General features: G+C 67.7%; 54 protein-coding genes and 7 pseudogenes (2 of these 61 running past the window's edge). 33 read left to right on the forward strand and 28 right to left on the reverse strand.

Annotated features, from left to right (window positions below; all coding sequences use genetic code 11):
• Positions 1 to 650, forward strand: the 3' portion of a protein-coding gene (locus B073_RS0124990) for a DUF475 domain-containing protein (RefSeq protein WP_018540819.1). The gene continues 499 nt to the left of window position 1, outside the view; the window shows 650 of its 1,149 coding nt (coding positions 500-1,149); the start codon falls outside the window, past its left edge; it ends in the stop codon at positions 648 to 650.
• A gap of 110 nt (positions 651 to 760) precedes the next feature.
• On the opposite strand, the gene B073_RS0124995 is transcribed toward B073_RS0124990, so the two are convergent.
• A complete protein-coding gene (locus B073_RS0124995) occupies positions 761 to 1,003 on the reverse strand; it encodes a hypothetical protein (protein ID WP_018540820.1) in 243 nt (80 codons plus the stop codon).
• Between the two features lie 371 nt (positions 1,004 to 1,374).
• Here B073_RS0124995 and B073_RS0125000 point away from each other — a divergent pair, with 371 nt between their 5' ends.
• Together B073_RS0125000 and B073_RS41045 are read left to right on the forward strand one after the other, a co-directional pair.
• Positions 1,375 to 2,256 carry an LLM class F420-dependent oxidoreductase gene (locus B073_RS0125000; RefSeq protein ID WP_026247709.1) on the forward strand — a complete coding sequence of 294 codons (882 nt, stop codon included), beginning with the start codon at positions 1,375 to 1,377 and terminating at the stop codon, positions 2,254 to 2,256.
• Between the two features lie 153 nt (positions 2,257 to 2,409).
• A pseudogene (locus tag B073_RS41045) lies at positions 2,410 to 3,030 on the forward strand (histidine phosphatase family protein); the annotation flags it as partial.
• 43 nt (positions 3,031 to 3,073) lie between these two features.
• Here B073_RS41045 and B073_RS0125010 read toward each other — a convergent pair.
• From B073_RS0125010 to B073_RS48160, 5 genes and pseudogenes are all read right to left on the reverse strand, one after another.
• Positions 3,074 to 4,435 (reverse strand): aldehyde dehydrogenase family protein, encoded by a 1,362-nt coding sequence (locus B073_RS0125010; RefSeq protein WP_018540823.1) that lies wholly within the window; start codon positions 4,433 to 4,435, stop codon positions 3,074 to 3,076.
• Positions 4,435 to 5,493, reverse strand: a complete 1,059-nt coding sequence (locus B073_RS0125015; RefSeq protein WP_018540824.1) for an AMP-binding protein — start codon at positions 5,491 to 5,493, stop codon at positions 4,435 to 4,437. The genes B073_RS0125010 and B073_RS0125015 overlap by 1 nt, the downstream gene beginning before the upstream one ends.
• A gap of 210 nt (positions 5,494 to 5,703) precedes the next feature.
• Positions 5,704 to 6,816, reverse strand: a complete 1,113-nt coding sequence (locus B073_RS0125020; RefSeq protein ID WP_018540825.1) for an NAD(P)/FAD-dependent oxidoreductase — start codon at positions 6,814 to 6,816, stop codon at positions 5,704 to 5,706.
• Positions 6,813 to 7,781, reverse strand: a complete 969-nt coding sequence (locus B073_RS0125025; RefSeq protein WP_018540826.1) for a hypothetical protein — start codon at positions 7,779 to 7,781, stop codon at positions 6,813 to 6,815. Before B073_RS0125025 ends, B073_RS0125020 begins: the two co-directional genes overlap by 4 nt.
• A 1,600-nt stretch (positions 7,782 to 9,381) precedes the next feature.
• A pseudogene (locus tag B073_RS48160) lies at positions 9,382 to 9,769 on the reverse strand (ATP-binding protein); the annotation flags it as partial.
• A 297-nt stretch (positions 9,770 to 10,066) separates the two neighbouring features.
• On the opposite strand from B073_RS48160, the gene B073_RS0125035 reads away from it, so the two are divergent.
• The 3 genes and pseudogenes from B073_RS0125035 to B073_RS0125050 all read left to right on the forward strand — a co-directional run bounded on the left by B073_RS0125035 (position 10,067) and on the right by B073_RS0125050 (position 13,285).
• Positions 10,067 to 10,939, forward strand: coding sequence for an aldo/keto reductase (locus B073_RS0125035; RefSeq protein WP_018540828.1), 873 nt, complete (start codon positions 10,067 to 10,069; stop codon positions 10,937 to 10,939).
• A 106-nt stretch (positions 10,940 to 11,045) separates the two neighbouring features.
• Positions 11,046 to 11,697 (forward strand): annotated as a pseudogene (locus B073_RS44390) (transposase); the annotation flags it as partial.
• Positions 11,698 to 12,007: 310 nt separating this feature from the next.
• Positions 12,008 to 13,285, forward strand: a complete 1,278-nt coding sequence (locus tag B073_RS0125050) for an erythromycin esterase family protein (RefSeq protein WP_037812713.1) — start codon at positions 12,008 to 12,010, stop codon at positions 13,283 to 13,285.
• A gap of 990 nt (positions 13,286 to 14,275) precedes the next feature.
• On the opposite strand, the gene B073_RS41060 is transcribed toward B073_RS0125050, so the two are convergent.
• Positions 14,276 to 15,577 carry a hypothetical protein gene (locus tag B073_RS41060; protein ID WP_018540832.1) on the reverse strand — a complete coding sequence of 434 codons (1,302 nt, stop codon included), beginning with the start codon at positions 15,575 to 15,577 and terminating at the stop codon, positions 14,276 to 14,278.
• A gap of 94 nt (positions 15,578 to 15,671) precedes the next feature.
• Here B073_RS41060 and B073_RS49380 point away from each other — a divergent pair.
• A pseudogene (locus tag B073_RS49380) lies at positions 15,672 to 16,028 on the forward strand (Scr1 family TA system antitoxin-like transcriptional regulator); the annotation flags it as partial.
• Positions 16,029 to 16,080: 52 nt separating this feature from the next.
• Positions 16,081 to 16,227 (forward strand): hypothetical protein, encoded by a 147-nt coding sequence (locus B073_RS42965; RefSeq protein ID WP_158690211.1) that lies wholly within the window; start codon positions 16,081 to 16,083, stop codon positions 16,225 to 16,227.
• Between the two features lie 10 nt (positions 16,228 to 16,237).
• Here B073_RS42965 and B073_RS42970 read toward each other — a convergent pair whose 3' ends face one another.
• Positions 16,238 to 17,482, reverse strand: coding sequence for a hypothetical protein (locus B073_RS42970; RefSeq protein ID WP_158690212.1), 1,245 nt, complete (start codon positions 17,480 to 17,482; stop codon positions 16,238 to 16,240).
• Positions 17,483 to 18,476: 994 nt separating this feature from the next.
• Between B073_RS42970 and B073_RS0125070 the strand changes: the two genes are divergently transcribed.
• Positions 18,477 to 18,908, forward strand: a complete 432-nt coding sequence (locus B073_RS0125070; RefSeq protein WP_234025160.1) for a nuclear transport factor 2 family protein — start codon at positions 18,477 to 18,479, stop codon at positions 18,906 to 18,908.
• Positions 18,909 to 19,915: 1,007 nt separating this feature from the next.
• Here B073_RS0125070 and B073_RS0125075 read toward each other — a convergent pair.
• Positions 19,916 to 20,800, reverse strand: a complete 885-nt coding sequence (locus tag B073_RS0125075; RefSeq protein ID WP_026247711.1) for an NAD(P)-dependent oxidoreductase — start codon at positions 20,798 to 20,800, stop codon at positions 19,916 to 19,918.
• A gap of 49 nt (positions 20,801 to 20,849) precedes the next feature.
• Here B073_RS0125075 and B073_RS0125080 point away from each other — a divergent pair, with 49 nt between their 5' ends.
• On the forward strand, positions 20,850 to 21,257 hold the full coding sequence (locus B073_RS0125080; protein WP_018540837.1) for a MerR family transcriptional regulator: 408 nt from the start codon (positions 20,850 to 20,852) through the stop codon (positions 21,255 to 21,257).
• Positions 21,258 to 21,601: 344 nt separating this feature from the next.
• Here B073_RS0125080 and B073_RS0125085 read toward each other — a convergent pair whose 3' ends face one another.
• Positions 21,602 to 21,961, reverse strand: coding sequence for a MerR family transcriptional regulator (locus B073_RS0125085; protein ID WP_018540838.1), 360 nt, complete (start codon positions 21,959 to 21,961; stop codon positions 21,602 to 21,604).
• A gap of 167 nt (positions 21,962 to 22,128) precedes the next feature.
• On the opposite strand from B073_RS0125085, the gene B073_RS0125090 reads away from it, so the two are divergent.
• The 3 genes from B073_RS0125090 to B073_RS41075 all read left to right on the forward strand — a co-directional run bounded on the left by B073_RS0125090 (position 22,129) and on the right by B073_RS41075 (position 25,228).
• A complete protein-coding gene (locus B073_RS0125090) occupies positions 22,129 to 22,998 on the forward strand; it encodes a hypothetical protein (protein WP_018540839.1) in 870 nt (289 codons plus the stop codon).
• A 246-nt stretch (positions 22,999 to 23,244) separates the two neighbouring features.
• Positions 23,245 to 24,321: a polyprenyl synthetase family protein gene (locus B073_RS0125095; RefSeq protein WP_018540840.1), complete on the forward strand. Its 1,077-nt coding sequence runs from the start codon at positions 23,245 to 23,247 to the stop codon at positions 24,319 to 24,321.
• Positions 24,322 to 24,778: 457 nt separating this feature from the next.
• The gene (locus B073_RS41075) at positions 24,779 to 25,228 is read left to right on the forward strand and encodes a TetR/AcrR family transcriptional regulator (RefSeq protein ID WP_158690213.1); all 450 of its coding nucleotides are present in this window, start codon (positions 24,779 to 24,781) and stop codon (positions 25,226 to 25,228) included.
• A 218-nt stretch (positions 25,229 to 25,446) separates the two neighbouring features.
• Here B073_RS41075 and B073_RS41080 read toward each other — a convergent pair whose 3' ends face one another.
• From B073_RS41080 to B073_RS0125115, 4 genes and pseudogenes are all read right to left on the reverse strand, one after another.
• Complete coding sequence (locus B073_RS41080) at positions 25,447 to 27,753, reverse strand: NB-ARC domain-containing protein (RefSeq protein ID WP_106731948.1); 2,307 nt, start codon at positions 27,751 to 27,753, stop codon at positions 25,447 to 25,449.
• A 47-nt stretch (positions 27,754 to 27,800) separates the two neighbouring features.
• Positions 27,801 to 28,307, reverse strand: a complete 507-nt coding sequence (locus B073_RS0125110) for a hypothetical protein (RefSeq protein ID WP_202487903.1) — start codon at positions 28,305 to 28,307, stop codon at positions 27,801 to 27,803.
• Between the two features lie 272 nt (positions 28,308 to 28,579).
• Positions 28,580 to 28,822, reverse strand: a pseudogene (locus B073_RS44400) (IS5/IS1182 family transposase); the annotation flags it as partial.
• A gap of 112 nt (positions 28,823 to 28,934) precedes the next feature.
• Positions 28,935 to 29,393, reverse strand: a complete 459-nt coding sequence (locus B073_RS0125115) for a MarR family winged helix-turn-helix transcriptional regulator (protein ID WP_018540844.1) — start codon at positions 29,391 to 29,393, stop codon at positions 28,935 to 28,937.
• Positions 29,394 to 29,538: 145 nt separating this feature from the next.
• Here B073_RS0125115 and B073_RS48165 point away from each other — a divergent pair.
• From B073_RS48165 to B073_RS46650, 12 genes and pseudogenes are all read left to right on the forward strand, one after another.
• Positions 29,539 to 29,628: pseudogene (locus B073_RS48165) on the forward strand (IS5/IS1182 family transposase); the annotation flags it as partial.
• A gap of 60 nt (positions 29,629 to 29,688) precedes the next feature.
• The gene (locus B073_RS0125120) at positions 29,689 to 30,612 is read left to right on the forward strand and encodes an alpha/beta hydrolase (RefSeq protein WP_026247712.1); all 924 of its coding nucleotides are present in this window, start codon (positions 29,689 to 29,691) and stop codon (positions 30,610 to 30,612) included.
• 10 nt (positions 30,613 to 30,622) lie between these two features.
• Entirely contained in the window at positions 30,623 to 32,008 is a 1,386-nt protein-coding gene (locus B073_RS0125125; protein WP_018540846.1) for a caspase family protein, read from the forward strand.
• Entirely contained in the window at positions 32,002 to 32,946 is a 945-nt protein-coding gene (locus B073_RS45315; protein ID WP_158690214.1) for a hypothetical protein, read from the forward strand. Before B073_RS0125125 ends, B073_RS45315 begins: the two co-directional genes overlap by 7 nt.
• Entirely contained in the window at positions 32,943 to 33,326 is a 384-nt protein-coding gene (locus B073_RS0125135; protein ID WP_158690215.1) for a hypothetical protein, read from the forward strand. Before B073_RS45315 ends, B073_RS0125135 begins: the two co-directional genes overlap by 4 nt.
• A gap of 359 nt (positions 33,327 to 33,685) precedes the next feature.
• Positions 33,686 to 34,006 carry a hypothetical protein gene (locus B073_RS0125140; protein WP_018540849.1) on the forward strand — a complete coding sequence of 107 codons (321 nt, stop codon included), beginning with the start codon at positions 33,686 to 33,688 and terminating at the stop codon, positions 34,004 to 34,006.
• Positions 34,007 to 34,047: 41 nt separating this feature from the next.
• A complete protein-coding gene (locus B073_RS0125145) occupies positions 34,048 to 35,247 on the forward strand; it encodes a putative T7SS-secreted protein (RefSeq protein WP_158690216.1) in 1,200 nt (399 codons plus the stop codon).
• 26 nt (positions 35,248 to 35,273) lie between these two features.
• Entirely contained in the window at positions 35,274 to 35,885 is a 612-nt protein-coding gene (locus tag B073_RS0125150) for a hypothetical protein (RefSeq protein ID WP_158690217.1), read from the forward strand.
• A complete protein-coding gene (locus tag B073_RS0125155) occupies positions 35,882 to 36,580 on the forward strand; it encodes a hypothetical protein (RefSeq protein WP_018540852.1) in 699 nt (232 codons plus the stop codon). The genes B073_RS0125150 and B073_RS0125155 overlap by 4 nt, the downstream gene beginning before the upstream one ends.
• A gap of 141 nt (positions 36,581 to 36,721) precedes the next feature.
• Positions 36,722 to 37,055 (forward strand): annotated as a pseudogene (locus B073_RS48170) (transposase); the annotation flags it as partial.
• A 451-nt stretch (positions 37,056 to 37,506) separates the two neighbouring features.
• Positions 37,507 to 37,899, forward strand: a complete 393-nt coding sequence (locus B073_RS46645; protein WP_158690218.1) for a hypothetical protein — start codon at positions 37,507 to 37,509, stop codon at positions 37,897 to 37,899.
• 270 nt (positions 37,900 to 38,169) lie between these two features.
• Positions 38,170 to 38,442, forward strand: a complete 273-nt coding sequence (locus B073_RS46650; protein WP_018540856.1) for a hypothetical protein — start codon at positions 38,170 to 38,172, stop codon at positions 38,440 to 38,442.
• Positions 38,443 to 38,831: 389 nt separating this feature from the next.
• On the opposite strand, the gene B073_RS0125180 is transcribed toward B073_RS46650, so the two are convergent.
• Positions 38,832 to 39,398, reverse strand: a complete 567-nt coding sequence (locus tag B073_RS0125180; RefSeq protein ID WP_018540857.1) for a hypothetical protein — start codon at positions 39,396 to 39,398, stop codon at positions 38,832 to 38,834.
• Between the two features lie 380 nt (positions 39,399 to 39,778).
• Here B073_RS0125180 and B073_RS44415 point away from each other — a divergent pair, with 380 nt between their 5' ends.
• Both B073_RS44415 and B073_RS0125185 read left to right on the forward strand, forming a co-directional pair.
• Positions 39,779 to 40,603 (forward strand): TnsA-like heteromeric transposase endonuclease subunit, encoded by an 825-nt coding sequence (locus tag B073_RS44415; RefSeq protein WP_234025161.1) that lies wholly within the window; start codon positions 39,779 to 39,781, stop codon positions 40,601 to 40,603.
• On the forward strand, positions 40,561 to 41,808 hold the full coding sequence (locus tag B073_RS0125185) for a hypothetical protein (RefSeq protein WP_018540858.1): 1,248 nt from the start codon (positions 40,561 to 40,563) through the stop codon (positions 41,806 to 41,808). Before B073_RS44415 ends, B073_RS0125185 begins: the two co-directional genes overlap by 43 nt.
• Positions 41,809 to 42,202: 394 nt before the next feature.
• Here the strand turns inward: B073_RS0125185 and B073_RS0125190 are convergent, their stop codons facing one another.
• Positions 42,203 to 43,474 (reverse strand): alpha/beta hydrolase family protein, encoded by a 1,272-nt coding sequence (locus tag B073_RS0125190; protein WP_158690219.1) that lies wholly within the window; start codon positions 43,472 to 43,474, stop codon positions 42,203 to 42,205.
• A 381-nt stretch (positions 43,475 to 43,855) separates the two neighbouring features.
• Between B073_RS0125190 and B073_RS41105 the strand changes: the two genes are divergently transcribed.
• From B073_RS41105 to B073_RS0125210, 4 genes are all read left to right on the forward strand, one after another.
• Entirely contained in the window at positions 43,856 to 44,509 is a 654-nt protein-coding gene (locus B073_RS41105) for a TetR/AcrR family transcriptional regulator (RefSeq protein ID WP_106731950.1), read from the forward strand.
• Positions 44,506 to 45,174 carry a VC0807 family protein gene (locus B073_RS41110; RefSeq protein WP_018540861.1) on the forward strand — a complete coding sequence of 223 codons (669 nt, stop codon included), beginning with the start codon at positions 44,506 to 44,508 and terminating at the stop codon, positions 45,172 to 45,174. The genes B073_RS41105 and B073_RS41110 overlap by 4 nt, the downstream gene beginning before the upstream one ends.
• The gene (locus B073_RS0125205) at positions 45,171 to 46,028 is read left to right on the forward strand and encodes an alpha/beta fold hydrolase (protein ID WP_018540862.1); all 858 of its coding nucleotides are present in this window, start codon (positions 45,171 to 45,173) and stop codon (positions 46,026 to 46,028) included. Before B073_RS41110 ends, B073_RS0125205 begins: the two co-directional genes overlap by 4 nt.
• A gap of 380 nt (positions 46,029 to 46,408) precedes the next feature.
• Complete coding sequence (locus tag B073_RS0125210; protein ID WP_018540863.1) at positions 46,409 to 46,606, forward strand: hypothetical protein; 198 nt, start codon at positions 46,409 to 46,411, stop codon at positions 46,604 to 46,606.
• Positions 46,607 to 46,742: 136 nt separating this feature from the next.
• On the opposite strand, the gene B073_RS0125215 is transcribed toward B073_RS0125210, so the two are convergent.
• The 5 genes from B073_RS0125215 to B073_RS0125235 all read right to left on the reverse strand — a co-directional run bounded on the left by B073_RS0125215 (position 46,743) and on the right by B073_RS0125235 (position 50,685).
• Entirely contained in the window at positions 46,743 to 47,240 is a 498-nt protein-coding gene (locus B073_RS0125215) for a hypothetical protein (RefSeq protein WP_234025162.1), read from the reverse strand.
• A 481-nt stretch (positions 47,241 to 47,721) separates the two neighbouring features.
• Positions 47,722 to 48,885 (reverse strand): winged helix DNA-binding domain-containing protein, encoded by a 1,164-nt coding sequence (locus B073_RS0125220; protein ID WP_018540865.1) that lies wholly within the window; start codon positions 48,883 to 48,885, stop codon positions 47,722 to 47,724.
• A gap of 62 nt (positions 48,886 to 48,947) precedes the next feature.
• Positions 48,948 to 49,346 (reverse strand): VOC family protein, encoded by a 399-nt coding sequence (locus tag B073_RS0125225; protein WP_018540866.1) that lies wholly within the window; start codon positions 49,344 to 49,346, stop codon positions 48,948 to 48,950.
• A gap of 147 nt (positions 49,347 to 49,493) precedes the next feature.
• Entirely contained in the window at positions 49,494 to 50,207 is a 714-nt protein-coding gene (locus tag B073_RS0125230; protein WP_018540867.1) for an NADPH-dependent F420 reductase, read from the reverse strand.
• Positions 50,208 to 50,298: 91 nt separating this feature from the next.
• The gene (locus tag B073_RS0125235; RefSeq protein WP_018540868.1) at positions 50,299 to 50,685 is read right to left on the reverse strand and encodes a VOC family protein; all 387 of its coding nucleotides are present in this window, start codon (positions 50,683 to 50,685) and stop codon (positions 50,299 to 50,301) included.
• 373 nt (positions 50,686 to 51,058) lie between these two features.
• Between B073_RS0125235 and B073_RS0125240 the strand changes: the two genes are divergently transcribed.
• Positions 51,059 to 51,649: a TetR/AcrR family transcriptional regulator gene (locus B073_RS0125240; protein ID WP_018540869.1), complete on the forward strand. Its 591-nt coding sequence runs from the start codon at positions 51,059 to 51,061 to the stop codon at positions 51,647 to 51,649.
• Between the two features lie 244 nt (positions 51,650 to 51,893).
• Here B073_RS0125240 and B073_RS0125245 read toward each other — a convergent pair whose 3' ends face one another.
• Both B073_RS0125245 and B073_RS0125250 read right to left on the reverse strand, forming a co-directional pair.
• On the reverse strand, positions 51,894 to 52,286 hold the full coding sequence (locus B073_RS0125245; RefSeq protein WP_026247715.1) for a DUF3592 domain-containing protein: 393 nt from the start codon (positions 52,284 to 52,286) through the stop codon (positions 51,894 to 51,896).
• 381 nt (positions 52,287 to 52,667) lie between these two features.
• Positions 52,668 to 53,579, reverse strand: a complete 912-nt coding sequence (locus tag B073_RS0125250) for an alpha/beta hydrolase family protein (RefSeq protein ID WP_018540871.1) — start codon at positions 53,577 to 53,579, stop codon at positions 52,668 to 52,670.
• A gap of 134 nt (positions 53,580 to 53,713) precedes the next feature.
• Here B073_RS0125250 and B073_RS0125255 point away from each other — a divergent pair, with 134 nt between their 5' ends.
• Positions 53,714 to 54,250, forward strand: coding sequence for a TetR/AcrR family transcriptional regulator (locus B073_RS0125255; RefSeq protein ID WP_018540872.1), 537 nt, complete (start codon positions 53,714 to 53,716; stop codon positions 54,248 to 54,250).
• Positions 54,251 to 54,273: 23 nt separating this feature from the next.
• Here the strand turns inward: B073_RS0125255 and B073_RS41115 are convergent, their stop codons facing one another.
• The 5 genes from B073_RS41115 to B073_RS0125280 form a co-directional block, all read right to left on the reverse strand.
• Positions 54,274 to 54,669, reverse strand: coding sequence for a GlcG/HbpS family heme-binding protein (locus B073_RS41115; protein ID WP_018540873.1), 396 nt, complete (start codon positions 54,667 to 54,669; stop codon positions 54,274 to 54,276).
• Positions 54,670 to 54,734: 65 nt separating this feature from the next.
• A complete protein-coding gene (locus B073_RS0125265) occupies positions 54,735 to 55,055 on the reverse strand; it encodes an NIPSNAP family protein (protein ID WP_018540874.1) in 321 nt (106 codons plus the stop codon).
• Positions 55,056 to 55,085: 30 nt separating this feature from the next.
• Positions 55,086 to 55,283 (reverse strand): zinc-binding dehydrogenase, encoded by a 198-nt coding sequence (locus tag B073_RS0125270; RefSeq protein ID WP_018540875.1) that lies wholly within the window; start codon positions 55,281 to 55,283, stop codon positions 55,086 to 55,088.
• 63 nt (positions 55,284 to 55,346) lie between these two features.
• Entirely contained in the window at positions 55,347 to 55,712 is a 366-nt protein-coding gene (locus tag B073_RS0125275) for a head decoration protein (protein ID WP_158690220.1), read from the reverse strand.
• A gap of 108 nt (positions 55,713 to 55,820) precedes the next feature.
• A protein-coding gene (locus B073_RS0125280) for a hypothetical protein (RefSeq protein WP_018540877.1) crosses the window boundary here: on the reverse strand, positions 55,821 to 56,218 show its 3' portion. 271 nt of this gene lie beyond the right edge of the window; only the last 398 of its 669 coding nucleotides appear in the window; the start codon falls outside the window, past its right edge; its stop codon occupies positions 55,821 to 55,823.

Below are 56,218 nucleotides of genomic sequence, written 5' to 3' on the forward strand. Positions count from 1 at the left end.
TCGTCCTGCTGGTCACCTCGATGACCTTCGCCGTCAACGCCCACCAGCATGGCGGCGCACACGTCAACAAGGCCGAGATCGTACTGGTCTCCGGCGTGGCCGGTCTGGTCACCTATTTGATCGTCGGCGGCCTCTCCGGCTTCTTCGAGAAGAAGCTCGAGGCGGACGAGGAGCGCGAGCACGAGGCCGAGGAAGAGGCCAAGCGCACCGGCCAGAAGAACACCGGCATGGCGATGGCCGGCAAGGCCGCGTTTTTCGTGTTCCTCTACCTGGAGGTCCTGGACGCGTCGTTCTCCTTCGACGGTGTGATCGGCGCCTTCGCCGTCACCAACGACATCGTGCTGATGGCGCTCGGCCTTGGCATCGGTGCGATGTACGTGCGTTCGCTGACGGTCTACCTGGTCCGCCAGGGAACCCTGGACGACTACGTCTACCTGGAGCACGGCGCGCACTACGCGATCGGCGCCCTCGCCGTGCTCCTGCTTGTCACCATCCAGTACGAGATCCACGAGGTCATCACGGGTTTCGTTGGCGTCGGCCTGATCGCCTGGTCCTTCTTCTCTTCGGTCCTGCGCAACCGCAGGCTAGCGGCGGCCGAGGGAAAGGACACGGGGTCCAACGACAAGATTGAGGCTTCCTCCGGCGTCTGAGTCGGGCCGCCAGCGCGGGCCGTAGGGCCGCCACCAGGCAGACGGTGTCCTCCGCGAAACCCCACCGGCGGCCGACCACCGCCTGGGATGGTCGTCCAGGAGGCGAAGAGTTACGCTTTGCGGCCATCGATCCTCGGCCCGTGCAGAGCATCACCGACCAAGAGTTCGTTGGGGCGGTCGGCTTCGAACCGGCCGAACGTCTCCTTCTGCTGGGGTGCTTTGAGCGCGATCAGCCCGGTGCGATGGAACATCCACTGCAGCGTGCGCTTGTCCGGCGCCCAGCCCGGCTGGGCCCGCAGAATCCTTCTGACCTGCGCGGCCGCGCGCCCGATTTTCTCCTTCTTCAGCACCATCGCCTGTTAGCGCGGCACCGTCACAGCCTGCTTGAAGACGCCCAGGGCGTGGGGTCCTTGCGGGTGCCGAGCCGCCTGCGGCGGTCGTCCAGCAGCATCGCAAGATGTGCGGCGGCCCCCTGCGAACATCGAGGAGAGTGGTGTAGATGATGCTGAACGGGACATGGAGCCTCTCGGCTGGGACATGGCTCTTCGCAGTTCCATTCCTGTCAGGGCTTCACGCGTATTTGACGCCAGGTCACCACCTCGACCGTCCGCACGCGGTCATGCACCGCAACTGTGACCCTGCCGAGAAGACCTCAAGGGATTGAGGTGATGTCATCCCACCCAAGCGGGATGACGGGAGAAGCATCGTGTGGTAAACAGGCATAATGCATTTACAGCGCCCTTTCCGCTTCGGTGTCAACATGTTCGTTCCCGGTTCGCGACGCGAATGGACCGCGAAGTGCCGGAGAGCCGAGGAACTCGGGTTCGATGTAGTCGGAGTGGCCGATCATCTGGAATCCCCCGCGCCGTTTCCGGCGATAATTCTCGCAGCCGAAGCCACCGAACGGGTACGGCTGACCACGTTCGTGTTGAACACGCCGTTTTACAACCCCGCCCTTCTCGCACGTGACGTGGCGACCACCGACCAATTCGTCGACGGGCGTATGGAAGTCGGGCTCGGCGCAGGTTACGTGAAGGCCGAGTTCGACGCTGCGGAGATACCGTTCCCCAGCGGCGGAAGGCGGGTTGAACAGCTCGAACAGACTGTCACCACGTTGCGTGGTCTGTTTGCTGACACGGAATACCAGCCACGTCCAGCCCAACCGTCCGGGCCACCACTGCTGATTGCGGGGTGGGGCGACCGGCTACTACGGCTGGCCGCCGCGCACGCCGACATCATCGCCTTCCCTGGAGGCTGGGCCAACACCACCGGTGATGCACTCCATCTGGCCGGAGTCGCGCAAATGGAAGAACGTCTCGGCTACGTGCGCGGCCTGCTCGGTGAGCGCGCCGACGCCGTGGAGCTGAATATCCTGATTCAGCAGGTGATTCCGTCCGCCGAAAGCTCCGCAACACCTGACAGGTTCGCGCCGCTGCCGCCCGACGCCCCGCACAGCCCCGAGGAGCTACCCAGTGTATTGAGCGGAACCCCGGCGGAGATGGCCCAACAAATCAAGGAACGCAGCGCACGCTACGGCTTCTCCTACTTCACGGTCATGGAATACAACATGGAGATCTTCGCGCCGGTCATCGCCGCGCTTCGCTGAAGTGCACAATTCTCCGAACTACACACTTCGCCACAATGCCGCCGGCGACGGGGGCAAAGGATCGAAAGCGGTGCCCCGATGCGCAACGGTTCCAGAAATGGTCGTGGAGCGGCCGGCGTGAATCTCGCGTCCGCCGACCGGGGCGCCCTCACGACCCTCCTGCTGCTGCGTCACGGTGAGACGGCATTGACACCGGAGAAGCGGTTGTCCGGCAGCGGCGGCTCCGATCCGGCGTTGTCGGAGGCCGGGCGGCGGCAGGCCGAGGCCGCCGGGAGGACGCTCGCGGCGCGCGGCGCGGTGCAGGCGGTGGTGTCCTCTCCGATGCGCCGGGCCCAGCAGACGGCCGAGACAGCGGCACGACGGCTGGGCCTGGAAGTCCGGATCGATGAGGGGCTCCGTGAGGCGGATTTCGGTGCCTGGGAGGGACTTACGTTCGCCGAGGTGCGCGAGCGCTACCCGGACGAGATGGCAGCGTGGCTCGCCTCACCGGCGGCGGTGCCGGGCGGCACCGGAGAAACCTTCACCGCGGTTGCGCGCCGGGCCGCGCTCGCGCGGGACCGGCTCCTGGCGCGGTACGAGGGACAGACGGTGTTGGTCGTGTCGCATGTCGGGGTGTTGCGGACGCTGGTTCGGATGGCGCTGGGCGCACCGCCCGCGTCGCTGTTCCGGATGGAGTTGTCGGCGGCCTCGTTGTCGGCCGTGGCCTATGACGGGGACGGGAATGCGTCGGTGCGACTGCTGAACGACACCTCGCACCTGGCGGACCACCGCTGACCCGGCAGCCAATGGGGCGGTGCTCGGCACGGCCCCATGGCCGTCAGCATCGAATCGTCTTGGTGCGCATGAGGAATTCAGCAAGATAGCCGTCGTGCGGCAGTCCGTGCTCCATCCACGGGGTCGGATGGTCACCGACGTAGACATTGGCGATGGTCGGCTCGGCCACCAATGCGTCGATCAGGTCCGCGTCGGTGGTCACGGCAGTGAGGACGAGGGTGTCACGCAACGGCCGGACACCGGCGTCACGGTCCCAAGGTGCAACCCACGCACAGGGGAAGCCCAACTCCATCCCGAGCTGTTCGGCGAACGGGCTGTCGAGCTGGTGCACCGCCGGCCGGAGCACCGCGGAACCATCGCCGAGTTCGTCGGCGATGCCGTCACCGCCGAGCCACGCCTTGGTGCCCGCTGCCCGCTGCCGCAGATACGTGTCCCACCGACGGGCGGGACCGACGGGCATCACGGGCAGCACTGCGCGTTCGTCCGTCGCGGGCAGACTGGGCAGCGCGGCGAGGCGTTCGGCGATCGCCGCGGCCACGGGGGCGGGGTCGCCCTCGACCAGTACGCCGGTGGCGTTGACGCAACCGACGCCCCCACCACTGCTGATCGACTCCACGATGGTGTCGACGATCGGCTCCCACTCGGTTTCGGCGGTGATGAGTATCTTGGAGCGCCCGGGCCCCTGCGGAAGAATGCGTGGATCGCCCGCGTATTTGCCCACGACGTCCGCCCCGCCGTACACCATTCCGAAGTCGGCGTGTCGGAGGATGTCGTCGGCCACGTTGTGGTCGGTGGGCAGGAACACGATTCCCTCGTCGCCGAAACCGGCCTCGCGCAGGGCAGTGACCAGCCGGTGCGGGGTGAACGGCTCACGACGAGAGGGACGCACGGCAACGCGGTAGCCGAGCGCGAGGGCATCGAGCCAACCCTGGTGCACCGCAGGATGATTACCCGCCGCATGGACGGCGAACACCGCACCGCGACGGGTCCACACCGCCACACCGTCCCGGGCCCGCGGATCGCGCCACGAGCCGACCGCACCGGCCGGCTGCGCGTTCTCCACGCCCTGCTGGATCCGCTCGGCGGCCCGCGCGATGTCCTCGGTGGCATTGCGCACCACCGTGATCGGTATCCCCGTGGCCGCGCTAACCGTGAGCTGGTATTCCTGCGCCGTCAGTCCCGCGATCGTCTGCGTGGCGAAAGCCCGGCCCGCCTGTGCCAATGCCGCGATCCGTGCGTCGACGGGTAGCGTCGGCGCACGGCGCAGGGCCTTCATCGCGCGGGCGACGTAGAGCGAGGGTGCGAGACTCAGTGTCGCGACCGGGTTTCCGGCGAGATCTCCAATGGTCTCCTGGCGCCGGGACCGATAGGGGCCGCCGGGGCCGAGAACGTCCAGGGACAACATCAGTACACGCCCTCGACCACGGCTGTGTCGCCGAAGGACGCCACGGGTGCGACGTCTGCGACCGCATCTCCGAAGCCGCCGTCCACCGGTGCGATCCGCGTCGCGTAGTCCCGCTCGATGTTGTTGACCAGCAAGGCGCTTCGGCTCATGTGGTGCAGAACGATCTGACCGCGCTCGCCATACGGAACGACCCGGCCGGTGTCGGGGTCGATCACCCGGAACGTGGTGTATGGAGCGAAGGAGTCGAACACGCACGGCTCGTCGTCGCCGAGACCGGGCCGCTCCACCGAGGTCCCCAGCATCATCGTGCCGCCGTACCCGCCGACGAACGTGGCGCTTCCGAACACCTCGTCGCGCAGCAGATCTCGGGTGTCAGCGTCCAGATGCGTGCCGCCCCAGATGATCGCGCGGACCTTCCGGTTGACCAACTCGACCAGATCGTCGTGCTGCGCGAGGCGCTCCAGCATCGGCGGGGTGGCGAAGAGGACGCCCACATCCTGGCTGGCCAGAATGTGGCCGACCTGTTCGATGAGGTGGTCGGTGTAGGCGTCGGCCATGTCCGTACGGCCCTGCGCGATCAGCTTCTTCACCCACCGCGGGTCCAGATCGATGCTGAAGTTCAGCCCGCCCCGAGCCATCGCGGTGTCGACCGCCATCGCTCCGACATTGTGCGGTCCGGTGGGAACGGCACTGAGCCAGTCGACATTTCGGGGTACGCCGTGGGAATCCAGTCGCGCACTGAACCATTCGCAGCTGCGCCGATGCCACTCCGCGGCGTACGGCACTCGCTTGGGCTGCCCCGTGGTACCGCCGCTTTCGTAGACGGCTGCCCCGTGCTCGTCACCGTAGCCACGGGGAATCAGCTCACGGACGCCGACGTCGCGCAGCTCGTCCACCACATTGGGAAACAAGCCGAGATCATCGAAATCCCGGACATCGGTCAGCGGATCGAAGTCGAGGCTCTCGGCCCGTTTCAGCCAGAACGACGACCCGGTCTCCGGACTGAAGTGCCACCGCATCATCTCCCGAACGAACTCTCCGCCAGTGTGCTCGACCATGGATTTCCCTCTCGAAAGAATTGAACAAGTGCCTGGTGACTGCCACTTGACGGATCTCGCCAAGCGCCGTCTGCCGTAAGACGATCCCGCGCCTGGTCGCGAAGCAGGCCCGCGCGATCGGTCGGCTCAGAAGACCTGAGCGGTCACGCCTGATCGATGATGAAGATGAAACCGTTGCGCCTAAGGCGATCTTGATGATTCTTCTCCTGCCTAGTCGGCCTCGTCCGAACCACTGAGGCAGCGGGCGGTGGAGAGGCCGGCCGTGTCGATCCAGGACTTCTTGTCGAGCACGAGGTCTCGGATGATCTCTCCGGCGGCAGCTGCTTGGCACAGTCCCTGACCGGAGAATCCAGCCGCGTAGAGGAACGGGCGGGAGCCATCGCGGCCGATGAAAGCCATCCCGTCCGGACTGACATCGAGGTTTCCGCTCCACCCGCTCTCGAGGTCGTTGCCGGCGAGGGCTGGGAAGGCCGTGCCAAGGTGGCCGGACACCCGTTGGAGCCAGCCCTGCCGGGTTTCATCCGGAGCGGGGCGGCCCATCCCGACGAGGATGCGGTCCCCCCAGCTCCGAATCCGCAGGCTGGACGGGTGGATGGTCATCGGCAGAGCGTCACGCGGGGCACTACCGGGGGTGTCGGTCAGGAGCATTTCGACCGGGTACGTGGTCACAGGAATGTGCACGTCGGCCATGGCGGCGACCGTTCTGGCCCAGGGGCCTGCCGCGCAGACGACGGTGTCGGCGCGGATGCTCCCCGCAGGCGTGTGGACCCGCCCATCCGGGTCGATGCCGGTGACCGGTGTCTCCGTGCGCAGGATGGCTCCGGCTTGCCGGGCGGCTGTGGCGTAGCCGCGCACGATCGCGGCGGGATCGCAGGCATGGGCCTCGGGCGACCAGGCTGCCGCCAGGATGGCTCGCTCGTCGACCAGCGGGTTGAGCCGCGCTGCTTCAGCAGGCGTCACGAGTTCGACGTCCACTCCAGCTGCCTGCTGGGCCGCTTGGGTGCGTCGGAAGTCCTGCACCTGGTGTTCGTCGGTGAACAGCACGAGCAAGCCGATGCGCTGCAAGCCGAAGTCGGTTCCGGTCCGTTCGGTGAAGGCGTGGTAAGCCGCCAGGGTCCGGACGGCAAGGCTGCTGATGAGGGGGTTGCCGGGAAAATAGGTACGCACCACGCCCGCAGTCGTCCCGGACGATCCCGATCCGAGCGCGCCACGCTCCAGCAGGACGGTACCAACGCCTGCCTCGGCGAGTTGGCACGCTATGGAGTTGCCGATGACGCCCCCGCCGATGACGACGGCGTCCGTGCGTTCGGGGAGTTGGCTCACGACTGGCGGACCGCTTCGTGGGGGCGCAGTTGGCGCAGGTGATCTCCGGCGTCCCACGGGTACAGGTGCAGATTCCAACCGCCCAAGCAGTTGATGTAGAGGGCCAGTTGACTCACCACACTCAGGAAATCGTCGCGATCGAGCTGGTCGAGGCAGGTCAGGAAGCGCTGGGTGAAACTCCACAGCTGCTCCAGGCCGCAGTAGCCCAGAAACTCGGCCGGAATGCCGACCAGCAGGCGCGCCATGTGACGCAATGAATCCATCGGCATGCCCTGGACCGCGGCCCGGACCAGACCACCGTAGGTGGCGTAGCCCAGCGGGCGGGTCTCACCGTTGACGAACAACAGAGTGGGCAACACCGTGTCAAAGCTTCCTGCCCCGGAAGGGATCACCCCCTCGTGGAGGTCAGCGAGCTCCTGAGGTGCGGACAGCCAAGCCCGCTCGGTCGCGGTGTGCACGTCGTGTATGAGACGTTTTGCGTCGGGGTCTGCGGCGGTCAGATGCGGAATACGATGGCCGCCTTCGGTTCCCGCCTTGCGGACCTCCGCCAGGATCGGATTCTTCGTCGAATAGACCGAATCCCAGACCGCCTTGCCGGCCTCCTGTAGCGCAGGCATGTCCTCCTGCCGGATCCGGCCCACCGGGGATGCCGGCATCGGTTCGGTCAACGTGCCGTACTTGATGCCTAAATGTTGTAGCGCGGAGCAGAATACGGTCCCATCGGGCGCCTCGCGTCGATCTGCAATCCGAGTGGACGCGGACAGATGCAGCAGCGACGGGATCGGTGCCGCGTGATATAAGTGCTGTCCCGCCACCAGCGCGTGTCCCTGCAGACTCTGGTAGGGCAACGCCTCCCACAGCGCGTCGGCAAGTTCAGTGTTGCGGCCGTCGAGTTCCGCGGTCACGGTGATACCCAGGTCGGGCCAGGAAATCTCGAGATGCCTACCGGAAAACGTTTCAGACAAGTTTTTTTCCTTCGTTCGGTGTGATGTCGCCGCCGCTATTTCTCGGTGAAAGAGTCACGGGCGGAGTCGGTTTCTCGGGTGATCATGGCGATGGTGGTCTCGACGACCTGGGCATCGCGCCGCGGTATCCCTTACCACTTCTCTAGGCACGGCACGTGCATCCCATGACTGGCCATTTGGTCGGGTGTGTTCAATCCACTCAGCTCGGGTGACGGCAATGCGAGAGCCGCAATACCGGGTCGTCAGCGAAGACCAATAGGGCTCAGTGAGCAAATCTCATCTGCCGGGGTGTGGACGGTGTCGTCGGCGCCTCGGTAGCCGGAGTTGGCGGTGATCTCCACGTCTTGCTGGGCGGCGGACTCGAGCATGCCGCCGACGGGCGGCGGTAGGTCGTGCGTGGAGCCACCCCGGGCCTCGCCGAGGAGGACCAGCTCTCCTCGGTGGTGGTCAACGCCCGCATGTTCAAGCCGTGTTCGCGGTGTTCGGCCTGGTAGAGCGGATCCGGATTGGCCTCGGTGGCGAGGCTGGTGCAGCGCCGGGCGGACAGCGCAGTCCAGCAGCAGGCGTCGCCCTCTCCGGAGGCGGCGAGGGCGTCGGCCAGGTGAAGGCCAGCGCGGCGCCGGCATCAATGCCCTCGTTGACACAGTGGCAGGCGGTCTCGGTGCCGATCCCGAAGTGGCATCCGAGCTGTTCAAAGGTGTCGCCCTTGGCGAGGAAGGCCAGCGGCACGAGCGCCTGGCTCCACGGCGCCGGGGCATGCCAGATACCGCCCGCGATATCCCTTCGGGCGTCGGTCAGGTCCTCTCGTCTGGAATCCAGGCAGGAGGGGACATTGAGCGTGGTGCGCTAGGTGACCGGCGAAACTCCTCAAGAACTTTGCCGCGCATGCCGGCATTGCAACTCACTTCGAAATACCCGGACTTCAGATTGTCTGGGCAGGTCTTTACGTGATCACCCCTCCGACGCGTCGAGGGAGGAGTAGGTAATTTAACAGCTAAATGGGTCATGCGTGCTCCCCCTGATGAAATCGCTTACCCCGTGAAGGTGAGCCTGTTATAGATATGTCCACTGACAGTAACTAGATGGCTAACTTGCGGCTGTCAATCGAACCGGTCTACCAAGGATCCCTCCGAGGTCTACCGAGGTCTTCCTAAACGATCTCTCAATTAGAGAATACATGCCAGGGGCAACTGGTCAACCCTTCGCTTGGATTCGACCCAGGGTCCTCATGCGGCGCTGGTGGATGTGTGGAAGCCGTCCTGCAGGCCGATGCCGATGGCCGGGTCGGTGCGCCCTTCCCAAGTCGCGACCGAAGCGTCGTCGCATGGTTCAAGCCACTTTGCCGAATCCTATGAGGGCGGATTGCTGGGCCGGCTTCCCTGCCGCCTGGCTGGCGTGTGGCGAATCGGCAGGTGGGCGGCCTGAGCGCGACTCATAAAAATGCCCTCTGGCCTGTTCTTCGTGTGGTGCCTTACGAGTCAAAAGGGCGCGGCACGTTTATGTTCTCGGGGCCTCGTTTGTGTCCTGCTAGCGCGCGAATGTCTCTAATGTCGGCGGTGCGTCGGCTGAGGTGTATCGCATGTGTCTCGGCCGTTGTGATTGCCATCGGATGGCCGCTCGATGCAGGTGTGAGGTGCGTGGTGTCGACGCCCTCGGCCTCGTCGTGCAGCCACGTGCGGGCCGCCTCGGCGGAGGGCTCAAGATATGTGGGACGGAACGGGAAGGGGCCGAGAACTGTGTCCCCCTCGATGCGTCTGCGGAGGGTCTCTTGGTCAGCGGAAAGAACGAAGTAGCGCACCCGAGCGGCGTGTTGGGCGAGATCCGCGCTGATTTCGCTCCAGTACTCCTCGACCAGGACGGTCGTGGGCATCACCAGAGTGCCGCCCGGTGTACTCGAGTGCGCGGCGGGCGGTCTCGACGACGAGCAGCCGCTGCGGCGGCCACTGCTGGAAGTTGTCCGTCCCAGGTAGCCCCGGCGTGATGTCCATGAGCTCTGGCAGCCGCAGCCGGTCGCTGCCTTAGCCACGGCCACGGCATCCGAGGCCCCCAGGTCACGGCATCCGAGGCCCCGCACTACGAGTCACAACAGCATTCGCCTTACCGTAGCCGTACGTTCGCCCTCGGTCGCGCTGACACCTTCCGCACCCTTTCGACCGGCGACGCACAAGCCGGTAGAGAGTCGCGCGCCGGCTGGACTTCGGCCTCTCCAGTCCGATTATCCCGTAGGTTCGACGGGCAGTTCCTACACATTTCCCAAGTGGAAGAAGTTGGAAGAAGTGGGTTACATGAGCCATCAGAACAGCTCGCGTCCGGCAGATGCCTCCGGTACCTTCGCGCTTGGCGGAGACCTGACCGTCAACCGCCTCGGTTACGGTGCCATGCAACTCACCGGCCCCGGCATCTGGGGCGAGCCAAAGGACCGAGCCGAAGCGGTACGGGTGCTACGCCGCGCCGTCGAGCTGGGCATCAACTTCATCGATACAGCCGACTCCTACGGCCCCTTCGTCAGCGAGCAGCTCATCCGAGAGGCTCTGCACCCCTACGCCGACGACCTGCTCATCGCTACCAAGGGCGGGCTGACCCGCCCCGGCCCCAACGTCTGGCGGCCCATAGGCCGGCCTGAGTACCTGCGTCAGCAGGCCGAGTTGAGCCTGCGCCACCTCGGCGTCGAACGCATCGGCCTCTACCAGCTGCACCGCATCGATGAGGAGGTGCCGCTCGCCGACCAGTTGGGCGAGCTCGTCCTACTCCAGCAAGAAGGCAAGATCCACCACATCGGCGTCTCCGAAGTGACCGTCGGGCAGCTCAAGGAGGCCCGCACGATCACGGAGATCGCCTCCGTGCAGAACCTCTTCAACCTGGCCGACCGCAGCGCCGAAGACGTCCTTGAATACGCCGAGCGCGAGAACATCGCCTTCATCCCGTGGTTCCCCATGGCCACCGGTGAGCTCGCCCGCTCCGGCGGCCCGCTCGACGCCGCCGCCAAACGACACGGCTCCAGCCCCTCCCAACTCGCCCTCGCCTGGCTGCTGCACCGCTCCCCGGTCATGCTCCCCATCCCCGGCACCTCCCAGACCGCCCACTTGGAGGAAAACGCCGAAGCCGCCCGTATCACCCTCACCGACGACGAGTTCGACGCCCTGGCTGTCGCAGTCTGACCCACAGCGTCCGCCAGCAGGTCATGGACGCGACAGTGAGACGGTGCGACGGGCTCGAGCTGGGTGATCACGGATTTCTCTGCGCTCTGTGACATCGGGAGAGTTCGTGTCCGTCGTGCCTGCGTCCATCATCGCCCCGATCCGCGAGGAGTTCCTCGCCTCGCTGCCGGATCGTGAGGACACTCGCCCCTTGGGTTGCCACAACCCGCGTATCCCGGACGGGATCGTGTTCGACCGGGTCGTGCTCGCCTTGGTCTCCGGGATGGGAAGGACCCCGGTGGACCGGGGCGAGCAGGGGCTGAAGCGGTCCCAATTGACTGACGGCTACGGGGAATACCCGTGGTCACCGTCCGGCTGGCGTCCACGTGCGTGATCACACCCTGCTGTCCGAGACCCTCGACGAGTTCGCCGCCCTGGCCCACGAGCTGGAACACATCCCCGAGAATCCGAAGCTGGGCCTGGACGCCGGCTACGACTATCAGCCCGTCCACACCGATCTCGCCGAGGGCGGCATCACCGGCCGTATCACCCGACGCGGTGTGAAGACGCCGATCCAGAGTGACGGTCGCTGGGTGTGCGAGCGGACGGACTCCTGGATGAACGACTTCGGCAAGCTCCGCCGCAACAGCGAACACCACCGCATCTGCACCGAGTTCTACCTCGCCCTGGCCACCGCCATCATCACGGTGCGTAGCCTGAGCCGGCGGGCCTGGTACACCCACCGCTGGGACACCCGACCCCGCACACCCCGCATCCGATATCCCCGGCTCACCGCCTACGGCGACAAGCCCTCGGAGGGCGCCCTGCCTCGCGATGAAGCGCCGGAATATTCGTGTGCCCGTGGACGGCGCCCGGTGCTAGGTTTCGATCATGGCAGTCTTCAGCAATTTTCTCTGACCGAGGTTCGTCGGCAGACGCGGTGCGCCGTTGGCCCAGTGGCCCGGCGTCGGTTGCGCCTGCGCGTCGTCGCGTCGCTCGTCCGCCCGTGTGCGCATGAGCGGCTGTGTCCTGAACCTCCGAGCCGAGAAATGAGCTCTACTCATGCCAGTTCAGCCTTCTTCCCGCACCGTGCTTGCCGATTGGTTCCGCGAGCACTCCACCACTCTGACCACCCTTGATCCCCAGCAGCCCCTCGACGACCTCGAAGTCCTCCGGGAGATCGTCGGCGATGCCCGGGTCGTGGCAGTCGGTGAGGGCGCCCACTTCGTCGAAGAGTTCTCGCGCGCACGCCAGCGGGTACTGCGCTTTCTCGCCGAACGCTGTGGATTCACCGTCTTCGCCATGGAGTTCGGCTTCAGCGAAGCCTTCCCCCTCGACCGCTGGCTGCAGGGCGAGGGCGACGACGGGGACCTGGCCAAAGTAAGCCGGGTCGCCGCCGAGTGGGGCGCCGCAGATCTCATGCACTGGCTGCGCCACCACAACCGCACCAGCAAACACCCCTTGCGCCTCGCCGGCCTCGACATCCCCGAGGCCGGCGGGGCGCTACGACCTGCCCTGGAACCGGTGGCCGACTACCTGCGCGAGGTCGACCCCGACACCCTCCCCCTGGTCGATACGGTCCTGGAGATCAGCGACCGGTTCCTCAACGGCTGCGGTTCCGGCGCAACGGCCGCGCCCGCATGGGCCGGCCTGGAGACCGCCGAGCAGAACAAACTGACCGCCACACTGGCACGACTGTTGCTGCGACTGCGCGCCGTCGAACCGCTCTACGTCTCCCGCAGCAGCCAGAACCGCTTCGACATCGCCCGGCGCCGGGTGGAAGCGGCCTGCCACACCGACTATATGTTCCAGGCGGGCAGCGCCCTGATGTCCGGCCGGGCCCTGGCCGCGGACCTGTCGGTGCGAGAGATCTACCTGGCCGAGTCCCTGCGCTGGCACCTGGACCACGCCGAACCGGGGACCCGGATCGTCCTCGCGGCACACAACAACCACATCCACAAAACGGCGTTCTCCTTGGAATTCGGCGGCGGCCTGACCACACTGCCCATGGGCCAGCACCTGCAGCGGATACTCGGCCAGGACTACCGCACCGTGGCCCTCGTCCACACCGCCGACCATGTGCCGGAGATGCACCCCGACCCCAGCGCCACGGTCGGCTTCACCCTCGCCGAAGCCCCCCTTGAACCTGCCACGCCCGGCAGCGTCGAGGCCGCCCTCATCGATGCCGGACTCGCCGACCGGATCACCTTGACCGACCTGCGCCACGCACCGCGCGACGAACAGGGGGCACCACTGCTCAACGGGCTCCGTTTCCAGAGCTCGCATCTGAGCACCCCGGTCCCCGAAGCGTTCGATGCCGTGCTCGCCGTCCCGACAGTCACCCGGGACCGCACAGTGCGCTTCTGACCGACCTGATCCCGAGCAGGTGGGGCCTTCCGTCCGGAGACCCCACCTGCCTACGGCTCAAGGAGGCGGATTCGCTGCCGCCCGCACTGGACGATCCGGCAACAGCACATCCGGGCCGCCATGGACGCCTCCTACGCGGTGAGATCCCGTCCGGCGGCAAGTGCGACATCAAGACCCTCGCCCGCGAAGCGGGCATCGACCGCACCGCGTTCTACGGCACCCGCCCCTCTGCCCACCTCCGCGCCGAGTTCGAGCGACGCCTGCAGGCCCTTCAGCAGACCGGCGAGATTCCCGACCCTCGCGAGGCTCAGATCGTTCGCCTCAGGGCGGCCAACGCGAAGCTCAAGGAGCGGCTGGTCAGTTCAGAGCAGACGATCGACGAGCTCACGGACTTCCGCCCCCAGGCCCTCGCACGACTCGCCGCACAGCACGAGGAGATCTCCCGGCTCCGCGAGGCCGCCGCCGGGCCCACCCGGGTCAGCCGCCTTCCCGCGCCGCGAACGACCGTGATCGGGGCTGCAGTTGAGTCACCCACGAGAGTGTGATCCCCACCACGGACGATGCTCCGGAATACAACACAACCGACCGACAGCGTCACGAACGTACCTGCGGCGACCGCCGTGCTCAATCGCCACACGAGGTCATCCGCACACGGCTTCTGCGGACACAAGCCACACGACGGGCTGTTCGGAGGGGAGCGGGATGGGCACGCGCCAGTCGAAACTTCGAAACTCCCCAGATTCTCCCCAGGGCTGAGAACGGGCGGTCTGCTGATGTACACCACTTTGGGGTTGACCGTGAGAACTGAGGAAAAAGCTTCGTGGAGCCTGGGAAAATGCTGAGGGGGGTCGTCGCGACGCGCTATGTCACGCCCGTGCTGGTTTATGCAGCTGATTCTCTCCAAGTGCTCTCCAGCGGCCGTGATTCTCCCCAGATTCCCTCCAGGGAGAGGCGCAGACCGAACGGGAGGGATCTGGGCGACGCTCGCTTTCACGAGCCGTGGCTGGTGGATGTGGTTGGCCCTTCGCGGACTTTCCGCCGGCATGCCGGGCAGGCGTGGTGGCCGCGGTGTCCGTAGCGGTTGATGGGTGCGCCGCAGCCGGCGCACGGGTCGATGTGCCAGGGCGGGCAGTTGAGGAGTTGGGCGGCCTGTTGCCGTTCGCCGGGTGCGAGGACGAGGCGCTGTTCCTGGCGGGGGATGCGGTACAGGTGTGTGGGGACGTCTGTCCAGGTGTGGGGTGCGGCGGCTGTGGGGGTGGCGCGGTGTCTTCGAGTGTCGTCGAAGGTGTGGGTGCGCTCGCCGTATCGGCAGCGGGTGTCGAGCTCTTCGCCGGTGAAGGTGAGTTCTCCGTCGTAGGGTTGGTCCGTGCCGTCAGGGTCGGGTTCGGGCGGGCCGACGATCTCGCGCCAGCGGCGTCGGTCCTGTTCGGGGACCCACATCCGGGCGGTGAGCCGGGTGTCGCGCGGGTCGGGGATCCGCATCGGAACCCAGCTCCCTGTCACACTCGTGACGACGAGTTCGTCCAGCTGGGGTGTCGGTCTCGGTGGCAGACAAAGGGCGGGCAGGTCCCAGTGGGCGTGGAATCCTCCGCAGGTCCGCATCCCACCAGAGCCGGGGCAGGGGCGCTGGCTGTTCTCGTCGCAGCGCCACTCCTGCAGGGTCCGGGCGCCGGCCCGGACCAGCGTGGATTTCCGGCTGGCGATGACATGCCAGGGCTGGTCGTCGACCAGTAACCAGGGCGCTCGGTCGATGAGCGCTGACGTGCCGTCACTCGTGACCCACAACGGAGTGATGCCATGCTCGACGGCTCGTGTGGAGCGGCGCCGGACTGTGGCTGCGGTGATCGGGGAGTACTGCGCTTCCCATCCCACCTTCCCCGCCGGCCCGGCGATCAGGACGTCGGTGCGGATCCGGCCGTCATCCGATCTAGCCTCCATGTCGGCGGTCAGCCCGTGCTCCTGGGCGGTTCGGGCAATGCGTTCCTTCATCGCCTTGTGCTTGTCGGACTCCTCGGCCGTCGCTTTCGTTCGCAGGGGCAGGTGCGCCGCGACCAGAGTGGTGACTCCGTCGATGGTGCGCCGACGGATTGCCATCCACGGGGTGCGGCCCTCACCTTCGGCCTGGCATATCCCCTCTTCGTGGTGTTCCAAGCATTCGAGTAGTTTCCGGTCCCGGTCCCCAATGGGGTGGGTGATTTCCTCCAGCAGGCCGGGTCGTTTTGGGTGTCCGAGGTCTGCGTGGGTGAGGTGGACGACGATTTCGTAGCCGGTGTGCCAGACGCCGTTGGCCATGAGTTCGAGGTTACGAACGGCACGCACGTGCCGCTAGGGCGCATTTGTCCGCCGGAAGAAAGAGGTTGCAGTGCAGCACGCCCAGTTTGCGTGGGTGACGCTGCTCGCCTGCCGCGCGCCCGAGGCTGGTGCTGGGCTTTCCTTCTGTCAGGGTTACAGCCCGGACCTGGTCTCGGGCCTTTTGCAGACGTCGAAGTATGCCGCGGCCGTGCTGCGGCTCGTCGTGGACTTTTACGGGACTCCCGACGACATCGAGGCTGGGGTGGCCGCCCGTAGGGCTCGGGCGCAGTACGTTGGCCAGGAGGACAGGACCTTCCATATCCTGCTGGGCGAACAAGCGCTGAACACCCATCTCGGCGGGCCCGAGGTCATGCGAGGCCAGCTTGGCCGGCTGCTGGACGCGATGGATCTGCCGGGCCTGTCTCTGGGGATTATCCCGGCCCGTGCCCCACCTCGGAGTTTATTCTGGAGGCGGATTCTCGATCTTCGACGACCACAGGGTCGTGGTCGAGGGATACCGTGGGACCGAGACGATCACCGACCAGGACCGGGTCGATCTGTTCCGCAAGGCGTTCGGGCTCCTCCACCCCTCTGCCGTCTACGGTCAGGCTGCCCGGGACCTGATCACGGCCGTGTTGGCGACGAGCTGACAGCGCGAGGTCACGAATGGGTGAGGCTTTCGTGGTCCCACTGCTCCAGCAGCGTCCCCGCGGGCAGCGCGCTGCCGTCGGGGGCAAGGCGCTGGACCGGCATGTCGTGGGAGGCGCACACGAGCAGTTGCTCAGCGACGAGGTGAGGAACGAGCAAGGCTGTGGTGCCTGACTTCCGGTTGAAAGCTACCTGGTAGGTGGCGATGACTGATGCCTCCCAGAGGGTGAGAGGGTCGCGTTCCGGCTCGCTGTGGCGGGTGCGGGGGAGAGCGGGTGTCTTGACTGCCACCAGCTGCCACGGCGGCGTGGCGGGGCGGGCGGCTTCTTCGCGCGCCTGGCGGATCCAGCCGGCGGTGAGTCGACGGAAGGCGGTGTGAGCTTCGGGCTTCCCCTTGCGGCGGCGCCCGAAGGCGTCGCTGACGACGGTGTACACCGAGAAGTCGTGATCTTCCAGGCGCTGCCAGGACCAGGTGGCTCGGCGACTCCACTCGTACCACGCTCGCCGGAAGGTCTTCTCCGCTTCTGCTCCCAACCCGGCGAAGCCGGGATCGCCGGAGAACTGCGGCGTGGGCAGGACGCGTACGGCAGCCGCCTCCAGCAGACGGGCCGGCTGGACGAGGTCCGCGAAAGCCCGACGCTCGGCGTCGAGGACGGCGGTGAGCCGACTCTGCAGTCCCTCGGCCCACGGGGCGAGGAACGGGTAATCGGCTACTGCCTGGTTGCTCCGTATCAGGTAGGAGTGCAGCCGGCGCCAGTGTGAGTGGCGTCCATAGCGGAGATCGCGGGCGCGGTCATAGCGTTCCCACTCCTCGTCGTGCCCAGCCTCGCTGTCTTCCTCATCCGCGTCGCCGACGTCATTGGTGTGGGGCGGGTAGTCGCCGGTGGAGAGGGCGATGGCCGCGTCACGCTCGGCCTTGATGTCGTCCTCGTCCTCGGGGTCCCTGTCGAGCCAGATGGTGAGAGAGTCCACGTCGTTCACCGCCGCGCCGAGCGGCAGGATCGGGCTATCCGTGAACAGAGCCCACCGGCAGTTCGTACAAAGCCGCTCGACGGCTTCGCCGAACGGGATGTCGAACTGGTTCACAGAAGCGGCCGACCGCAGTGCGCGGCACTCGGGGCTTCCGTGGAGCTTGCCCTTGCCCGTTGCCGAGGCGTGGCAGGTGATGGGGGTGTCCCGGGCCGACCCCAGGGGAACCTCGGGCTTGAAGATCTGGCCGAGCATGACGTGGCGGAGCTCACCGGTATTCGAGGGCATGTCGGCAGGCTATGCGCAGGCACTGACAGTCCGCCGCGTAATCGGTCCCCACCACTCTGGGGTGAGTTGACACACCAGGCCAGGCACACGGCCGCCAGCACCATGGTCATGGGGACTATGTGATGAAAGCGGTCGGGCTCGAAGCGTGTTCCCATGCCCGCGGAGTGTGCTGCAGAGCCTGAGCGGTCCCGCTAGGTCGTGCCACCACACGTGTCAGAGGGTTGTCGCCTGCCTCACCCCGGGCGGGAGTCTGGTCCGTGACTGGTCCGGGGTCAGTCCTCGTGCAGGTCGACCATCGACCTGAGGCAGCCTGTTGCTTACCCAGAGTGACTCCGGTGTCGGACTGCCTGGAGCGTAACGGCGCCTCCAGGCAGCCGACTTGAGGCTCTAGAAGAACCCAAGTTTCTTCGGACTGTGGGAACAAAGAACGTTCTTCGTCTGCTGGTGGTACAGCGTCGGCGTCGTGCTGACCTGCTGAAACGATGCACAGGGCGCCGTAGGCGGCGCGTTGGTCCGTGCCTGGTCCGGATCTTGGTCTCTACCATCGGATGTCGGGAAGGCCCGCAGAGTGGTCCATCACGGGCAGCGCCGCCTGCGCACGACTCATACCCAACCGGCGCGTGAGCCGTAGGACGTGGGCAGGCAGACTGGCCAGCGGACGTTGCCTCCAGGCGTCTCTGCGCCACGTCGTTGTCGATGGTGGAACCACTTGGCACAGGTAGTCCATAGCGTCTTGTGCGGTCCAGGTCAGGTGCGTGCGCACAAGTCAGGGGCCTGTGGTCCAGGACTGCCAATGCTGTTAGTGATACGTGTGTGATAGGGGGAGACGAGAGGAACCCCGTGCGCTTACTCCGGCGGCCGATTGGGATCCTCCTGAGGCGCGTGACGATCGCCAATGCCGGCCGCGGTGACTGGAGGCCAGCCGATCCGGCGGAACGTGATCGTTCCTGGAAAGCGCCTTCCTGAGAGCGCGACTGTGATGATGTGGCCTTCTATGTCCGAGTCCAGGGAGGCCGCCATGTCCCGAACGCCGCAGGGGATCTTCGAGAGTTACGTCTACGCCGGTGCCCTGACCCGGAATGCTGATGCCCTTGCTGAGAACTTCACCGCGGACGGTGTCTTCGAGGCGCCGCTCGTGCCTGCTGGCGCAGCCTTCCCCAGGAGGCTGGTGGGTCGTGACGAGATCCGTAGCGCGATGGCGGCGTACTACGAGCGACAGGTGAGGGGGGACCGCTCGCCGAACCTTGAGAAGTCCGGGTACGTGCTGCACACCACCTCCGATCCCGACGTGTTCATCGCCGAGATCGACACGGTATTCGACGGGGACGGAGACGACGTTGTCGTCTCGCTGGTACAGATCTTTCGCATCCGCGACGGGAAGATCGCTCGATTGCGCGACTACTTCACGCCCGAGTTGATGAACTGAGGACATCCGAACAGTTCCCGCCACAGGCATGCACCGACTTTTCGGCCGTCTCCTTGGCCGGCGTCGACCCGTTCCGGACTACCGCCGTCAACGGGCTCCGGGTGGAGCAAGCTCCCCGGGAGACCAGGTGCGACCACAACGGAGCGGTCGGACTCGGCCGCAGGATGAGTCGTGCTGCGTTGACCCTCGCTCTCTTCCATGTCCCCAGGAGGGCAGTCGTTTCCGCTACCGCATCGGCATCTTCGGAACCGGTTCCAACAAGAGTGCTGATCACATACTCGATGGGCTCGACGCCGTCACCGCCGGCCTGGGGCATCCCGGAACGTTGATCAGAGCCGCACTGCATGACTGTTGACAACGGTGGGAAGCGCGGTCTGGGCATCGTGCGGAACCGTGCCTTGCGCCCCTGCGGCGACCACCCTGCCTTGATGTGTTCCCGGCTCACGGTGATGGCTGTGCCCGAACTCCCGGACCACGAGAGCCTGTCCATGCCATGCTTCGGGCTGTCGGCTCAGTTCCTCCACTATGGAGGTAGCCAGGTTGACCGAGGTGCTCACCGCAGCTGCGGCCGCCGGGGGCGGTGCGATCGTGCAGGCTGCGGGGACGGACGCCTGGCACGGGGGTCGGGGACGCTGCGGCCCGGTTGCTCAGCCGCAGCGAAGTCCCGTGCGAACAGGCGGAATCCGAGCGACTCGACCGAACCTGCGCTGTGCTGGAGGCCGCGGAGGAAGGTGAGGCGGAGCGGGTACAGGCAGCGCAGGTAGCAGTCTGGCAGACCCGCTTCGAGACCCTCCTGGAAGAACTGCCCGACGCGTGGCGGCAGCAGGTGGTGTCCAAACTGGAGTACCTGGCCGCCGGTCGGGCCTCGAAGCGCTTTGCGAACGCTGGAGACCCTTCCGACCCCCGGAACGGCCCTCATTCTCGCTGTTCAGAGGCGGTTTCCGCGTTCGTGATCGCGATCCGGACAGCCCCAAAAGCCCGAGGCCAGAGCCCGGCGTGGGGATCGGTCAGTCGTTATGGGGTTGGCTGAACTCTTCGATCAGCACGGCATACTGCTCCCCGCCGTGTCCGGCGGCGACCGCCCGGTCGGCCATCGCCTTGATCAACTTCGGCAGTTCGGCATTGACACCCACCGCCTCGCTCTCCTCGATCAGGTGAGCCATTGCCCGGACATGGGTCTCCAGGGACGCCACCTTGGCAGGGAAGGAGCCACGGTCGATCTGTTCGGCATGCCCCGGCAGCCATGCGGCCACCTCGGTGGCCATCTTCTGCGCGAATGGCGCATACGTCACGGCGTCCACACCGGCCGTCCTGAGCAGGGCCGCGCCCTGGAGCCAAGCGTTCAGGACGCTCCACATCATGGCCAGACCCGCCACGTCGTACAGGGACGCCAGCCCGTGATCCGCACCAAGGTAGGTGACAGTGCCGAGCGCGTCGAGTGTTGTCTTGTGCGCCTCGAAGTCCGCCTGCGGCCCGCTGTGCAGAATCGTCGCGTCAGCGGTTCCGATCGCCGGCGGGGGCGCCATGATGGCGCCGTCCAGGTAACGGGCGCCGCGCTGCTCGGCCCATTGGGCGGCCTCCCGGGCCTGGGCCGAGTCACCCGAGGTCAGGTTCACCAACGTCATGCCGTCCAGCTCGATGTCGTCCGCCCCGAGCAGACCGTGCATGGCCTGGTAGTCGGTGACGCAGACGATCGTCAGGGAACCCGCCTTGAGCGCGTCGCCCACCGTTGGCGCCAGCAGGGCACCCTCGGCCACCAACTGGTCGGCCTTGGAGGCCGTACGGTTCCACACGGTGGTGGGATGCCCGGCTTTGAGGAACGCGCTGGCGAGTGCCTGGCCCATCCGTCCCAGGCCGATGAGGGTCACAGGTGTTTCGGTTGTGTTGTTCATGGCAGCATCGTCAACGTTGATACCGGTGTGAAGGTCAAGCGAGGTTGCGATGCGGATCGGGGAGCTGGGGCGCCGGACGGGCGTCAACACCCATCAGTTGCGCTACTACGAGGCCCAGGGCCTGCTGGAGGCGGACCGCGGCACGAACGGCTACCGCGAATACGACGAGAACGCCGTGCTGCGGGTCAGGCAGATCCGGCATCTGCTTGGTGCCGGTTTGTCCTCCGAGGACATCGCGTACGTACTGCCCTGTGCGGTCGGCGAGGCCCCGCAGTTGCCCGGGTGTCCCGAGGTGGTCGCTGCGATGCGGTCACGGCTGCAGCGACTGGACGATCGGATGGACAGCCTCGCTCAATCCCGCGACGCTCTAGCCAACTACATCGATGCGGCAGAGCGGATGGGTGGCGAGAGCTATCCGCCCTTCGACCATGCGGACCAGGAGCCCGTCCCCTCCTGAACAGCCGGGTACCCCGTCTTGCGGACCGTCTCGACCAGCAACACTCCGCCTGCCTGCGAGGCCACCGCCGACGCCCCGGCTTGAACACGAACACGTGGAAACGGAGCAACACGCCTCATCCGGTAAGTGACTTCTTTCCCGCGGTGGACGGAGCCTTGAACAGGCCCCACCTTCCCAAGTCAGGAGCACTCTCTACTCGTTCGATCAGTATCCGGGACGCCTACATCGTGCAAGGCCGAACGCCGGCAGCCAGTGATGCGGTGGGCGGCGGGCAGCTTGTGTCCGCCGGATGGGCCGCTACTGCCGAGGTGAGGGGGTACCCGCGAGGCCGTCGGTCACCGATGTCATGGGCGTGAGGCGGCGTCGATGACCTCGTCGAGGGTGCCTTGCGAGCGGCGCAGGTCCGCGATGGTGCGATTGATGCGCTCGCGTTCAGCCCGCAGTTCCTGCACCAGCCACGGTGTGGCGGTGACCGCTGGGCCGCCGTCGTGGTCACGTATGCAGGGCAGCAGTTGGGCGATCTTCTGGCTGCACAGGCCGGCGGCGAACAGCTCCTGGATGCGGATGACCCGGTCCACGGCGCGCTCCGGATAGTCCCGGTGGCCGCCGGGCGTCCGCTCGGACCCGAGCAATCCCTGCTGTTCGTAGTAGCGCAGCGACCGCTCGCTCACGCCGGTGTGGCGGGCCAATTCACCGATCCGCATCACACATCTCCCCTCGCAGACTTGAACTTGACGGCACCCCGCTACCGATCGTCGCCGACTACTACCGCCAGAGGGCCAGCGCCGGCCTCATCGTCACCGAGGGCATCTGGCCCGGCCTCCGCGGCCAGAGCGGCTGACGCATCCCGGGCCTGGAGGCCGAACGGCACGTGTCTGCCTGGAAGCACGTCACCGAGGCAGTGCACGACGCCGGCGGTCGGATCTTCGCCCAGCTGATGCACGGCGGCCGTCAGGGACACCCACGCTCCCGCATCCTCGGCGACATCCCGGCCGGTCCCTCCGCCGTCCCCGTGCCCGGGCCCGTACACGTGAAGGACGGCAAGGCAGACCCGGTCATACCGCGTGCGATGACGCACGATGACATCCGCACGGCCATCGCCGACCACGTCGCCGCCGCCCGCAACGCGATCCGGGCCGGCTTCGACGGCGTCGAACTGCACGGCGCGAACAGCTACCTCATCCACCAGTTCCTGGCCGACAACACCAATCTGCGCACCGACGCCTACGGCGGCGACATCCCCGGCCGCATCCGCTTCCCGCTGGAACTGGTACAGGCCGTCGCTGACGGGGTCGGCGCCGGCAGGCTCGGCTTGCGCCTCTCGCCGGGCAACCCCCAATTCGGTATGGAAGAGGCCGACCCGGCCCCGGTCTATCGCGCGCTCCTCGCCCGCCTCGACGGCCTCGGCCTGGCCTACCTCCACCTCACCGACGACGACCGTTACCCCGCCCTCGCCGACCTGCGCCCGCGCTGGCACGGCACACTCATCGCCAACGTCGGAGAGAACCGCGCCCCGACCACCCGCGAGGCCGGTGAGGCGGTGCTCGCATCGGGGCGCGCAGACCTGGTCTCGTACGGGCGCCTGTTCATCAGCAACCCCGACCTGCCGCACCGCTTCGCAGGCGGCCTGCCGCTGAACACGCACATCGACCAACCAGAGCTGTACGGTCACGGCGCCGCGGGCTACACCCACTACCCGGCATGGCAGGAGCTCCAGCCGGTCGCGACGCGCCAACCCTGACGCTGACTCGGGCCGACTCGGTCACTCACGGGCTAACTCGGACACTGAGACCGACCGGCAAATGGATCACCTGAGGCGGCGCGTGGTGGGACGGCTGTCCCATCGGTAGTCGGGTGGTGGTTGGGCGCAGTCACGGCTCCCGCATGTTCGCCCTGGTCGCTACGCGGAGTTGATCTGGTGGTGTTGAATGCGAGCTGGCGGTGTCTGTCGACGGCCGTCCAGTTTTACGGGGTTCCAGGGAGAGCAATGGCTGCTGACAACGGGGCCGGTGTACACGAGCGGCTCGCCGGATACCGGGACCGCTTCAACGGGTTGTTCGCGAACTACTTCGACTCGGTCGCCGAGCAGGGGCCTGCGGGCAATGCGTTCGTGCCCGAGGCGCTGGAGCTGGTGCGGGACATGTCGCTGCGGGGCGGGAAGCGGCTACGGGTCGCGCTGTTGTACGAGGCGGCGCGCCTGGTGGCTCCCGATGCCGTGCCCGGGCTGGACGAGGCCGCGCTCAGCATCGAGTTGCTGCAGACGCACGGGCTGATCCACGACGACATCATCGACGACTCCCCGGTACGCCGGGGGGCGCCGTCGGTGTACTACGCCTACCGCGAGCGGTTCCCTGGCCGTCCGCAGACGGCGTTGGGTCTGGCCGTCCTGGCCGGGGACTTGGCCGCGTTTCTGTCGGTCCAGGTGCTGCTGACCGCGCCGGTTCCCCGCGAGCTGCGGCAGGCGATGGCGGCTGTACAGGCCACGGCGGGGGCGGACACGGTCCGCGGGCAATTCCTCGATCTAGAGCGTGACTTCGGCCCGATGCCCGACCGCGAGGTGCTGGACACCGTGTCCGAGTACAAGAGCGCCCGGTACTCGGTGCTGGCCCCGTTGCAGCTGGGTCTGCTCGCGGCGGGCGCGGACCCGGCGGCCCATGAGAACGAACTGGCCCGGTACGCGCGACTGCTCGGGGTGAGCGGGCAGATGCGCGACGACTACCTCGACCTGTTCGCGGACGCAGGCACGGTCGGCAAGCCGGCCGGATCGGATCTTCGCGAGGGCCGCCGCAGCTACGCGGTGTGCGCGCTGCTGGCAGCGACGAGCGGTGCGGAGCGGGCGGTCGTGGAGTCGGCGCTCGACGGCCCCGGCTGCCCACCGCAGACCGTCGAACGGATTCAGGACATCGCCCGGCGCCACGGCGTCGACAACGAGCTGCTCGCCGAGATCCGCCGCTGTGCCCAGGAGGCGGCCGCCGTCGCGGCCAACTGGCGCGGGCGGTGGCGGGACGAAGCCGTCGAGTTCTTCGAACAGCTGCCGCTGTGGGGCGTGCTGCGCGCCCAGTGATCTTCCGTGCGGTTCGGCGCTGGGAGAGCGCGGTGAAGGCCCATCCGCCGATCGCGGCACCGACCACGCCTGGGCGCGGTCGTCGCAGCCCGGACACGCATACCTGACGCTATCTGTCCGTCTCCACCCCGCGACGGGGTCCTTCGTCTGCTTGTGGTACAGGAGCCATATGCCGATTGACCTGCGTGTTTGAGGCTAAAGGCGATGGTCGGCGGAGCCGTGGTCCGTGTATGGTCCGGATCTTGACTGCTGCTGCCCTCTCAGGTGCCGGTCCTGGCAGCGAGCCGAGCTTGAGGCAATCGGACGAGGACGTAGTAAAAGATCGCTCTCCCTGACGCTCGGGCGGCCCCGTTGGGACAGGGAACCTCCGTGGGCCCGTGCGATGGTCCGGCGAGTGGTACGGGCTGACGGCGCGGCTGACTGTTCGAGAGAGATTCTCAAGCAGGAGGGAGTGCTGATGAGAGAGGTGGTTCGGGCGGTGGTGACGAAGGTTTCGCGGGCGGATTCGGCGCTTTCCATGAGGGTGCCGGCGGCGCTCGCATACCTGGCCAGCAGGGCAGGGATCTCCAAACCCGTCGTCTACGATCACTTCTCCTCGCGCTCGGCGCTTCTCCTCTCGCTGTATGAGGACTTCGACCATCGACACATCGCTGACCTGCGTGCTGCGATAGCGCACACCCCGCCGGATCTACGGCAGCGGATCGAAGCGATCGCAACGGCCCATGTTGCGTGCGTGGTCGCCCAAGGCTCCGAACTCAGTGGAGTGGTGGCCGCACTGGTCGGCACACCAGACCTCGAGAGTGCCAGGCAAGAATCTGAACGCCGCTACGTAGACATCTGCCGACAAGCCATGCGAAGCGCTGAGGCGCCGCGGACCTCGACGAGGAAGCAGCGATCGCATTCATAGGCGCTGCGGACGCCCTTGGTCATGCGGCCGCTCGCGGCACGATCAGTCCTGAAAGCGCCCGATCGACCATCACCACCGTGCTGCTCAGCCTCGTCAACTGCTCCGGCTGAAGGACTCGAAGCTATGTAGTCGCTCTCGCGTCAACAACCTTTTGGCCCGCAACAGCTGGCGCGACGACTGTCCGGCGCCGCCCCGCTGCGGCAGGCCGTGACACGGGTTCACCGGTTTCCGATCCGTTCCTCCCAGTGAGCCAGCTCTTCACGTGTGGCAAGGATCCGGGGATGCTCGGGGCCGAGTATCTGTATCTGCTGGTTCAGCAGATACGTCAGGGAGGTCACGGCCCCGACGGCGTCTCCGGCCCGGCCACGCCAATGCGCGTGGCTGTGGTGTGCGTCAAACACCTTCAACCAGTTGTTGAGCGCCGTCAGGTTTTCCAGGCCGCTCCAGTACGGCCCGGTTCCGCTCTCCTTCGGATGCTGGAGGCCACCGTGCCGGCCCAGCACGCGGATCAGATCGGCCAGGAGTGCCTCATACGCCATCGCCGCTCTGTACGGGTCCCCCGACTCGCCCTGCCAGCGGGCGAGTTCGGCCCGCGTGTCGAGGACGGCCGTGGAGTCCGGGAACGAGTGCTGTTGCAGCAAGGGCAGGAGTTCGGTGTATGCGGCTACCGCACCGGCCGCGTCACCTGCGGCGCCGCGCCAGCGCCCCAGGGCGGCCCGGGTGTCCAGTGTGCGCTTGTGGTGGGGGCCGAAGAAGCGGCACTGCTGGTCGAGGACCGCTTCGTACGCCGTCACGGCTCCGGCCGCGTCGCCGGACTCGCCCCGCCAGTGGGCCTGACGGAGGCGGGCGAACTCGTGGCCCGGGGAATAGGGCCCCTGGTGGCGAAGTGCCTCACCTGCCAGCCGTTCGAAGTAGGCGACGGCTGCCTGTGCCCGGCCACTCGTCCCCAGCACCTCACCGACCTGGTAGAGCAGCTCATGGTCGGACGGGCTCGGGCCGTTGCCGGAGAGGCCGGACCACGCCTCGGGTCTGGAGTAGGGCATGCCCGACCAGAGGGCCGAATCGGCGTGCCCGCGGAGCACGTCGACGGCGTCGACGAGTACCGGGACGAAACCGGGGTCCACGGTGTTGGTCATCTTCACATGCCCGTGGAGCGGATCGACAGTGAGTGCCGGGGCGGAACCTGGTTCCCCCTGAGCGTTGGCCGCCAGAACCAGGGCTGACGCGACTTTCGAGGCGAGTTCCCGCACCCGGTCAGCGGACAGGGCCTCGCGCGTCACGCGCTGCAGTACCGGGTGCACGCGCACCGCGCGGTACGAGGCATCTGGTACGTAGTCGATGATCCCCAGGGCGTCCATCAAGCGGAGCGCACCCTGCACCTCGTCCGCCTGGAGCATCTGACCGGACCCCGCAGCGGCGCGGTGCGCCTGGAGGTACTCCGCGGCGGCGGAGTTGGTGAAGACGGATACGGGCATCCCCGCGGCAGGGAGCAAAGAGGCCAGCTCCAGCAGAGGACGTGCCAGGCCGCCCGAGGGCAGCCCGTCGGCCCGCTCCAGCGACGACCGCCAGGCGTCGGGCACGGCGACGTTCTGCCCGTCGGGCAACGCTCCGGGACCGGGCACAAGTTCGGCGAGCGGCCTTCCACGGCGAGGTCGGCCCCCATCCCACCTGTTGGGCTCGCTGAGCACGTCGTACTCGTCCAGCAGGCGGACATACGCCGCCAAGCCGAGCTCCGCGACGGCCAGATAGGCAGCCGCCTGCGACAGGGCCAACGGCAAGTGTCCCAACGTCTCGGCAAGGGTGGCGAGTTCATCGGCCGCAGCCCCCGTACACCCGTACTCGGCCAGCACCTCGGAGAGGTAGGCCGTCGCCTCGTGGGGCGTGAATCCTGCCACGGGGACGACAAGGCGGTTCAGTCCGGGCTGGGCGATGTCTCGACGCCGCGTGGTGACCAGGACCCGGCCGTCCGGGTGATCGGGCGGCCACAGGCCCCGCAGATCCTCGGGGTCGGCGACGTCGTCAAGGACGATCAGCCAGCGGCGTCCCGAGCCCTCGGCGTCGGGCCGCAGCCAGGCGAGAAACGCCTGCGCCGCCTGTTCGGCCGCGGCCGTGCCCGAGCCGGCGGGCGCGTCCGTCCCGGTGATCTCGGCCATGGCCTGGGCGTATCCGGCTACGGCTGTCTCGCGGTCGGTGACGGTGACCCACAGGAGCAGGTCGACCTGCTCATCGTGCCAGGCCCCACGCGCGATCCGGGCGGCCTGCTGCGTCTTGCCCACGCCCGCAGTGCCGACAAGTACCGTGCAGCGCGCCGCGGCCGGGGCGCCTGCGGCGTTCGCCGGTCCTGTGACGCCCGTGCCCTCATCGAGTGCGAGGCGCGGCTGAAAGCAACGCACGGCAGCCGGAATGACCCCCACGAGAAGCGGCCAGGACGCGGGGGGACGGGAACTGCCGTAGTACGAGACCTGGTCGGCGTGCCCGACGGCCACGCCGTGGTGACTGGCCTGGACTACGTGAGGCGCCGGCACCTTGGAGGAAGCGGAGGCGCGTGGGCTGGGGACGTCAGCCGGTTCGGTCAGCCCTGGGACGAAACCGGCGGCGGAGGGGGGCTGCTCAGATGCACACCTCCGTTGACCACCCCGCCGGCGACCGAATGATTGTCGGCGCTGACGTTCAGGTCCCCGCCAACGACCAAGCCGCCGTCCCCGACCACGGTTCCGGACGAGCGGTGCGCATCCAGGAGCGACTGCAACTCCGCGGCGGCGCGGTCGCGTTCGTCCTGTGTGAGGCCCTCAAGAAGGCCCTCGAACCGCGCCTGCCACAGGGCCTCCTGACGGATGCGGATCCGCTCCGCCGACCCGCCGTCGCCGGCGTCCAGCGCGGACGCGGTCTGATCGAGGCGCGCCAGTTCACCAGACTCCCGCTCAGCGTCCCCGCGCCCGAACCACACGGCCACCCGCCGACGCAATCCGTCCCAGGCATCCGTACCGGCGGCTTGGACCACCGCCGTTCCCCCAGCGGTCGCCAGCACCGTCAAAGCCTCGGGCAGCACGCGCCATCCCCCTTCTGCGCCGATCGCCAACGATGTCGTTGATCCTACCTTTCGGCGCCTCCTCGGCGCCGGGTGGTTTCTCCACAAAGGATCCACACGGACGAGGATGCATCCATGCGTAGCCAGGCCCCCGTTCGCCCCGGCACCCCCCATCAGCCGGTGCGAAACCGGCACGATTGACGTCAGATGCTGCTGACACCGATCACGGCGGCCTGCCCGCGACGACTCCCGCAGAGACCGACACCACCTTCACTACCACCTTGACACCCAAGCCAGTCGGCCCAGTTCAGCGCACCGCACGACATCTGTGACCAGAGTTTGACGCGGCGTCGGATGGTGCGATCCGAGCAGCCTGGACTGGCGATCCGCTCGTATCCGGTGCCGTGGACCAGAGCCCGCCCAATGTGCTCGAAGACGATCCGGTCCGGGACCCGGCGACGGTGACAGCCCAGTGGGTGGGCCGGCGCATAGTCATCGCGCGCGGGCAGCAGTGCGGCGAACTGGTCCCACAGGGGTTCGAGCAGGCAGGATGGCACGGCAGGCACGAGCCCTCCAGTGATCACTGAGCGTAGAGAACTCCATGATCACCCAGGTCCGTGCCTATTTCGTGCTCTTGAGTGACCAGCCGGCAGTGCCACCACCGTTCGCCAGCCGGTCTCAGTGGTGCCAAGCACGCCCGCCAGTGTTGTGGATGAATCGCTGCAGTACCTTGAGGGTGCTCAGGTACTCCTCTCCGGAGATGCCCGCGTGCCGTTCCGCCCGCAACTCGTCCTGGAGGGCCGCGGCCTTGTCGTAGAACGCCCGGCCTTCCGTGGTGATGCCGAGGCATCCCTTGGCGTCCTCGGTGATCCAGCCTTGGGCGATGGTCTTGTCGATCTCCGACTCCATGGCTTCCGGACCTGTGTCGAGGTAGTTCCGGAGGAGGCGGGACACCTCGCCGCGGGGTTTGACGGTGTCGGCGGGTGCGACCTGCGCGAGAACCCACCACTGCGGCTGGGTAGTGCCGATCCCGGCGAGGGCTGCCCGGGTGCGGGTGACGACGGCCTTGTAGGCCGCCCAACTCCAGTAGCCTATCGGCTGCTCGATCAGTTCGGCGTCGCTGTGCGAGTACTCCATGGCCGGCCCCTCCGCCTTTGCCCAAGCTGGTTCGACGAGATCGACCGTAGAAAATCAACCTAACTTGAGGTCAAGTTCGTTCGGCCACGTTCTATCTCTTTCGATCAGGAGCGCCACCAGATCAGAGGGCTGCGACATCGCTCGCTCCTCTTACGTCACGCTCCGCATGCTCATCCGACGCTCGATGAGCCGCTATCGCTGGGACGGCCGCTCTGCCACCCGACACCTCAAGTGATCCATTTGCCGGTCGGTCTAAGCTCGTGGCAGGAGCACGGGGGCGCGTATGAGGGGGGCCATGAGCCGGGTTGTCGTGGTGCATGGGGTGGGGCGGCAACTTGACACCGCTGAGACCCTGTTGGCGGAATTTGAGCCAGCGCTGCGTGGTGGGGTCGGACTCGCACTGCGTCGGAATCCCACGCTCGGGCGGCTGACGGACGACGACATCGCCTGCGCCGGATATGGGGACCTCTACCGGCAGCCCGGCACGCGCGGCGAGCCGTACTACCGGGCGGAGGACGTGGAGCCAGGGTTCGAGGCCGAGTTGCTGGAGACCTGGTGGCGGGAGGCGGCTCGGCTGGACCCCTCTACCCCCGGACCGGACACCGTAGGGCCGCACGGTACGGGCTCCGGTCCCACAGCCCGTGGCGCCGTCGGCCGTCTTGCCTGCCGCCCCCTGTCTGTGGACCGGGTTCGCCGCGCCCTGCACGCTCTCACCCGCACTCGATTCTTCGGTGCCGTCTCCGACCGGCTACTCATCTCGGACCTCAAGCAGGTGCGTCGCTACTTCACGGAGCCCAAGCTGCGTGAAGACGTACGGGCTCGGGCTGCGGAGCTGATCACGCTGGACACACGGGTGGTCGTGGGTCACTCGCTGGGCTCGGTGGTTGCCTACGAGGTGCTGTGCGCGCTCCGGCCGGAGCGGCCGCCGCTGATCCTGGTCACCCTCGGCTCTCCGCTGGGTCTGGCCGGGCTGGTCTTCGACCGCCCACAGCCCGCACCGCAGCAGGACGGTACAGGGGTCTGGCCGGCCCCAGTCAAGCAATGGACCAACCTGGCCGACAGCGGTGACGTGGTCGCGCTCGTCCGCGAACTGGCGCCCCGGTTCGGACCGGAAGTTCTGGACCTGCTCGTGGACAATGGCTCGGAGATGCACAGCATGCGTGCCTACCTGACGGCGGTGGAGACCGGGTCGGCGATCGCCATGGGGCTGGCTCGGTGACCACGACCCGATGGTCGGCGCCGCTGCAACAGGCGCACCGAACGGCCAGGCTGCCGACGGGCTCAACCGGTATGTCTTCGCCTTCGGCACCGGCACCTTCACCGCCGATCCGCTGTTGGAAAACCTGCCCGGCGTGGTCGAGGACCTGCGGCGGGTCATAGCTCTCTTTTCCTCCCTCGGATACGCGGAGATCCTCCCGGAGCTCGCCCGTGCACCCGATGCCCAGCAGGTGCGCGCCGGTCTGGAGGACTGGCTCAAGGCGGACGAGCGCTGCAAGGAGGACGTGCTCGTCGTGTACTACGCAGGGCATGGCCTGCGCGATGACCGCTACCACCGGCTCACCTGCCGCAACAGCCGTCGAAGCCGCGTGACCACCACCCTCGCCTCCCGCGAACTCGCGGACTTGCTGGCCGACACCCAGGTCGGGCACGTCCTACTGCTGCTCGACACCTGTTACGCCGAACTGGGCGCGGCCGAGATCGTGAACGCCACCGGCCAGCTGGTGGACTACCGGCCCCCGGGGGCCGACGGGCTGTGGCTGGTGGCCTCTGCCCGCTCCCGCGAGCTCGCGTACGACCATGCTTTCGTGACCGCTCTGGAGGCCGCAGTGCGCGCGGGCACGGCCGGGATGCGGCAGCGGTACCTGGATATTCCCACGGTGATCGACCAGGTCAACGACCATTTCCGAGGGCACCGCCCGGACCAGTGCGCCAGCTATCACGCGGTATCCGGCCGGGCGGTCCCGCCGTTCTTGCCCAACCCGAAGTACCGGCCCGGCCTGCCTGACGAGGCGATGGATGTGGAGTCGCAGCGGGAGTGGACCGCGCACTTCGGTCCGCGGAGCCGCGGTGTGGAGTACGCGAGCGAGCCGGGCGACTGGTTCACCGGGCGTCTGCAGGCCCTGGCCACGCTGGTGGGCTGGCTGCGCGATCCCGTCCACGATGCCCGGGCGCGGGTGGTGACCGGAGATCCGGGATCCGGCAAGTCGGCCGTCCTGGGCCGGCTGCTCACGCTGGCCTGCCCGGACCACCCGGAAGCGCCTGCGCACCTGCTGCTGCCACCCGGCTCGGTCACGGTCTCCGTGCACGCGCACGGCACCACCCTGGAAAGGCCGCCGCAGGAGATGCGGCGTCTGGCCGCCTACAAGGTGCTGGCGGCGTACGACAACAACCAGGCCGGACAGCTGGCGGCCGACGCCGATTCCGCCTCGGAGCGCCGGGAGTTGGGGGATGCCTCAAAGGTCGTGGACACGGCGCTGGGGTATCTCCTGGGGTCGGAGCAGAAGGTCACGGTGGAAGGTGCTGAGCACGCCGAGGGCGACGTGCCGAGGCCGGGGCGGCGGGGGCCGCCGCGGTGCAGGAGCGGCTTCGGCAGTGGGCCACCAAGGAGTTGCTGATGCTGCGGATCCAGCAGGCCGAACGGTCCGCTGTGCTGCTGGGGGACAGCGTGTACGCGTTGGTGTGGGATCCGGTCAAGCAGCGTCCGACGCTGAGGGTGTACGACCCGGGGTTCTACTTCCCGCAGTGGGACGACGACCAGGACCAGGACTTCCCGACGCGGGTGCATCTGGCGTGGGAGCTGCCGGAGGACCCGGAGGCGGGTCTGAAGGCGCGGGTTCGGCGGGTGACCTACGAGCTGGGGCCGATCTCCGAGGACGACGCGAGCGTGGTGCGGGAGTGCCCGTGGGAGCCGGGACGGCCGTCGCGGATGACGTGCTTTCTGACGGACTCGGAGTGGTTGCTGGAGGACCTTAAGCAAGGTGAGACGCTGGACCGGTTGCCGATGGGCACGGCCGCCTTCCGGGTACGGCCTGACGGCACGGAGCTGAACCGGCTGGACTTGTGGATCGACTTCGTGCCCGTCATCCACATCGCGAACACGATCCCGCACGGCGGGGAGCACTGGGGGCAGTCGGTGATCGCGAAGGTGCTCCAGGGCCTGGATGAGCTGGCGGCCACCGATTCGGACAGCGCGGCTGCGTCGGCGACGACGGGGACGCCGATCATCGGGCTGGCGGGGACGCGGCTGCCGGTGGACCGCGCGACGGGTACGCCGGTGCAGCTGACGGTGGAGGCCGGCGCCGTGTGGCAGCTGGGGGACTCCGGGCGGATGGACGCCCTGGGCACCTCACCGCAGCTGGCCGAACTCCGCGCGCGGGTGGAGCGCCTGATGGACCGCATCGCGTCCAACTCGCCTGTCACGGCTGCCGGGTTGGGGACGCTGGACGCGTCTCAGGTGCCGTCGGGGTGCGCGCTGAAGCTGGCGCTCGGGCCGCTGGATGCGCTGGTGGGGTCGATGCGGCTGCCAAGAGGCGCAAGTATCAGCTGCTGTTGAAGGTGGTGCAGCGGCTGTACCAGGCGGGACGGGCGGAGGGGTGGCCGGCGGGGGAGTCGCTTTCCGCGCGGCTGGTGTGGGCGCCGCATACGCCGACGGATCGGGCGGCGGTGCTGGACGAGGTTGTCCAGGCGTACGGGGCTGGGGTGTTGTCGTTGGAGACTGCGGTGGGGAAGCTGATGGACGCGGGCTATCCGGTCAAGGATGCCGCCGGGGAGGTGGCGCGGATCCGTGAGGCTGCGGTGCAGAAGCAGCAGGCCGCGCCGGCGGCAATGCCAGGAGCAGTCAGCGAAGGCCATGGCCGAGGGACGGGCGGAACCGAGCGCAACGCTGATCGGGGGTCGGGTACGTTCGGGTTCGAAGCGTCGGCCGGGCGGTAGTAGCCGACGGCTGCGTTGCTGAACTGAGGTGGCGGATGCGGGGCCCTCTTCACTGCAGTCCTATTTCAACCTGGCTGATTTGACGCGATATTGACGGGTCGGGAGATCATTGCCACAGCGCCACTGTGACGCAATGTGTTTGACTGGCGTGGAGTCGAACTCGACGCTTGCCTCCGTGGAAGACCGGCGAGCGAATCTGTGGTTCCCGCGGCCTGGTCGACTGCGTTTGAGGGGCCCGGTCTGCTAGCGACAAAAGGGCAATGATAGGTTACAGCCGGTCCGGTTCCGCGCCATACGAGCGTGCCAAGAGGCGTGCCAGGGGGTAGGCGATGGCAATTTCTGACGGATTTCATGCTGACGTGGACGAGCTTGGGGGACTGTCCCGGAAGCTGCTGCAGAGCGCCGAGTCTATGAGTCGAGCGTCACGGAGTCTGCAGCAAGCAAGCGTCAACGACCTTGGTAATGCGGACATTGATGAAAGTGCGTCCGACTTCAGAGACTCATGGGATTACGGTATCGGCCAGATCGTCAAGACGCAGTTGGCGCTTCATCAGGGCCTGGAAGCGACGGCGCGGGCTTACCACGAGACGGACACCGCTATTCAGGAGGCGCTGTCGAAGGGCCAGAGAGCCGATACGTCGGGTGGCGGTAAGGGCGGCGCCAAGTCTCCCTTTGGGTAAGTGAGTGCGAGCATCTGTAGTGGTCGGGGGAGCGATAGACGATGTCATTGGCTGAGCAGCTTTGGGGATACGGCGGCGGCGACCCGTACGAGAACAATGGAAGTTTTCCGGGGCTGCAATTCAATCCGGCCCCTGGGAGGGTTCAGGCCGTTCAGGATGTCCTCGACGACCTGGGACGGGCCAACAAGGACATCCGTTCAGCCATGGACGTCGTGCTGGGTATCCACAACGGCAGCTCCTGGACTGGCGAGGCTGCCGAAGGATTCCGCGAGAAGACTGCCTGTCTTCCCGGGATGCTGGCCACCGCGGGTCTGAGTTTCCAGAAGGCCACCGAAGCCCTGACGGTGTGGCACTCGCAGCTGGAGACCATGCAGTCACGGGCCGGCCAGCACGAGAAGGCTGCCAAGGCGGCGCGGGAGCGGGCCGACCGAGCGTCTAAGAACCCCAACCTGGGCCTGCTCGGCGACGGTTCACTCAACCTCTCGGAGCTGGTCAGCGACGAGCAGATCGAGCGGCACAACCGCGCCGTGGAAGAACTCAACGCCGCCAACGCCGAACTCGAAGGCATCATTTCCCGCGCCAACGGGATCCGAACGCAGCACGAGGAACTCGCCGGCACGGTGGCCGCCGTGCTGAAAGATGCCGGAGAGCAGGCGCCGGACGCCCCGGGGCTGCTGGACAGCCTCAAGAACCTGGCCATGAGCGTTCTGACGTTCCAGAACGAACTGGCCAACTGGGTCAAGGAGCACGCCAACGCCATCGCCGCCATCGGCGACGTGCTGTCGCTGGTGAGCACGACGATCGGCACCATCGGACTGGCCTGCGACATGGTCGGTCTCGGCATTGTCGGCGGTCCGCTCGGAGGTATAGCGGCGGTGTTCTCCGGTGGCGCCCTGGTAGCGCATGGCGCGGCCAAGCTGGCGGGGGCGGACGTTTCGGCCGCGACCCTTGGGTGGGACGGGCTGGGGATAATCAGTGGGGGCGTGGGAAGCGCCGCACTCGAAGACGGCGGGAAGCTGCTGACAAAGATCCCGAAAATCATCGGCGCAGAGCGTGGTGTGACGGGGACAGGGACGGTCCAGACAATCCTGGGCCTGATGGGGGACGACAGCGTGCTGAAGCACTTCGCCCCCCAGGACGACATACAACGGCAGATGAGCATCGGAGGCACCGTGCCGCTTTTCCTTGCCCTCAAGAACGCCTGGGACTCGGGTAGCGAGAAGGACAGGAGCGCCCAGTGAGGGGGAGTCTCTGGCCGGTTCTGTGCGTGCTGCTGCTGATGGGCATGGTGGCTCTGATCACGTCACTGGTGAACCGGACACCGGCGACGACTGCCCGGAAGCGGACGGAGGTCCGCGTTCCCGAGCCTGCCAGCGGGCGGGAGTACGCCGTCTGGCTGGCACGTCAACAGGGCTATGACCTCTCGCATCGTGTGGGCGGCAGAACTTCCCTGTACCTCGTCTTCCGACCCTCGCCCCGCTATTGGCCGCCGAAGCTGGGCGGTCCCGTGGGGGGTGTCGCCCTGCCGGCAGGGTATCCGCCGCCGTCTCCCGAGGAACTGCGGGGCATCCGGGGGGAGATCCGGCGAACCGAGAACCTCAGTACCGGACTTTTCCTGGCGAACTTCGGGTTGTCCGCCGGGGTGGTGTACGGGTTTGAGGCCGTACACCGGTGGCACGCCGGCACCGAGGCGAAGGCCGCGCTGGTGATCGCGGCAGTGACTGCGGTGATGGCGATTCTGGCCACGCTCAAGCTCTTGAAGGATCGACGCCGGCGGCGTCTTAAGTTCGACTTCTCGACTCCTCCGGACTCTCCGCCGGACTCAGAACTGGGCGGCATGCCGCCTTCTGGTAATTGGAGTGAAGGACCCAGGCAGTGAACATCACTTTTGACGTCCCGCCGTTCTTCCGTGAGATGGCACCGGTGGAAAGCGCGGAGGAGGCCCGGGCCGTGGTGGCCGAGCGGCTGGCGGGAAAACTCGGGGAGACGCGTGCGGAGGTCTTCGAAGAGTTGTCTTCCGCCTACGCTCTGGCTTCATCCCTCCGTGAGGAGTCCGGCATCGTCTATGCGGCGAACTGCTTTGGCACGGTCAACGCAGAGGTGTCGGCCGGGACGTTGACGGTGGCCACGAATCCGCTTGTGTACACCGATCCCGGTCTCGCTGTTGGCGGTATCGCGCGCATTGCCGCCGAACGCGGTGGTGAGGATGTCGCCGCCGAAGTGCTCGACCTTCCGTGCGGGCCGGTGGCGGTGACCGTGCGGCAGGCGGTGACGATGTCCATCCCGGCGGAGTTCGCTGAGTCGGGGGAGGACACCCCGGTCGAGACGGCTCAACTTCAGGCTTACCTGGCCGTGCCAGGGGGCCAGGAGCTCATCACCGTCACCTTCGCCACGCCGAGCATCCGGCACTGGCCGCAGTACTGCGAGATCATGGTCGAGTTCCTGCACAGCATCCGCCTGACGCCGACCGAGGACGATACGGAACGACAACCCCCCGTCACCGTCCCCTCCACGGTGTCGCCGGCGGCCCCAGAGTCTTCCCGAGGGGCCGGTGGGCCCACCCCCTTTGGGTGACCGTGAGTACACGTCAAGTGCGAGGGCAGGCGGCCTGCTGATCATCCACCAGCCGCCCCGTCAGGCCGGCACGTCCTGACGGCAATCGCGGACCGGTTCGTAAGAGGTTGTTGTACTTGGCGGGCTCGGTAGCCTTCGACCGTGACGATCACGGAGCGTCTCGTCCCGGATGGGTTATGGGAGTTGTTCCAGCGGGTGGTGCCGGTGGCACCTACACGTCCGTAAGGCGGTGGCTGACGACGCTACGGTGACCGGGAGCTGCTGGCCGCCATCTTGTTCGTGGCCACCTCCGGGTGCACCTGGCGGCAGGTCCCGGAGATGTTCGGCCCGTCCTGGTCGACGGTGTACCGGCGCTTCGGCGAGTGGGGCCAGGCCCGGGTGTGGGCCAAGCTCTACCGCCTGGTGCTCGACGAGCTAGGCCAGCCGGTATCGCCTCCCTGGGGGGCGATGTGTTGGTGACCCGTTGGAGGTCAGAACCCCAACACGATGACGAAAACGGGGGCCTGGCGGGCGGCACCGGCCAAAGTTCGTTCCGTCGAAGCCTCCTGTTGCATGCCGGAGTCGGCACAACATCCCTCTCGACAAGGCGAAAACCATCTATACGGCCGGTTTGTTCTTGATCCGTTACGGTTTTGTGGCCGTCGATGAGGCAACCGTGACCAGCCGCATAGGGGAACAACAAGCACCTGCAGCATAAGTGACCTATGGGCCTAATTGACCGGTTGGGTGTTGTGTCTGATTCGCCTACGGTCGTGTTTGCTCGGCTGCCGCCGAGTCTCGCGGAGTCCGATCGGCGAAAGGGGAACCGCCGCCATGGCAGACGAGTTGGCCGCGGTGGCGGTACCTGGGATCAGGCATCGGGCCGAGGCCCTGGAGACGATCGGCGCCCTCGCGCTGCTATCCCTCGCGAAGGGGGTACTGGCGTAATGAAGCGCATCCTGCCCATTCTCTTTCTGACTGCTGCGGTTCTGCACACAGGTTGTGATTTCGTCGGCGATGCCCGTCCATCGGGCCCACCGACCGCTACCGCAACCCCCTCACGCTCCGGCACGGAACTAGCCGACCGCTACCGCAAGGCTGGAGGGGACGCCGACGTCTACGGCATCCACCATGCGAAGAACGACAAGGGTGTCCTTGTGCTGAGCGTGTGGACCCACAAGAAGGCCGGCTACGAGAACGTCGACGACTTCGCCACCGAACTGACGTCTTCCCTCACCCGGGAAGGCGTCCGCTTCGGTCAGGGCTACGTACTCAACGTGTACGGCCCTGACGGAGTACGACTGCACAACCTTGACACCACTCCGGAGCACAACCCTTGATGCCCAAGCACGTGACCAGAGCCCTTCTGGCCACTATTTCTGCCGGCGCCTGAACAGCACGCTGAGCACCGAACCGGCGACGATGACGGCCACCTTCAGCAACGACACCACCAAGACCGCGACTGTGGGCAGGACTGTTGCAAAGTCTGGACTTTGCAACAGCCCTGTCTGTGTGGGCGCGCTGCGGCTTTTCCGTGCGTATCAGGCGTGATGGTTGCGGTGTCCAATTCGCGCAGGTGCCTCGGGCGTCTGCTGTGACAGGAGATGGCTATGCGTGTTTCTCGTTTTGCCACCACGTTGGGCGTGGCGGTCGTCGTGATGCTGGGCGGTGCCGGAGTCGCCGACGCCGCCGCGGCGGGTGTGGCCGTATCGCATCCTCGCGATGGCTGGCACCGCCACCACTCGGGGTGGCACCACCGCCACGGGTGGGACCGCCACCACGCGGGGTGGCACCACCACGACGGGTGGGACCGGGACCAGGGGCGGTATCACCACCAGGGTTGGGACCGCGACCGCAACCACTGCGACCGGGACGGTCGCTGACTCAGCGTGGTCCTCGGGCGTCCCCTCTGCTGTGGGAGGCGCCCGAGGCGTGAGCGCCGCAGGTCCAGCGCGCCGATCGCGCATCGGCGGCATGACAGCTACCCGGCTGCTGGGCGGGTGTCCGTCACAACCTCGGCACGGGCCCGGTTGTTGCCGGCCGCGACCAGAGCCGTGCGCAGCCGGCCACCCGCACCGCATCACCCCTCGTACGCCAGCGTTTTGATCGATCCGCACCATCCGCCCCTCCGGGGGTTAACGCGTCACGCGCGGGCCGTGGCGTTCCTGCATCTCAGAGTCAGGGGTAACCACCCGCCGCGCCGACACCTCTCCCCGGCAGGAGAGGGGCCAGGACTCGTGCGGGCGGGGTGCGGCCGGCGTGTGCCCGGGCCCTATGCATCTCGGCCTGCGGCTCCACCGTCGTGGGTGGCGCTGAGGCACGCGATCATGTCGGCGAGCCGGTGCAACTCGCCGGCGATGCCGCCGTAGTCGGCCCCCGGAGCGCCGACGGCGTTCATCGCGACGTCCTGGGCGGCACGGGCAAGCCGGGAGGCGATCAGGGTGATGCCCGCGCGGCCGACACGGTTGCCGCCCGTGTACGCGGCCAGTGCGGCTGCTTTGAACAGTTGCCTGGCCAGGCCGGCCTTCAGGCCGAGCGCCGCCATGTACAGGGCGTCACGCTGGGAGCCGCAGGGCACCACGGCACCGCCCAGGCCCTGCCCGTAGCCCTGAAGGACACTGCGCAGCATGCCGGGCTGCTGCCCGGGATCGATACCGAAGAGCATCGCCTCCGAGATGCCATGCAGCACCCCGGCGAGTTCCTCGGGCGGCATCTGGTAGGCGCGGCGCCCCTGTGCCGACTTGTCGATGGTGAGCCGCGCGCCGAGGGCCTCGATCGCGCGGCGCGTCTGCGTGGCCCGGGGGACCGGCACAGCTGTGATCTTCGGGAATTCGTCCATGCACCGCACAACGATTCAAACGCCCGCAGCGACAATAAAGGGCGCCCGCACCGGACGCTCCCTTCACCGTCGGCACTCGCGGTCACTCCGCACGATCGGATGCGGTGATGGCGACCAGGGCCGACGGCCTCACCCTCGACACCGACCCGCGTGCATCGACCTCGACCGCGTGCACCACTGGCTTTCCACTGTGGGGGTGATCGATGAGTAGGGTGGTGATCTGTTGCTGGCTGATTCCGGCCTTTACCAGGCGGATGTGATGCGTGGGTTACAGCTCCTGCCCGGCGGTTCCGCCGGGCCGCCGACGACCGGCTTCGAGGTCTCCTAGGTCGCCCCGGACGGGGCCGGAGCTACGGCGTCCCCTGGCGGAGGCGTGGGCGGTGCCGTTCGCGCAGGTCGCTCCTGCACGTGCCTTCGCCTCGAATCGAAATCAGCGCAACCTGTCGGGCCTGTGGTGGTCCGCCACCGTCGGCGGGCACGTCGGGTACGAATCCTGGCTGGAGCACGACCAGTTGATGCTGCTGGGCTTCGATCCGGCGGTGGTGGGCATCTGCTCGCAGCCCTTCTGGCTGTTCTGGGCGGCGAACGATCGGCCGGGGTGGCACGCGCCGGATTATTTCGCCCGCCGCGCGGACGGCACGGCGCTGGTGGTCGTCTGCCGCCCGGTCGAACGGCGCCGCCCCCGGGTTGGGCGAAGTTCGAGGCGACTCGGGCGGCCTGCGCGGAGGTGGGGTGGGAGTTCGAGTTGCTGGGAGCCCCGGATGCGGTCCGTGTGCGGAACGTCCGGTGGCTGGTGGGCTACCAGCATCCCCACCATCGGGCGAAGCGGTCGCTTCGCGGCTGCGGGAGATATTCGCCGAGCCGGGGCCACTGTTGGATTGCGCCGCGGGGGTGGGCGAACTGCTGGCAGGGCTGCCGGTGTTGTTCCCCCCTTCGTGGGGTCGGTGCGCGGGCAGCCCTCCGTCCGGATGAACCTGCACCAAATTCACGGTCACCGTCCTGTTGGTGGGTACTTCGACCACGTCCCTGTTCGACATCGATCGCAGTGGAGGTCCGTCACGATGGATGACCGCGTCGAAGCCCAGCCGGCCGTGGAGAGTGTGCCGGAGGCCGTGGCCTTTCCCGACGCGCCCCAGGGCATGCCGAGGCCGGAGACGCCAGGGTGGAGTTTGTACCCGATTTTTGGGGCTACGAGCTTCTGTTGAACCGATACGCCGTCAAACTGCTGAAAGAGGAGGCGTCGCGGCTTCTGGAACTGATCGGCAAGGCTCTGCCGAAGAAGCTCGGCCTGCTCGTCAAGGCGTACATCTACAGCAGGAAGTGGTGGGTGGAACGCATCGATCAGGGGACCGGAATCCGGTTCTCCTCTCCGTGGCTGATGCCCGGAGCGCTGGTGCCAACGGTCTGGGACGACGGCGAGGGGCACCATCCCGAGCCGGAGAACCCCGGGGACACCTACCTGTGGTGGTCCGTATGGGAGGAAGGCAGGGGCTGGAGCAAGGACATCCGATTTCCCAGCCACCACAGCATGGCCGCTCCCGCGCTGCTGGCGAACCAAGACCGGTTCTTGTGCGTGCACCGAGGCGGCCACAAGGACGCGAGTCTCTACCTGACCGTCTTCAAGGACGGCAAGTGGGCTACGGGAGAGAAGCTGCCAGACGCGATGTGCACCGACAGCGGCCCGGCCTTGGCCTGGCACCCGCAGCACGGGCTGTTCGTCGCCTACTACAAGCCCTACCAGCCCAACACCTTCAAACCTCATGGGTTGATGTGGAGCAGGCGCTCCGGCGACGGTCTGTCCGGCACGTGGGACGAACCGGCGAGGATCACCACCAATGTGCTCCAGGTAGAAGCCCGCCCGGCGCTTTGCTTCGACGGTGACAGGCTCCTGTGCGTCTTCAAGGAAGGCGCCAAAATGTTCGGGCGGAATTCACTGTTTTGGGCAGAGATGGACCTGACGAAGCGTCCGTGGACGTGGAGCAACTACCAGCCGATGGGGAAAGCTTCCGAATCGGCCCCCTCGCTGACGAAGGACCAAAACGGGAACATCCTGTGCGCCTGGACGGACAACGGCCGGGTGCGACTGGCCGTGAGGAAGAAGGGGACCTACGACTGGCAACCGCTTCCCGACCCCTCAGACGTCACCTCGAATGATTCTCCGATCCTTGCCCACGTCCCCCGCCCGGGGCATGTCTCGACCCTGTGCATGACCCACTCGGGAGCCAACGACATGGCACTGAGCACGGCCACCGGGGAAGACTTGACGCAGGCGCTCCCATGGAAGGCACCAGAAAAACTGCCCGCCCACAGCAGCGCCGTGGCGCCCGCCGTCATCTACGGCGACTACCAACTTGAGAACGGCGAGCGGAAGTTGCAAGCCGTGTGCGTCCACCGCGGGCACGCCGGGTAGTCGCTTGGCACACCGCCGACGTGGGGGCGCCCGTCGCCGACGTGCCGACCAGCCGTGCGCCCGCCCCTTTGCGTGGAAGCCGGTCAGTGGGCTCTGCGACAGCCGCACGGCAGCCGAGTTGGAACGCGGAGACGCAAGGTAGGTCTGCACTCCTTCGGCCCATGCTGTGACGACCCCGGTTTCGTCCCACTGGCCATCCGCTCCCGCACACGCAACCTTCAGCTGCGAAGGACAGCGAGTACCAGCGCGCCCGGAGCCGGACGATCACCCGGTGCGAGAGCTCAACCGGCGTTCAGCAGGGTGCGTTGATACGAGCAGTGCATACGGCTCGGCGTTGCCGAGGTAAGGGGGCGTGTGCTCGCGTTCATCTGCTGAGTTGTCTCAAGTTCTTCCACTACGGCGTCGCCAGGCCCCAGAACAGTGCCCAGGGAAGGAACAGTGCGCTCGCGAGCCCCAGTAGCCCGAGTTGGACGTTGGTCCGGCGTGAGACTGAAGCCCTGACTCGCCACCAGCCCACCGCTGTTGCCACGGCCGCCAGAGCCGTCCCGGCTGTCAGAAGTTGCAGGACGAGCCAGATGATTGGACGGTTGCCGAGCATCGGGCCAGTGGTCAGCGTGATCGTCACGAAGCCGAGGTAGCCCAGGAAGCCGAGCAAAGTGGTCAGTCCTGCGGCGGCCAGCCATCGCGACGTCCAGCCCACCCCGGCAGCACAGGGGCGCCTGCGCAGGCGGCGTACCAGTTCCCCCAGCAGATGTGCCGCGAAAGAGACGACCATGAGGACAAATGCTGCGGTCTGCGCTGCGGGTCCCAGGTATTCGGGGAGAGGGGCCAGAGCGTGGCTTCGCCTCGTCTGGTGCGGCAGAGCATCGTTGATCCGGTGCCCCTGTCCGGCGACCCAGGATGCGATGGTGTCGACGTAGCCAGGCACCAGTTGCTCGCCCCGCTGGAACCCGTCGGCAGAGGTGTGCAGTTTGTGATCGGCGTGGGGGAAGAAGCGGAGGGTCACGTCGGTGTTGCCGCTGTCCCTCAGCGCCTTCTCGATGGCGGCGGCGCTCTCCGCCGGGGGCGACTGATGGTCGTCACCCCAGATGGCGAGGACTGGCTGGCGCAGGCGCCGCAGCGCCGGCAGCGGGTCGTAGTTCGCCTCGGGGAGCAGGCCGGCGCCTGAGACGAACCGCGTGCCGGTGACGGATACCGTCCGCAGCAGCGATCCTGCGACGCCTTCGTGCCGAAGTCTGTTCTCGAGGTACCACGCCGATTGCCGGGCCGGGGACACCCCGGATGCTCCGACCAGTACCACGTACGAGACCTGTGCCGAGCGCGAGGCCGCAAGCGAAACAACCCAGCCTCCCTCGCTGAACCCCCAGAGCCCTACCTTGAGGGGATCTACATCGGCGCGCCCGTGCAACAACCGGACGCCCGCCAGGGCATCTTCGGCGAGTTGGGCATAGGACCGCTGTGTCAGCGAGTATCCCGTGGTCCGTTTGTCGTAGCTGAGGACCACGAACCCGGACTGCGCCATGGCCTGTGCCTCGGCCCGGTACTTCGCCCGTGTCTCCGGGCCCGAACCGTGCACCAGCACGATGCCAGGCCGCCGTCGTCGTGCCGGCCCAGCGGGTGCTGTGACCGTGCCGTGCAGTGTCACGTCCCCGCTGCGGAACTCCACACTCTGCTTGATGCCCTGACCCCCCTGGGCGGGACCCGCCACGGCCGCCCCATTTGCCGTCGCCACAGTTGCCAGCGCGGCGATCAGACACATAACCCACCAGGCCCGCATACCGCCCCCTGATCTTCAAGAACCGCCGCCCGAAAGTCTCGGTCGGTTACTCCTCATCGACCTTGCTGCATATAGCAGCGACAGCCCATCCAGCAGCCCCTTCAGGCGTGAGGGGGGATAGCGCCACCCACCACCTGAGGGAAACTCGTCCGGCGTGTGCAGAGTTGCGAACGGATGCCCGAGATCGTTCCGCATCGTCTACGGCCACTGAACCAACCACCACAGGTCCCTGGAGGTTTAGGTATTACCCAGCCGAGGAATGAGTTACCCATGCGAGTAACAGATGGGATGAGCGAGGTGAGCGAGTCGTCCGCCGGCTCTCCCGAGCGGTCGTTGGCCGCGAGTGCGCGGCGGGCGCAGATCGTGGAGGCGGCGATCGAGACCCTGGCCGAGTGTGGTCACGGGCAGACGACGTTCGCGCGGATCAGACAGCGGGCGGGGATCTCCAGCACCCGATTGATCTCCTACCACTTCGGCACCAAGGGGGAGTTGATGGACGCCGTCCTGGAAGAGGTCGGGCTGCGCGCGCACCAGGCGATCTCACAGCGCGTCGCGGGCGAGTCTTCGGCGTCCGGCGCGCTGACGGCCCGGATCGAGGCGCAGGTGGAGTGGGTGGCGCACAACTCGTCCGCGGTGCGGGCGATGTCGGAGATCTGCCGTAACGAGCGGGACGCGGAGGGCGTGTTGCGCTACGGCGTGGAGGTCACGGCACGGGCGAACGTCGAAGGGCTGGAGCCCATCTTGCGTGCGGGGCAGGAGAGTGGGGAGTTCCGCCAGTTCGACACGGGGCTGATGGCGCTCACCCTGAAGTCGGCGATCGACGCGGCGATCGTGCGCATGGCGCGTCCGCCGCGCCTGACCCTGGCGCAGTGTGTGCATGAACTGACCACACTGGCCCATCTCGCCACCAGGAAGGAGTCGTGACGGCTCGCGCCGGACGCCCCGGGAACCGCCGCCTGTTGTTCCAACTCGTGTGGGACGTGGGTGCGCCCATCGCCTTGTTCTACGTGCTGCGCGGGCTGGGTGCGAGTACGTTCGTCGCGCTGTTGGCCGGTGCGGTGCTGCCGGTGGTGACGGCGGGGGTGTACTGGTTGCGGGACCGACGCTTGGAGGGGATGGCGGCGTTCATGGCGGGGGTGATGCTGCTGGGGACGGTGATCTCGCTGATCAGCGGGGGCACGCGGTTCATGCTGGCCAGGGACGGTTGGGTGACCGCCGCGGCCGGACTGTGCTTCCTGGGATCGGCATGGACCAGACGCCCGCTGGCCTACCTGGGGGCACGACCGTTGCTGGAGGGACGGTTCCGCTCCGATGGGACACCGTGGGAGACCCTGTGGGAGAACGAGGCGACCTTCCGGCGCATCTGGCGTATCTCCACAGTGATTTGGGGCGTCGCCCTGCTCGCCGACGCCGTGGCGCGGGTCGTGATGTCGTACACGCTGCCGGTCGACGTCGTGCCTGGACTCGGTGGTCTGCTCTGGCCCGCCACGATGGTGCTGCTGCAATTGGTGAACGGCGTCTACTACCGGGCAGCGGGCCTGTGGCGACTGACAGCGGGCTACGGCCCGGGCGGGAGGCGGACGGCATGATGCTGCACGTTCGTGACCATGGCGGCGACGGCCCGCCGCTGGTTCTGCTGCACGGTGCCGGCCGGTCGCTCGCCGACTGGGATGCGTCGGCCGCGGTGCTCACCGCGGAGCAGCGTGTCCTGGCCGTCGACCTTCCCGGGCACGGCCGTTCCCCCGACATCTCTTCCTGGGCCGTCTCCGACGTACTGCGGAGCATCGAGGACACACTGGAGGCGCATGGGGTACCGGAGGCGATTCCGGTCGGCACCTCGCTCGGTGGGCTGATAGCCGTCGAGTACGCGCGCAGGCACCGTGACCGCACCCCGGCAGCAGTCGATCTGGACGGCTTCTGGTGGGGGAAGCCCGGCCAGTACCCCGGCTCCGAGCGGGTGGGGGAGCGACTACGGGCCGCGGCCGGGGCTGTGGCGCCACCTGACTACATCGAGCAGCAGATCACGCATGCCGGGCGGTACGGGATTCCGCCCGAGCGCGCCGAGGCCGCAGCCCGCGGCGCCGTGCGACCGCTGCCCGATGGCCGCTGGCAGACGCTGCCGGAGCGGACCCCGGCGCTGGAAATGTACGCAGAGCTCGACAGACTTGGGGCGCCCGGTGTCACCGCCTGGCTGGAAGGGGTGGCATGCCCGCTCCTGCTGGTACAGGCTGGCCGGCCTCAACCGCCGGGGCCCACGGCGGGCTGGTTCGCCGACCTCACCGCCCGGTTCGCACGAGGACTCGGCCAAGAACTGGCCGAACTCTCCCGCAACCGGCCGACGATCACAGTCGCCCAGATCGACGCAGGACACCCCATGGTCCTGCAAGCCCCCCAAGCAGTGGCGACGCTGATCACCAGATTCGTCCGGGGCCTGCCGGGCTGAGGACGCGTGCAGATAGGCGATTGGGGGCCCCACCGTCCAGGATGGCGTCATGGCCGACAAAGCAGGCGTGCGCCACCAGTCCCGCGCGGGAGACCAGCAACGCGGGCAGCGCGGCACGGTGTTACCCGTAGCGGTCGATCGCGCGCCACCCCGGGGCTGATTGCGACGCTGGCCAGGATGAAGATGTCAGGTTCCGCACGACCCAACTCCAAGCATTCTGGGGCTGCTTGCAATTGTGTGGAAGGTTGTAGCGTGGTGCGACACCTGGCATCGGATCTCGACCCCGGACGCCGCGGAGGGCTCGGCACGGCGGGCCGCATGACCCCCGGGAGTCGATCTGTTTCCCGGCGTAGCGCCGCCGATGCTGACTTTGTGCTGACTTGCTGACCTCGAAATACCCCCTGACCTGCAACGATGTCTTGCCGTGCCTCTTCGGCTTCAACATCCACCGTCGCACCGACGGCACCGTCAGCTTTCCCACCCTCTTCCTCGCCACCTCCGCACACGACATCCCCTTCGAGACCGACCTGTTCTTCACCAAACCCGCCGCCCTCCCCATCGCCTGGAACCCCGCCTGACCGCCAACGAGCACCTGGATCAGGGTGCCGAGAACGATGGAGAGCAGGCGTCACGTGACGGTGATGTGGGCCGCGGACTTCGCGTAGAGCGGCGCTGCCCAGGTGCGCGGGAGTCTTCGCGGTGTTCGGCGGGCGCTCATGACTTGCGGCCTGGCGAGGCGGAGGAGGGGGACCGTCGTCCGTACTCCGTGGACTTCTCCACCAAGACCTGCTGCGAGGGGTCCCACGCGTAGACGGTGCGGACTTCGTAGCCGGGCTTCGCCGTGGAGTCGTACTCGATCAGCTTGCCGTCGACCACCTCCATCGACCGTGGAAGACCACCGGCGTTCATGATCCGGTTCACCAGCCCATCCTTGACCGTGAAGACCCAGATGCGCAGGAGGTCGCGGCCTGCGATGCCGACGATCAGCTCGTCCTTCCCGTCGCCGGTCAGGTCGTGGTATTCAGGGGCCCGCGCGGGGCAGGCCGCCGGCTTGGCGGCACAGTTGCGGATCTTGTTCTTGATGTCCTGGTCGAAGTCGTAGGGCGAGGCGCCGAGGCGGTCATCGGCGTCGAGTTGTGCCTGGACGATGGCGAGCATGGGCACTTTCCGGATGTCCCCAGACGGCACCCGGGGCAGTGCGGGCAGGGGCATGGGTGCCTGGCCTCCTTCCGGGGCCGGAGAGGGCGGCCGCCAGGGCGGGCTGTCCGGCCACAGCTGTACCGGACCGGAGACGGGGGCGGCGTGTCCCGCACTCTTCGGCGCGTCGTCCTGCGCACACCCGCCCAGCAACGCTGCTGTGCCCAGCATCACGCTTGCCAGAGCCGCTGCTCGTACGGCAGAGGGCGAGTGCGGGTTCCGGTCGGCAGGCATCGAACTTCCTTCGCAGAGAATGGGGTTGGGACATAGGGGCCGCAGATGTCTTCCGTGATCGGATTCGACCGGCTGGCCATGGCCGGGGGCCGGGCTCTTTCTTACGGCACGAGGGCGTTCTTACGACAAGGGCCCCGCGGCCTCCCGGAGTTCCGGCCGGGCGCCGGTTCGGAGAGGTCCACCTGACGGGAACCGCACTCCGCCCAACGGTGAGGGAATCCCGGACCGTTCTGGGTGGGCCGCAGCCGCTGGGCGGCGTCGGTCATCCGGCGAGTTGTCGTTCGAGCGGTGTGCGGTAGCAGGGGGTGACGCGGGTGCGGCCCAGGAAGGTGGTCAGGCGCCCGAGTTCGGCGGTGATCGCCGTGCGCGCCTCTCGGCCGGGGTCGGTGAGGAGGTGGTGGTTGAGGTGGCCGTTGGGGTGTTGGGCCCAGGCGCCGATGATGTGGCCGTTCCACCAGATGGTGGGGCCGATGTTGCCGTTGCGGTCGAACAGGGCTCCGGTGTGGTCGGGGTCGAGGTACCAGTCGCGGTGGCGCCAGCCCATGGCGGTGGGGTCGAGGCTGGGCAGCAATGCCACTGCGGGTTCCGGGGCGGGGGCGGGTTCGAGGTCGTCGGGCAGGAGGTAGCCGGTGCCTTCGTCGAGTTCGACGGCCTGGGCTCCGGTCGCGGCGAGGGTCTTGCGCGTGGTGGTGAGGTTCCAGCCGGTCCACCACTTCAGGTCCTCGACGGTGACCGGTCCGAACGCCGCCAGGTAGTGGCGGGCCAGGGTGGTCATCGCCGTGGCGGCGGGGACTTCCGGCAGCGGCTGGGCTGGGGCCCAGCGGAACTGCGCCGAGGTCCAGGAGCCGGCCGGGCGGGCGCGCCGGATGCGGCCCTGTGCGGCGAGCACGCCCAGGACCGGTGTGCTCGCGCGCTGCCGGGACTGGTAGGGCTTGCCGGGGAAGGTGACGATCTGTTCACGCAAGTCGGGTACGTCGGTGGCGAGTTCGGCTGCGGTGGCCTGGCCGCGGGTTGTGAGGGCGTCGAGGGTGGCCTGCTCCACGGCCGTGTAGCGCCGCTCGTCCCAGCCGAGGGCCTTGGCCAGGGTGGCGAGGGCGTCGGCGCGGTGGCGGTGGGTGTCTTTGACGGTGGCTGCGTGCACGGCGGGGGCCAGCGCGGCCGGGACGACGAACATCGTGCGGCGCATGCAGCGTATGCGCGCCAGCTCGGCGGTGTCGTACAGGGCCCGGTCGATGGCGCCGACGGTGGGCGCCTGCATACGGGCCGCCGCGGCAAGGAAGACGGTGGCCGGATCGGTGGCGTGCAGGGCAACCATGGCGCCGGCCACCTCCTGGGGTGTTGTTGCCCTGCTGGAGGGGGTGAGGAGGTGCCGCCGGACCAGGCGGGCACGGCGTTCGGCGGCGGTGATGCGGGGCAGAGCGGTCATATGCGGTTCCGGGGCCGGGACGTCAACGGGAGCCGTGAATCGTCAGCAGGAGTTGTGAATGGTCAGCGGGAGCCGTGGATGCAAAACGGCTGGCCGGACGGGTCAAGCAGGACGGTCCAGTGCTTACCGCCGGGCTGGTGGCCGGGCTTGGTGGCGCCGAGGTCCAACAGTCGCTTCTCCGCCGCGTCGACGTCGGTGAACCTCAGGTCCATATGGAAGGGCAGGTCCTTCTCCGGCCAGTTGGGGGCCGTGAAGGACTCGGATGTGTAGAACAGGTACATCGCCTTGCCGACGTAGAGGGCGAAGGCGACCTCCTTGCCCTGCTCGTCGGGGTACGTCTGGCTGACCTTCGTGCCGAGGGCGGCGGCGTAGAACTCGGCCAGCTCGCGTCCGTTGCGGGCCCACATGGCGTGGCAGATGATCTTCCCCGACAGGGCGTTCCCGGAGTTCTCGCTGGGCATGGTGCATGTTCCTTGCGGTGGGTTGCGGTGCCTTGGTGCGGTCGGTGGTGACCGTAGGTGGGATATAGGGCGGTGGGTGTCCTAGAGGGCGGGTGCGGGTTGGGTGACGCCCTGCGCCCGTGCGGTCGCGCCCTGGCGAGGTGCTGGTCAGCGGACGACCTTGAGGCCGTGGTGCTCGTGCCCGAGGGCGCGGGTGAGGGCGAGGTAGAGGGGTTGGAGCATCTCGGTGGCGCGGGCAGTGGTCAGGTCGCCGAGGTCGACGATGTCGCGCCAGCCATAGGTGGCCAGCAGGTCGGTGGTCTGCTGCTTGGCGTCGGCGTGGTCGCTGCTGAGCAGGACGGTGTGGTCGCCGTCGGCGAGGGCCGTGGGCTCGACCATCACGTGGGCGGCCATGGTGTTGAGCGCCTTGACGACCCGGGTTTCGGGGAAGGCGCGCTGGATTTGTTCGGCGAGGCTGTCGCCGCCTACGGGGTCCAGCAAGGGAGCTGGGATGCCCCAGAGGGTGGGCATGGGCCGGTCGACGGAGGTCATGAAGTCGTTGGGGACGGCGGTGTCGATCAGGGTCTTGCCGGCGAGATGGTCGGCTCCGGCGGCGTGCAGGGCGTCGAGGGTGGCATGGCCGGCGGTGGCGTTGATCAGCAGGCCCGCGCCCGCTGCGGCGGTGGCGAAGCCGGCGAGACGTACGCCGGGGTGTTGTGTGAGCCAGGGCTGGATGGGCGGTGTGCCCATAGTGTCGGGTTCGGTGCGGGCGAGTGTCGCTTCCACGTCGCGGGTGCCGATGGTGACCTGGTGGCCCAGGGTGGTGAGGCGGGCGGCGTGGGCGCGGCCTACCGCGCCGGTGCCGAGTACGGCTATGTGCATGTCGAGATCCTCGTAGTGGTGGAGGCAGGGGCGGTGGCGTGACCGCCCCTGCCACGAGTTCGGGGTGTCCGGGTGGGCGCGCTGGGGGTGGTCACCACTCCTGGCGCTGGGTGACGCCGACGACGTAGCCGTTGGGGTCGGTGAAGTAGAAGAGCTTCTGCCCGTGGGACTCGAACGGTTCCTTGACCACCTTGACCAGAGGGCGGACTTTCTCCACGTAGGCGTCGAAGTCGTCGACGGCGAGGTAGAACATGCCGAACGCGCCGATGGGGGTGTCCTTCAGCACCGGCAGCCAGTTCCGCAGGTCCTCGTCCTTGTTGACCATCAGAGCGAACTCGCCCTCGAAGAGCAGCAGACGGATGTCGTCTTCCTGGCTCGGGTCGGCGGGCAGCGCGGTGAAACCGATCTGCTCGTAGAAGTCACAGGCCGCCTGGGTGTCCGGCACGCCGAGGCAGGGGGAAATGCGGGGGGCCTTCATCAGGGTCACTCCTTGGGAGAAATGGCGGAACATCGACACGAAGATCCGGTGCGCCCACGTCCCGCGTAGGGGATCCGGGCGGGAAGGGCTTCCCTTCCCCGGGAACTGTTCCGATCTGTTCCACGACGGGGAGCCTTTCGCTCACCTCCAGAACCAGTACATTAGTACTGTAAGCGCCGCTCGATGGAGGCGCAACAGGGGCAGGCGGGCGAGCGCCACCTCGCCTGGACGCCCTGGAGTCCAGTGGGGGTGGTGATTGTGGGGGTGTGAGCTGCGTAGACGTCGCTTATCACGCTCGACGCCATCACGCCAGGTTCGTTAAGATGTACAGTACGTATGTACTTGAAGGTGGTCCGAGGGAGAAGGAGACGACATGGCCGGCAAGCCTGCTCCGGCGGGGCGGCGGCGCCGTGACCCGCAGCGCAGGATCGAGGAGATCGCCGCGGCCACGGAGAAGGTGATCGCCGAGCGCGGCATCGAAGGGCTGACCCATCGCGCCGTCGCCGAAGTGGCCAGTGTCCCCCTGGGGGCGACCACGTACCACTTCGCCACCAAGGACGATCTGATCACCGCAGCCCTGCAGCGGTCAGTGGACCAGTTCGCCGCCTATCTCGACGACTGGGTCGCCCAGCGCCCCGACCTCACCCACGACCAGCTGACTGTGCTGCTCACCGACGTCCTCATGGGCTGCTTCGGCCCACAGCGAGCACAGCAGGTGACGGAGTTCGAGCTCTACCTCGCCGCCCTGCGCCGCCCCGCCCTGCGTGCGATCGCCGACCGCTACGTCGAACTGACCGTCCACGCCCTGGCCCACTACACCGACCCGGTCACCGCCACCGCAGCAGCAGCCGCCATGAACGGCCTCACCCTGCGCGGCCTGGCCGGCACCGAAACCCCCTCCCGTGCAGACGTAGAAGCCGTCATGCGCCGCATCCTCACCCCCAACCCGGCCATGAAGGGCTGAAAGGTTTTCCCGGAGGCCGCCTGCGAACAGGGGCTGTGCCTGCACGATTCCGATGCCTTCGCCGACGTCCACCTGGTGACCACGGCCCGCTACAGCGAGGTCGCCACCCTGCATGAACGCCGGTGTGAGAGGACGGCCTGTGCCGGAGGGCGGCAGCTGGCCACGTAGGCTGCGGGCCCTGGTAGCGGTGCCACCCACCAACGAGACACGCCTCATACCGGCAGAGCGCGGTAGGAGAACAAGCTCAGCGCGTGAGCACACACCCAACCGCGACGCCGAGGAAGAGCATGCCTCCGAAGAACAGGCCGACGATCCGAGAGAGGCGGTACTTCCGGGTGAATACCCTGGCGCTTTCCGGCCGTTCGGGCAGGTAGGCGACCGGTACATGGGTTCCGAGGGCCAGCCCCGTCCCCGTCGCGGCGGGCCGGAACCTGACGGGTCGGCCCTGCCGGTCGGTGAACTCGATGACCGGCGTCGAATAATCGTCCGCCGACGTGTGCTCCTGGTCCACCACCACCCCCTCGGCGTACAGCCCGTAGCGGCCCAGCCGCATCTGCAGCCGTGCCTCCCGGGCGCCAGCCCACAGACTCACCAGGCCCGCCAATACGGCGAGCCCGATACCGATCGTCTCACCCATCATCCGTCCGCTGCTCTCCCTCGCACAGCGCCCACCCCGCACGGGCCGCGCATCAGGAGGACGCGGCACGCAGCCCGATGGTTCACGAAGGCGCGCGGGCATACCGACTCCTCGGGGTCACGTAGTCGTGGCGGGGGCCACGAGGGCCGGTAGCCGCCCTCGCCGTCGGGTACGCGACGGCCGTCCCTCTAGACCGGCCGTAATACAAGACCGTCCTGCTTCCCCAACCTCGTCCGGGTCGCCGCACCGCGCACAGGGTCCCATCTTGGCGAACGCGAGAGCGCGTCCGATCCCACTGGTGGATCCGCTGACTCAGTACCGTGCGCCGTGGTCGCGGCCGGGCTCAAGCAGGTGTCCCTCTGAGCCCAGCCGCGAACGGGGTCACTTGCTGCGGATACTCCAGACGCCGTCATCATCAGTAGCCGCGTCGCGGAGCGCCGCCCAGGCGGTGCCGTCGATCTTGAAGGTGTCGAGGAGGTAGGTGGAGATCGCATCCGCGACAAAGGCGACGCGATCCGGGTCTTCGTCGGTGGTCTCGGCGACCTTCTCGCCGGCGATGCCACCGAGAGTGTGCTCGCCTTCGGCGAGGGTGAGCAGGCTCTTCGGCGCCGGGCTGAGGTGGTAGGCGTCGGTGAACCAGTCAGGTCCGCGGGTGGACATCGCCGACTGGTCCTTGCCACCGGCGATGACCAGCGCCGGGGTGGCCATAGTGGAATAGTCCGGCCTCATGAACGGCAGGTGCTCGGCCGCGAACGCGGTGAGGGTGTCACCCGTTCCGGTCGCCGCGATCAGCGCACCGGCCTTGACCGCAGGGTGGGAGAAGTCCTCATCCGACACACCGTCAGCGTCGAGGACGCGGGCGCCGAGGAGGGTGCCGGCGGTCTGGGCGCCCCAGGAGTGCCCGACCGCGGCGATCCGGTCGTGCGCGATCCGGACGTCCATGCCACCGGCCTTGGCGAGTATGCCGTCGAGGTTGTCGAGGATCGCATGGAGGTCGTCGATGCGTGTGCGCCAGATGGTGCCGAACCGCGGGTCGTCGAACCCGATGCCGTTGCGGCGGGAGTCCAGATGGGTCGGCTGCACGACGACGAACCCGGCCGCGGCCCACCGGTCGACAAGGGGCCCGTACCCGTCCAGCGACCACGCGTTGCCGTGTGAGAACACGATGACCGGCAGGTTTTCGCCCGACACCGGGGCGGTGACCTTCACCTGCAGCTCAATGCCGCGGCCGGTTGAGGGGACGGTGATGGGCTTGACCGCAATGATCTGCCGGCCGAGTTGGTTGGTAGGCATGGTGACCTCGCCTTCTCTGGGATTGCCGGTTCTGCCACAATTCGACGGAACGCCGTTCCGCCAACATAGCGGAACATTGTTCCGCGAGTAAGGGAGAAGCTGTGCCGGAACCGTCCGGAGTCCGCCGAGCGGGGATGCGACGCACCCGCGAGGCCCTGCTGGAAGCGGCAGCGGCCGCGTTCGTGGAGCAGGGGGTGCAGGCCCCCATCCGTGATATCGCCGGACGCGCCGGCGTTGGCCTCGGCACCGTCTACCGGCACTTTCCGACCCGGGCGGACCTTGTCACCGCCGTATACCGGCACCAGATCGACGAGTGCGCCGCGCTGGCGCCGAAGCTCCTGCGCGACCCCATCCCGCCCGCCGTGGCGCTGACGCGGTGGATCGACTCATTCGTGGAGTTCCTGGTCACCAAGCACGGCCTCGGCGCCGCATTGCGGTCCGAGGACTCCAGCCTGCAGAACCTGCACACGCTCATGCTCGACACACTGGTGCCGGCGTGCGCGACGCTGATCGACGCCGGCGTAGCCGCCGGTGAGCTCGATCCGGATGTCACCGCGTACACGCTGATGCGCGCTGTCGGGAATCTGTGCATCCTTGGCGGCGACTACGACCGGACGGACGCGCAACGGATGGTCGCCCGCCTCCTCACCGGGTGCCGCCGAACGTCATAGTCGCCGCGTTCCGCTGAGACTGATCAGCACCGCCGGAACCGCTCGGCGTGCTCGCCGGCCCGCTGCCGACAGCCGAGAAGCCTGAACCGAGCGACGCTGGCGCCATGCCCGGGATCGGCGGTCGGGTGGCCGGCCAGCGGCGCGATCCGCGGACTGGCGAGGTACTCATTCCACGCGTGGGTGGGGGTGTGGAAGGAGACCGCGGTCCAGGCTTTGTCGACGGCGACCTCGGCGGTGAGGAAGGGTGCGCCGTCGGCGCGGTCGAACGCCTTGAGGTGCCCTCCCGGGTCGGTGACGGCGACGGCCGCCGTGAAGCCGATCCGGGAGGCGGCCGCGTGCACCGCCGCGATCAGTGCGCTGGCGGCGGCCTGGGTGATCGAGGGGGCGGGGGAGGACTTTTCGAGCGTGTCGGTGCTCATGAACGGATCCCTTCGTGGCTGTGTTGTGCGGGTGGCGCAGTGGCGGTCGGGGCCTCGGGACGTGGTCAGCGCAGTGGTGAGGCGGGGGTGGGGATCACGCGGGTGACGACGGTCTTCTCCGGGATCAGCAGGGCGTAGACGGCCGGTCCGATCTCGTTCTTCCAGCGGTCGTGGTCGTAGACCGCCGTGTACAGGGCCTTGCTGTGGGCCTCGTCCTCGAAGCGTCGGATCCAGACGTAGCCGTCCTCGTCCTGGTCGTCGACGAAGGAGGCGGTCACGTCCATGCCCAGCGAGGTCTGGAACGGTATGACGGTGTCCTCCATGTAGCGCACCCACTCCTCGCGGCGTCCGGGCTGGGCCTGGTAGCGGCGGATCTCGTAGTACACGGTGCTCCTCCAAAGTGCTTGCCGATGTGGTCAGTTGGCGATGGTGAGGACGAGCTTTCCGCGGGTGCGGCCGGCCTCGCCGCGCGAGTGGGCCACGTCGGCCTGCTCCAGCGGGAAGGTCTCCTCCACCTCGACGGCGACGTGGCCGGCGTCGATCAGGTCGGCGATCGTCGTCAGGGCCGTGAGGTCGGCGACGGAGACGTTCTTGAGGAGGTCGGCGACGCTCATGCGCTCACCGCCCCGAGGAAGCGGATCTGTGCGCCGGCCGGACTCGAGACGATCTTGGACGGGTCAAATGTCGCCGGGGATCTTCCCCGTGTTCACGGTGCCGTGCCAGAGCAGCGCCGCCGGGACCTTGGTCACGCCGGGTGTGAACGGTGCTTCCGCGTATACGAGGCCGGCGAGCACTTCGCGGCCGTCCTTGGCCTCCGGGTCGTACGCCCCGTACAGGCCCGAGTCGGTGATCCGGCCGACTGGGACGCCGGAGTGGACGTAGCCGTGCGGCTGGGCGGCGGTCGGCTCGACGTAGTGGGCGTTCTTGGTGAGCTTGGTCAGGTCGAGGGTGATGGCCTCTGTGGAGTCGGTGCCGTGCCGGGAGGCGAGCCAGTCCCGGTTGGCGGTGACCGTCACAGAGGTGGTGTACGGCTGAAGACTCAACGCCGCGATCTCCTGGGTGTGCAGGGCGGTCGCGCACTCACCAGGGTGGTGGCGCGGTCCACGAGATACGGGGCGTGGTCCCCAAGACCGTTGAAAATGCGGGATGGGCTACGGCGCGGGAGGAAGGAGTCCCCGGCGGCGGGCCATCTCCAGCCCCGCCGCGCCAGGCTGCGAGCGGTTCCCGGACGGGCGCGGGGGCGGCACAGAGGCGGGGGCGCCGCTGGGGGCCGCCAGCACCCTGTCGCTGCCCGACGCTGTGCTGAACAGCTCCGGGCGCCGGCTCTTCAGCGCCTCGGCCGCCTCCCTGACCGTGGTCTCGTCGGCATCGTCGTCGACGCGCAGCAGCGCCAGCGCATCGTCCAGGTCCGCGCCGGTCGCACCGACACCAGCCAGCAGCGCACGGCGCGCGGCCTCCCGCTCCCGCGCTGCTGCGGCCGTCTCACGGGCGGCGAGCGACTGTTCGCGGACACTGAGCTCCTGCTCGCGCCGCTGCGAATCGCTCAACT

The organism is Streptomyces sp. MspMP-M5 (assembly GCF_000373585.1).
Lineage (GTDB): Bacteria > Actinomycetota > Actinomycetes > Streptomycetales > Streptomycetaceae > Streptomyces.

Bases quoted from the DNA above. Each gene is read 5' to 3' on its own strand.
- B073_RS0124995 (WP_018540820.1), bottom strand. From the start codon at position 1,003: ATGGTGCTGAAGAAGGAGAAAATCGGGCGCGCGGCCGCGCAGGTCAGA.
- B073_RS0125000 (WP_026247709.1), top strand. From the start codon at position 1,375: ATGCATTTACAGCGCCCTTTCCGCTTCGGTGTCAACATGTTCGTTCCC.
- B073_RS0125010 (WP_018540823.1), bottom strand. From the start codon at position 4,435: ATGTTGTCCCTGGACGTTCTCGGCCCCGGCGGCCCCTATCGGTCCCGG.
- B073_RS0125015 (WP_018540824.1), bottom strand. From the start codon at position 5,493: ATGGTCGAGCACACTGGCGGAGAGTTCGTTCGGGAGATGATGCGGTGG.
- B073_RS0125035 (WP_018540828.1), top strand. From the start codon at position 10,067: ATGAGCCATCAGAACAGCTCGCGTCCGGCAGATGCCTCCGGTACCTTC.
- B073_RS41060 (WP_018540832.1), bottom strand. From the start codon at position 15,577: ATGGCCAACGGCGTCTGGCACACCGGCTACGAAATCGTCGTCCACCTC.
- B073_RS42970 (WP_158690212.1), bottom strand. From the start codon at position 17,482: ATGCCCTCGAATACCGGTGAGCTCCGCCACGTCATGCTCGGCCAGATC.
- B073_RS0125070 (WP_234025160.1), top strand. From the start codon at position 18,477: ATGTCCGAGTCCAGGGAGGCCGCCATGTCCCGAACGCCGCAGGGGATC.
- B073_RS0125075 (WP_026247711.1), bottom strand. From the start codon at position 20,800: ATGAACAACACAACCGAAACACCTGTGACCCTCATCGGCCTGGGACGG.
- B073_RS0125080 (WP_018540837.1), top strand. From the start codon at position 20,850: ATGCGGATCGGGGAGCTGGGGCGCCGGACGGGCGTCAACACCCATCAG.
- B073_RS0125085 (WP_018540838.1), bottom strand. From the start codon at position 21,961: ATGCGGATCGGTGAATTGGCCCGCCACACCGGCGTGAGCGAGCGGTCG.
- B073_RS0125095 (WP_018540840.1), top strand. From the start codon at position 23,245: ATGGCTGCTGACAACGGGGCCGGTGTACACGAGCGGCTCGCCGGATAC.
- B073_RS41075 (WP_158690213.1), top strand. From the start codon at position 24,779: ATGAGAGAGGTGGTTCGGGCGGTGGTGACGAAGGTTTCGCGGGCGGAT.
- B073_RS0125115 (WP_018540844.1), bottom strand. From the start codon at position 29,393: ATGGAGTACTCGCACAGCGACGCCGAACTGATCGAGCAGCCGATAGGC.
- B073_RS0125120 (WP_026247712.1), top strand. From the start codon at position 29,689: ATGAGCCGGGTTGTCGTGGTGCATGGGGTGGGGCGGCAACTTGACACC.
- B073_RS0125125 (WP_018540846.1), top strand. From the start codon at position 30,623: ATGGTCGGCGCCGCTGCAACAGGCGCACCGAACGGCCAGGCTGCCGAC.
- B073_RS0125145 (WP_158690216.1), top strand. From the start codon at position 34,048: ATGTCATTGGCTGAGCAGCTTTGGGGATACGGCGGCGGCGACCCGTAC.
- B073_RS46645 (WP_158690218.1), top strand. From the start codon at position 37,507: ATGAAGCGCATCCTGCCCATTCTCTTTCTGACTGCTGCGGTTCTGCAC.
- B073_RS46650 (WP_018540856.1), top strand. From the start codon at position 38,170: ATGCGTGTTTCTCGTTTTGCCACCACGTTGGGCGTGGCGGTCGTCGTG.
- B073_RS0125180 (WP_018540857.1), bottom strand. From the start codon at position 39,398: ATGGACGAATTCCCGAAGATCACAGCTGTGCCGGTCCCCCGGGCCACG.
- B073_RS41105 (WP_106731950.1), top strand. From the start codon at position 43,856: ATGCGAGTAACAGATGGGATGAGCGAGGTGAGCGAGTCGTCCGCCGGC.
- B073_RS0125205 (WP_018540862.1), top strand. From the start codon at position 45,171: ATGATGCTGCACGTTCGTGACCATGGCGGCGACGGCCCGCCGCTGGTT.
- B073_RS0125215 (WP_234025162.1), bottom strand. From the start codon at position 47,240: ATGCCCCTGCCCGCACTGCCCCGGGTGCCGTCTGGGGACATCCGGAAA.
- B073_RS0125220 (WP_018540865.1), bottom strand. From the start codon at position 48,885: ATGACCGCTCTGCCCCGCATCACCGCCGCCGAACGCCGTGCCCGCCTG.
- B073_RS0125225 (WP_018540866.1), bottom strand. From the start codon at position 49,346: ATGCCCAGCGAGAACTCCGGGAACGCCCTGTCGGGGAAGATCATCTGC.
- B073_RS0125230 (WP_018540867.1), bottom strand. From the start codon at position 50,207: ATGCACATAGCCGTACTCGGCACCGGCGCGGTAGGCCGCGCCCACGCC.
- B073_RS0125235 (WP_018540868.1), bottom strand. From the start codon at position 50,685: ATGAAGGCCCCCCGCATTTCCCCCTGCCTCGGCGTGCCGGACACCCAG.
- B073_RS0125240 (WP_018540869.1), top strand. From the start codon at position 51,059: ATGGCCGGCAAGCCTGCTCCGGCGGGGCGGCGGCGCCGTGACCCGCAG.
- B073_RS0125245 (WP_026247715.1), bottom strand. From the start codon at position 52,286: ATGGGTGAGACGATCGGTATCGGGCTCGCCGTATTGGCGGGCCTGGTG.
- B073_RS0125250 (WP_018540871.1), bottom strand. From the start codon at position 53,579: ATGCCTACCAACCAACTCGGCCGGCAGATCATTGCGGTCAAGCCCATC.
- B073_RS0125255 (WP_018540872.1), top strand. From the start codon at position 53,714: ATGCGACGCACCCGCGAGGCCCTGCTGGAAGCGGCAGCGGCCGCGTTC.
- B073_RS41115 (WP_018540873.1), bottom strand. From the start codon at position 54,669: ATGAGCACCGACACGCTCGAAAAGTCCTCCCCCGCCCCCTCGATCACC.
- B073_RS0125270 (WP_018540875.1), bottom strand. From the start codon at position 55,283: ATGAGCGTCGCCGACCTCCTCAAGAACGTCTCCGTCGCCGACCTCACG.